The organism is Maridesulfovibrio pacificus (SeqCode) (genome assembly GCF_048612815.1).
In the GTDB taxonomy this organism is placed as follows: domain Bacteria; phylum Desulfobacterota; class Desulfovibrionia; order Desulfovibrionales; family Desulfovibrionaceae; genus Maridesulfovibrio; species Maridesulfovibrio pacificus.
On record NZ_JBLZNE010000001.1, the window covers coordinates 2,042,843 to 2,100,513 of the forward strand.

Sequence of the window (57,671 nt, forward strand, 5' to 3'; positions counted from 1 at the left end):
ACTGTTTTAGAAACAGCCTCTCCACCATTAACTGCTTCACGGGCAGTTTTTACTGCTATTTCACGTGTCTCTTCTGCAAGCTCTGTATTTTTGGATATATTTCCTGTCATCTGGGCAATAGAGGCAGAAACCTCCTCCACAGAAGCAGCCTGCTCCGTGGCTCCGGCTGAAAGATGCTGGGCGGAAGCGGCAACCTCTTCACTGCCAGCAGCAACCTGTTCTGCGGCGGATTTCACTCCGACAACAACATCGCGCAGAGATGAAATCATACTTCCCAATGAACGCATCAGTCTGCCAATCTCATTGGGGGAGTCGCTTGTAACTGAATCAGTTAAATCTCCAGCAGCCATTTTTCCTGCTACCTGCATTCCACAAGTAACAGGAGCAGTTACCAGCCTGCGAATAGAGAAGAAAACAATGCCGCAAACAACCATAATGATAATTGCACCGACAGCAGTCAAAACATTGCGTTGCATGACAGCGGCGGAAGCCAGATCACTCTCATAAGCGGTAAGCATTACCAGCCATCCCGTTTTGGGGTCGGTTTTAAAAATCATGGCCTTGCTGCGGCCCTGCCAGTCATAAAATTCTTTCCCTGCCCCGGCGGCAAGTGCCCTTTTCATAAATCCGTACTTGCTTAAATCCTGCAGAATCAATTTCTCCGCAGGATGATAAAGCACCAGTCCTGTGGCATCTGTAACTACCCCGTAGCCCTCAGTACCGACAATAACAGGCTTTACAAAACGATCTGTGAATTTCGCCCAGTCACCAAAGACAGCAATGCCTCCCAGCAAACGTCCCTGTGCATCTCTGACGGCTGCACTGGCCCCGAAAAGCAGGCTTTTATCAGTCTTGGATCTGAACACCGACTTGGTTATGTAACTGTCTTCACCTTTTAAAACCGCTTTAACATAGTCTCGCGAACTTATATCCATACCGTCGAGAACGGTGCCTTTACTATCCATTCCCGATACAATTTTACCATTGCGATCAAATGCAAGCACAGCCCAGAGCACTTCATTATTGCGCATGGTCTCTTTGAACAACTTTCCGGCTGGAGCAGAAGAGGATTTATCTTCAAATAATTCTGTCACAGCCTCCTGTCCGGAAAGGCTCTTAACCACCGCCAACACATCAGTGACAAATAAATCCAGCGAAGAAGCAATAATGGCAGCCTGACTGGAGGCCGACTCTATTGAATTATCAAGAACCATTATATAGGACGAACTCTGAACGTAGAATACGAGCCCCCCAATTCCAATCAAGATAGGTATAATTATCGGCAACAATATCACTCTCAATAAACTTCTTGATACCCAGCTCATGCTAATGCTCTCCAGTTAAAATCACAAAGATGAAAATGACCGCTCACACTGAGTTGTAGAATAACCTACCCGACTCTACCCCAACTGGGTATCCTAGTCCAACATAAAAACTTACAACGCTCCCACTAACCCCCTTTAATATCCGGTAAAAAAAAAAAAAAGCCCGTAAGCGTGAGCACTTACGGGCAACAAAAAAGCTGAACTTAAATTATGCGTCAACCATCATTTCAGCACATTCCATGGCAGCCTTAAAGCTATCAAGAGAAGCTTTACCTGTTCCGGTTATATCATATCCGGTTCCATGATCAGGTGAAGTGCGCGGGAAAGGCAGGCCAAGAGTAATATTAACAGCCTCGCTGAAATGGAGCAGCTTGAGCGGAGCCAACCCCTGATCATGATACATAGCCAGCACCGCGCTGTAATCGCCCTGTGCTGCAAAATAAAAAACAGTATCACCCGGAAAAGGCCCTTCCACATCAAAACCTCTGGCCTGTGCTTCAGCAATGGCAGGTTCAATGACCTTGATTTCTTCATCACCTATACGGCCGGACTCCCCGGCATGTGGATTAAGCCCGCAAACGGCTATGGGTTTGGTTAGCCCCAACGACTTAACCAAGCCGTCAGTCAATTCAATACAACGCAGAATCCGCTCCTTGGTAACCAGTCCCTCAATATCCACAAAACGGGGATGGGTGGTAACAAGGCTGACCTTGAGCTTCGGGCCACCAAGATGCATGCATACATTCTCCCGCCCTACACCGGAACGGGTTGCCAGAAATTCAGTATGGCCCGGGAAATCGAATCCGGCCAGTTGCAGCATGGCTTTATTCAAAGGACAGGTAACCAGCCCGGCCAGAACCTTACGATTCAGCAGGTCTATGGCTGTCTCCATGGCTTCCCCGGCACAACGCCCGCCCTCAGGATCAGCATGCCCGACCTTTAACTCGAAATCGTCCAGCACTTTCGGGCAATACAAATAATATCCCGACTCGGCGTTAACAATCTGCTCTGGATCATCAAGTACAGTGTAAAATTTTTCCAGCCCCAAGCGCTTAAGATGGTACAGCAGACCATTCTCCGGCCCGATCATCAAATAAGCACGGTCAGCCTTACGTCCCGCCAACAGCCTGCAAGCCAGTTCAGGCCCCAAGCCATTAGGATCACCGAGAGTAATACATATATTTTTTTTCATAACTATTTCCTAAAATAAAAAAGGAGGCCGATAGCACGACCTCCCAATAATTAATAAATTTAAAACTACTAAAAAGTTTTGGGATTCTTAAACCCTTTTCCCAAAAGGGTTTAAGCCGCCGGAGGCCTTCTTCTACCCCTGCTTTGGTCGTAAAGCAATAGCTCCCAAAGGCGGCAGAGTCAGTTCCAGATAATAGGGGAAAGCGCCCAGATCTCCGGCCTTGCGAGCCTCGACCTTGCCGACATTACCCACGTTAGAGCCGCCGTAAATTTCAGCATCGGAATTGAAGATTTCTTCCCAGTCTCCGTCTTGCGGACAACCGAGACAATACCCTGACCGCACTACTGGAGTGAAGTTAAACACCCAGAGCACAGGACTGTCTCCTTCACTCTTGCGCAGAAAACTAATTGTCGAAGACTTGTAGTCGTTGAAATCCACCCACTCGAAACCGGACCAGTCCGTATCGTGCTTGTACATAGCCGGATTCTCGTGCATGACCCGGTTCAGGTCAATCACAGTGTTACGCAAGCCCTGATGGGAAGGAAAACCGAGCAACATCCAATCTAGCTCCTGACGGCAATTCCACTCATTCCACTGCCCGAACTCACAGCCCATGAAAAGCAGATTCTTGCCCGGATGCGCCCACTGATAACTGAAAAGCAAGCGCAGGTTAGCCATCTGCTGCCACATATCACCGGGCATTTTAGAAAGCAGCGCACCTTTACCATGCACAACTTCATCATGAGAGAGGGGCAGGAAAAAGTTCTCGCTGAAGGCATAGATCATGGAAAAGGTCAGGCTATTATGGTGAAATGAACGATGAATAGGACTCTTTTCCATGTAATCAAGAGTGTCATTCATCCAGCCCATATTCCATTTAAAGGTAAAACCTAATCCTCCGGTATAAACCGGCCGGGACACACCGGGCCATGAAGTTGATTCCTCAGCAATCATCATAGCGCCGGGAAATTGCTCGTGAACTACAGAGTTAAGCTTTTTGAGTAACTCAATGGCCTCGATGTTCTCATTTCCGCCGTGCTCATTGGGAATCCACTCCCCTTCACGGCGAGAGTAATCGAGATAAAGCATGGAAGCCACGGCATCGATACGCAGTCCGTCAATATGAAATTCCTTAAGCCAATAGAGAGCGTTAGCCAGCAGAAAGTTGCAGACCTCATGACGACCGAAATTGAATATGTAGGTACCCCAATCCGGGTGTTCCCCTTTTCTGGCATCGGCATGCTCATAAAGGGATGTGCCATCAAAACGTCCCAATCCCCAGTCATCCTTTGGAAAATGACCCGGAACCCAGTCGAGAATCACCCCCAGTCCGGCCTGATGACACTGGTCGATGAAGTACCGTAAATCATCAGGGGAACCGTGTCGTGAGGTGGGCGAATAGTAATGAGTAGTCTGATAGCCCCACGATTCATCAAGGGGATGCTCGGCAATGGGCATCAGTTCGATATGGGTGAAGCCCATGTCTTTTGCATAAGGAATCAATTCTTCTCCAAGCTGGCGATAGGTACGGTAATCCCATCCTTCCCTGCGCCACGAACCGAGATGAACCTCGTAAACGGAGACAGGCTTATCCAACGGCAGGCCGGTCTGGCGCCGCTCAGACATCCACTTTTCATCCTGCCATTCGTAATTATCAAGCCCCCAGGTAACGGCTGCATGACCGGGGCGCATTTCAGAACGAAAAGCAAACGGATCGGTCTTGGTTACCTCATGGCCGTCATTCTGAACCACATGATATTTATACATCTGTCCGGGCTTCACACCGGGAATAAAGCCGGCCCAAATACCGGAGACCCCCACGGGCAAAAGCTTGTTGGCCCGGTTATCCCAGCCATTAAAATCACCGGTAACAAAAATTTCACGGGCATTGGGAGCCCAGACCGCAAAACGGTAGCCCTCCTGACCTTCCTGAAGGTCAAAATGTGCACCGAGTATACGGTATAAATCCCAGTGTTCCCCTTTTCCGAACAGGAAAAGATCAAAAGGAGCAATATAGACAGGTAAAGTTTCTGGCATCAGGGTAAAGTCCTCTGCTTTGCTGCGATCATCCGTAAATTAAACAGCCTGTATAATTTTTTAAACCGACAAGAAAAGGTCCTACAATCTGGCACCCAGCTCGCGATATAATTTTATGTATTCACCCGCTGAGCGATCCCATGTGAATTCCTTGCGCATGGCCCGCTTCACCATTTTCTGCCACTCATCGCGGTCATGCCATGCATCCACGGCCTGAATTACCGCTTCATAAAACAAATCAGAATCCAGTTTCGCAAAAGTAAACCCGGTGGCATCAGATGCCGGATACGGAGTAATGGTATCACGCAAACCGCCCACAGCGGTAGCGACCGGGGGTGTACCGAAACGCAGAGCGTAAATCTGGGTCAATCCGCAAGGTTCATAGCGTGAAGGCATTAGAAAAATATCGGACCCTGCTTGAATTCCGTGGGCCAGATCTTCGGTATATCCTACCTGTACGCAGAACTGCCCGGGATACTCTTCCATGAACTCCAGCAACCGTGCTTCGTACCCTAAATCCCCCTCGCCAAGCACAATTACCCCTACATCTTTCTTCATCAGCCTCGGCAGGATGTCAATGAGCAGGTCAATTCCCTTCTGTCCCCGCAAACGGCCTATGAACCCTAGTACGGGCTTATCCTCCAGCTGATCGGACATGTTAAAATCTCGCAGCATGCTTCGCTTACACTCCAGCTTACCGCGGGTATCTTCTGCGCTGTAGCAACAGGGTAAAAACTTATCATTACAAGGATCCCAGATGGAATAATCTGCTCCGTTCAGGATACCGTGCAACTTGTGGGACTGATTATTGAGGAAACCTTCCAGACCGCAACCAAATTCCGGACCTAAAATTTCCTTAGCATAAGACGGACTGACCGTAGTTACCGCATCACTGTAAGCAATACTCGCCTTAAGCATGTTCAGGTCGCCGTAAAACTCGGCCCCGTGCAGAGTCCATGCTTCAGCAGGCAGGTCGGATTCATGAAACAGCCTCTCGGAAAAACGGCCCTGAAAGGCAAGGTTGTGAATAGTCGTCACGGTCTTGGTGTTCTTCCAGAAGGAATCCGTTTGCCGCTCAAAATACAGATATGGCGGAACCAGTGCGGACTGCCAGTCATGGGAATGGACCACTGCCGGGGGTGAAGGAAGCATGCGTGCCCACTTAAGTACGGCCTTGCAGAAAAAGATGAACCGTTCACAATTGTCGAAATAATCACCGTAGTGGGTGTTGTAATAATGACGACGATCAAAAAATTCACCACGAGCCACAAAATATACGGAAATACCATCGTAGTCAGTCTGGTAAATTTCCGCTGTAGTGTCCGGCCAAGGATAGCCCACATGCAGGTCGGAATAAACCAGCCGCAATTTATGACCGTCAAGATTCATCCGCCCGTAAAAGGGGGTGATTACAGCGGTTTTGGCACCCTTGGCGTGGATTGCAGGAGGCAAAGCCCCCATAACATCGCCAAGCCCGCCGGTTTTTGAAAAGGGATACATTTCAGATGTAACATAAAGAACGTCGTGCACTGGTCCGACTCCCTTTAATTTTCAGCTTGTTATTATTTATTGCCAACAGCAGCGTGAGTCTGCAACCGGATCAGATTGGAAGAGAAATCACTTAAAATGTCGCGATGATCGAAAACGAGATCAGGCAGACTGTCCAGTTTAAAAAAACGCGCCCCTCCGGCATCATCCCCGGCCTGCAAAGCTGAAGCATCACTGGTCACGGCACTATAGGTAACGCTTATGGTATGCTGGCGGTCATCACGGCAAGGCATGGAATAGACCCCGACCAGACCAGTCAAGACAACTTCCAGACCTGTTTCTTCCTTTGCCTCGCGAACAGCTGCGTGTTCAAGGGTTTCTCCGTAATCAACAAACCCGCCGGGCAAAGCCCAGCCCAAAGGAGGATTATTCCGTTCAATAAGCACAACCCCGAGGATAGGATCATAAATAATAACATCAACAGTGGGAACGGGATTACGGTAAAGTACAACATCTTCCCCACAGTGGGGACACGGTTTTGATCCGAGCATTAAAACGGCCTTTCTTTAATCGACTACAAATACATGAACTTTTATACATGGGAACAAATGCCTATCAGTACCTATAAATACCGCGAATGGAATGTCATTACAAGAGAATCCGCTTTTTTTTCTAAAAGTTCACCTTTGTAACATTCACACACCAGTACAAAATCTTGTACAGCCCTGCTCAGAGGCTGTTAATCAACACATAGTCATTGATTAAAGCCGTACTGCATCCCTTGATATGCTCTTCTGCGCTGATAGGGAATGAATACTTCTACGCCATAACAATGAAAAAGGCCCCGTCGGTTATTTCCGACGAGGCCCGTTTCAGCATTTTCTCAGCAAAAGTTTGAAGGTAACATGGATATAGCAATGGGTATGCCAAAACTTAAAACCACTCACAATCCAAACTCAAGTATCTAAAATAAATGAACAATACTTTGAAAACAGTTTATACCGAGAACCTGCCAATCAGTACAAAAACTTTTACCCATTCATTAAACAGCGCTCAAATCCCGGATAAGGGGTTAAATATTTTTAACCGTTCCATTCATTAATTGCCCACCATGATTTACACTGGCGATTCGCATATGATAAACAGCCTTGAAAGATATAAAAAATCGAACAGTCAGGATTATCCAACCATCTAACACTGAGGTTTCTACAATGCGTGCACCGACACTCATCCTTGCAATGGCCCTACTTTTCTTTGCTGCCGCTCCAGCATCAGCAGCCGGACAGTGGACTGACGATCTACCCAGAAAAATGGGGAACTGCCAATTATTGCCCCCGTCGTATGTTGATGGCACCGGACTCACCAGATTTATTTCCTACTTCACTCCAAAAGGCATGGCATATGGGATAAAAACTCAAGACGGCAAAACTTTCGATTTATCATCACAAGCTCTTGGCGGCCAAACATCTGTACCTATACAATCAGGAATCCCGCTTGATCAAGTTAAGAGGGTACTGGAAACAAAATGTGCCGAATAGCCACGCAACACTTCTCAATCCAATCAGCAATCCAACAAAATGAAAAAGGCCCCGTCGGTTATTTCCGACGAGGCCTATTTCAGCATTTTGTTCAGCAAAAGTTTGAAGGTAATATGGATATAGCAATGGGTATGCCAAAACTTAGATCCACTCCAAAAATAAGCTCAAGTATATAAAATAAATGAATAATACTTTAAAAACAGTTTATACCGAGAACCTGCCAATCAGTACAAAAACTTTTACCCATTCCAAAAGCAGCACCCGAATCCGGCATCGGGAGTAAAATATTTTTTACCGGACTTTTCGCCCACAGCAAACACTACGATTTTTGTCTGTCCAATCTCAAATTAACAGATTCATAAAATTTCATTCCTGAGCAACTTCGCCTTAAAATGAAAAAGGCCCCGTCGGTTATTTCCGACGAGGCCCGTTTCAGCATTTTGTTCAGCAAAAGTTTGAAGGTAATATCTATCTAGCAACCGCTGTGCCAAAACTGCAACCACATCAAAAGCACAATGTAAAACACTGAAATACAACGACAAAACAAGGACAACAGGTTAGACTAAATACCCGCAAATCAGTACAAAAACTTTTACCCATTCCAAAAGCAGCACCCGAATACGGCATCGGGGGTAAAATATTTTTTACCGCCCTAATAAAAAAGACCTACCCTTAAAAAAGGACAGGTCCAAACAATACTATTTGCTATAAGCAGTTAGTCCACAATCACAAATCCGGCATTGGTTAATTGCTCACGCGTAACCACACCATCCCGAAATATTTTGATTTTATTGCCTGCAAGCGGTTCCACAACAGTTGAGGGATTTCCGCCTTTCGGGCCTGGATCGGGGGTATAAACCCCTTCCACCATGATAGTCAGTTCTGCATCCAGCTCTGCGGCAACACCCGTACCGGGCTTGCCGCTCATATTTGCACTTGTGGCGATAAGCGGGGTGTGAGCCTTTAGGCACAGTTCTGCTGCGCGCGTATGATCGGTCCAGCGGACTGAAGTATATCCACGAGAATCCTTGACTGCAGAAGGAAGTTCTTCCCGGGCCTTAACCAGAATTGAAAGCGGTCCGGGCCAAAATTTTCTTGTAAGCTTTAGCAATTCAAAAGAGACAGATCCAGTAACAAGGTCAAGCTGGTCAATACTGCCGATAATCAGCGGCAGCGGTTTAGATACCGGGCGTCCTTTGATAAGGGCGACACGATTCGCAGCCCTTTCATCCATGGCATCTGCACCAATGGCAAAAAGGGTTTCCGTGGGATAAACTAAGACCCCACCGGTCCTTATAATATTTACAGCTTCCTGCTCAATCATACCTGTCTTACTCCCAAAAAACGCATTACAGCATACGGAGCGACTATTAATACCAGCTTTATGCTGTATGTCCAGCATCTTTTATTGCGCCGGAAATATCATTATTAAAAGACTACACTGAAGACGGTAGAAGCAGCATGACTTTATCATCTGTTTGGCATAATAAAAGATGCTGTCAGTATATGAACAAATGGAGATGATAAATGATTGCTGCCGCACATAATTTCAATACTGAGAAAGTTGAACAATTCCTTTCTGCAGTCAAAAATTCAATCCCCATCTGGGTTATGGGAACTGAAGAACTTTCCCACCAGAACGGATTGATCAACGTATTTCAGCACCTTTCATCCGGTAAGCCCATGTTTGAGGAAGTTAGTGCAGGACTGTCGCTGCTTGCATGGCAACAGAATCCGTTTGACCGTTCCGCAGCTGTACGATGCATGGGCTTAAATGATACTTCCTGCCCCGCATCTCAGCTGGGTATGCTGCAAAAATTAATCAAAACACCGGTATCGGAAATCCCTCTCCAAGACCTCGACAATCTCTTTCAGGCTGGAGACCCTGCCCTGATTATCCGTCATCTTTTTCCCCTGCTGCGCGGCTCGGACGGAATGAGCTGGCTGACCCATTCATGGGATACCCTCCTGCGTATGGGCAATGCGGAACTCCCGCGCACAGCTCTCGAACTAGTCAATTGGGATGCCGATTTATTGCAGCTTAAACAGAGACTTAAAGCGCAGTACAATTTTTTATACAGTTCAACAGAAGAGACTTTGCAGGCTCTAAATGAACTGGACCACGATATCTGGTCACTGTGGCTGGATTATATGCGCAGCGAATTGCTGATCCGTACCGGACAAACCGAAGAAGGAACGGCATTACTGGCTGAACTTTGGAAAAACAATATATGGAACCTGAACTGGGGACAAAAGCTGCACGGGCTGCTTAACCCGATCGAAACTTCCGATGCCCTCGTCAACTCTGAAGAAGTCGCCATTCTGCTGTACTCATGGAACAATGGACAGCTTATTGAAAATACACTCAAAAATGTAGCGGCTTCAAACATTGGTAACGCGCGGGTTTTCGCCTTGAACAACGGTTCTGACGACAGCACAGGGCAAGCGATCAATGAAGCACAGTATCTTTTCTGTAAAGATTGCTACAAACCTATACATCTGCAGGTTAATGTTGGTGCCCCTGCGGCACGAAACTGGCTGCTGGCAGAACCGGAAGTACGCAAAGCCAAATGGGCGGTATTTCTGGATGATGATGTGGAACTTGAACCGAACTGGCTGGAAGAGCTGCTGGCGACCGCGCAAAGTTACGGCAATCCCGGAGCTGTGGGCTGCAGGATAACATCAACCGGAGCACCGAGATCATTGCAGTCGGCGGACTACCATCTCTTCCCGCCCGGGAACGGAACTTCACAGATTGAAGGACTGACCGAACGGATCATGGTCTTTGACAGCTGCCGCAACGGTTTTGATTACGGACAATTTTCATATACCCGTCCGGCAATGCATGTATCAGGCTGCTGCCATATGCTGAATATGGAAGCAATTCAGCAGTGCGGAGATTTCGACGTACGTTTCAACCCGACCCAATTCGATGACCTTGAACGTGACCTGCGCGCAGCTTTAGGCGGCTTTGAACATATTTACGCCGGCCAGTTGCGCATCGGACATATCCAACACTCAAGCTTGGCCAAGGCAAGTAACGTACGTTCTATGGCGCAGGTTTTCGGAAACAAGATAAAACTGGAAAGCAAATACAGCGAGCATGACCTGAACGTCCTTTTTGGAAAGGATCTGGCCATGCTCTGGCAGGATGCTGAACGCAAATGGAAAGAGCTTGCAGCAGCCCTTACACAAAGATAGCTGAAAAACTTTATCTACTATCTGGCTAACCATTCAGCGGTGAGTTTCTCCATCTCTTCGGGGGTAAAAGACGGATTGTCATACATACCCTTAGCAAAGCGCTGGGAAAAACCGTGGTAAAGAATCAACGCAGCAGCAACGGATACGTTGAAGCTCTGGATCATGCCCTGCATGGGAATGTAGACTTCATCCGGTACCAATTCCGCAAGCTCAGGGGCAGTCCCGCTATGCTCATTACTCAGGATAACAGCAGAAGGTTTACTGAGATCAAAATCCATGAGCGGCTTTGCTGTCTCGGAGAAACCGGTCCTAAGTACCTGATATCCTTGCTCACGCAACCCACCAACCATCTTTACAGGATCAGTATGTTTAGTGCGCTCTACCCATTTCTTACCTGAAGCAGAAGATTTTTTTGCAAGTTCGGGCCATTGTGATACAGTATAGTATAAATGTATGCCGTATATGCCGAAGGCATCACAGCTTCTGAGGATGGCCGAAACATTGTGGGGATCCCATACATTATCAATAATGAGGGTAAAATCCTTCTGGCGCTTTGCCAGAACATCCCTGACCCTTGCTTCTCTTTGAGGTGTTCTCTGTCTTTCCATGGCGTACTGGGTACCCAACCTTTTGCAAGTTTGCAAGGGTTGACCTGAAACAGGTTACAGCGCGACACAAGCAAAACATGAGCAACCACATTTGATTGATTTAAAAAACATGATGTGCAATGATTTCAGAGGATATATATTTCACGGAGGCTGTAATGCGTGCGCTGATTGCTGAGGATGAATTTGTAGGGCGAAAACTACTGTCGACCTTTCTTGCTCCACTTTTCGTGATCGATGTCGCGGTAAATGGAAAAGAAGCGGTTGAAGCATACAAACTGGCTTACGAAGAAGGTGATCCATACAGTTTGATACTTATGGACATCATGATGCCTGAGCAGGACGGACTTTCCGCCCTGGAAGAAATAAGATTTTTTGAGAAAGAAAAAGGAATGGCCCAGCACTGCAAAGTTATTATGACAACAGCACTGGACGACCCGAAAACTGTCATCCGTTCCTTCCATGATGCAGAAGCATCAGCCTTCATTGTAAAACCCGTTAACAGAGAAAAACTGTACAAAGAGCTCAAGAAAATCGGGCTTATGAACAAATAGACATTTCCGGCAGATGGAGCACCGCTTATGAGTGAAGACGATTCTCTTATTGAAGAATTCTTTTCAGAAGTAAATGACAAGTACTACCCGCAGGTACTTGAAGGAATCGACCTCCTCGATGAACAACGCATTGAGGAAGGCATTGAAGTGCTCTCACGCCCGCTGCACACCATCAAGGGTGTAACCGGATTCATGTCCGGTTTCGAGCCGGCCTCGACTTTTACCCACAAGGTTGAAGATTACCTGAAAAAAATGCAGGCCGGAGAAGTCGAGCATGACCTCATGCAGATTGCTCTTGCAATTGAATCCGTCAATACAATTTTCATGCTTATCGAACAGCTCCGGGAATCCGGAAGCTTCGACAAAGCTCTGACTGATGAAATTGAATCCCGACTCTCAGGAGAAAGCAAGAAAACCGGAGCTGTAGACGAATCCGGCATCAATCCAATTGAGCAGGAACAACTTCCCGATGCCCGGATATTCACCCTCAAGGTCAGCAGAATATACAGCTCCGAGCAATTGAAGATGGCGGAAAAAAGTCTTCAGTCAATTAACGATGGAGACAGGATCCTTTTTGATTTTGGAATCACCATGTCTGTAGGGTCTGCATTTTTCGAGTTGATTGCCTCGTATTCCGAAAATTGCGACATAGGCATTACCGGCATGAACAGTCATTGCACAAGTACCTTTTATTCTTGGGGCTTCCAGCGCTACCTGACGGAATTTGACAGCAGGGAAAGCTTTCTGAATAACACTGGAGTTTAAGGATAATGAAGGACAGTATTTCCAGTTGTATAAGCCAGCTTCAAGAATCAATTATCAGCCTTGAGCACGGTTCCGGTGATATCAATGATGTGCTGAAAGCACTGGGGCTTGATAATGCCCAGATGAGATCAGCCCAGATAATCGCCCTTATGGATATGCTGAGTGACGGCATAACTCCCATCACGCCGGACCTGATCACCTCCCTGCTTGATATAGCTGAAGCGCAAAAAAAGTTTTTCTATTGCATCGGCGGGTTGCTTGATCAAGGCGGCGCACCGGTTGAGTCAAAAAAAGAAGCAGAACCTGCATGTGATCTTAAGTCCCGGGAAGAACTGGCAAGCGCACCGGATAAGTACGAACAGGAAATGATGGCCGAGATGCTGGCCATGACCGGAGAGACTCCCCTCGAAGATGAGGGCTGGGAGAAAGTTGAAGCACAGCAAGAAGATTCGCCTGTTGAAGCGGAGAAAAGACTGGAGCAGGCACCAGAGCAGGCTGAAAAAATTGAACCTGCTGCAGCTGCAAAACAAATTTCTGACGAGGAAGAAAGCACCACGGTCCAGCCTACTCCTTCGAAAAAGAAAGATGCTCAGGCTATTTCATCCATCCGGGTTTCCACCCAGCAATTGGATTCGCTGATTGAACTTGTAGGAAAACTGATGGTTACCTATGCAGTTATCGCGCAGACAAAAACAGACAATATTTCTAAAATTGCATCCAGTCTTTCAGAACTGGATAAAGTCATCCGCAATCTGCAGTCTGAAGTGGATGAAATCAGGCTGGTACCCCTGAAACAGATTTTTATGCCAATGCACAGGCTGGTTAAATCCACTTCCCAAAAACTCGACAAACGCATCAAATTCACCATTAACGGGGAAGAACTGGCCCTTGATAAAACTATCGTGGAATGCCTCAATGAACCGCTGGTGCATTTGCTGCGTAATGCGCTCGACCATGGTATTGAATCCACTGAAGACCGCCAGATGTGCGGCAAAGACGAAATGGGCAATGTCAGTTTGAATGCTTTCCGCAAAGGCGAATTCGCTTACATTGAAATTACCGATGACGGTAAAGGGCTTGATGCCGATGTATTACTCAGCAAAGCCCTGGAGCGCGGCCTTGCTGATCCTGAAAAGGACTATGCCAAGGAAGAAATTTACGAATTTATTCTCCAGTCCGGCTTCTCCACCGCCAGTGCTGTCACTGACATTTCCGGGCGCGGGGTTGGAATGGACGCAGTAGTCACTGCTATCCAGAATACTCTGGACGGTAAGGTTTCAATCTCCAGTGAACTGGGCAAAGGTTCCACCTTTACCATTGCAATCCCCTTAAGCCGCTCTGTGAATGAAGGAATTGTGGATGCACTTGTAACAACGGTAGGACCGGAAACATTCATCTTTCCCAGCCGGGAAGTTCTTGAAGTATACGAACCTGTTGAAAAAGAATTCACAGACCTTCCTGACGGCCGTGAAACTGTTTCCGTACGCGGTAAAATTCATCCTCTTATCCGCATATACAAAGTTTTTGACCTCCCGGCACCATCCGAAGAAGTCATCCCTAAAGTTATCCTAGTCAAAATGGGAGATACTGTTGCCGCGATTATGGTTGATGAGGTCCTACGCCAACAGAAGGCTGTAGTTACCGGATTCACCCTTCCTGTGAACTCTATCTACAAACTGCCGATTCTGGGCTTTGGAATGATGGGCGAGCACGACGCCCTTGTGATTGATACGGAAACTCTGATTGCTTCATACATGGAAGGAGATTCCTGATTATTCCTCAACTTTTCAGCAACCTTGGTTATATTTGTAAAAGTGAGTTTTCCACTACTAACATTACCCTGCATTAAAAGAATCACGCAAAAAGTCGCCTGTCCTCATGGTTTTTCAGCTGGAAGTGATATACCATTGTGTCACGAAGCTAAAGATTTAGCCTGAGCTATCCCTTTGGGAGGGCATAAAATGATCCATTTTATAAGAATATTTTTTTATTGCATATTTCTATTATGCGCGACGACAGCCTTTGCAGATCAAGAGAAGACACCGCAGGCAAGTGTAGCCACTGACTATTGGCCGCCTTTCAGAATCAAACAGCAGGGAAATAAGATTGGTGGTATCGACATCGATATGATGGCCCTGATTGGAAAGCGGATGGGAGTAGATTTCAACATTACCCGAATCCCTTGGCCTCGGTGTCTACTGTATATGAAAAACGGCAAAAAAGACTTCATGACTGGAATTGCAAGAACCAGCGAAAGAGAAAAATATATAGTCTACTCGAACACACCCTATTATTCATGCCGTCCGGCTTTTTATTCCCTTCAAAATTCGGGATTAACGATAAATGAATATGAAGACCTGAAAAAAGTAAAAGTCGGTTACACCCGTAATTCAGCATATTTTCCAAGGTTTGACGCAGACTCTTCTTTGAAGAAAATCGATAAGGACTCGGAAAAACAGCTTCTCGATATGCTGACTGCCGGCCGCCTTGATGTAATTATCGGTACAGATTGTCAGGTTGACTACGAACTCAAAATACGAAAATTGCAGGGAACAATTATAAAACAACCCTACACACCTGATCACAGTATTGACCTGTACATCGGCGCATCCAAAAAATCCCGATGGAACTTCAGAATGCGAGAGCTGAATAAGATACTCCGGGAATTAAAAGAACAAGGCGCGATAAAAGACATCGCTGATAAATACCTTAGCAAAAATTAAAAAATCAGAATTTTCCAAGCCCACAGGAAAAACTTTTCTCTGTGGGTTTTGTCTGCTATGCATGCGTGTTCACGAGAACGACAATAAACAGAGCAGGAAATAACAAGATGAAAAAAGCCATCCTTTTCGCAGCACACGGATCAAAAAATAGAGCCGCCAGCTCAGCTATGGGTAACATATTGAAGATGGCTAAAGAGGCCCACCCGGACATTCCGGTATTCAGTGCTTTCACTTCCGGCCACGTGCTAAAGAAACTTCGTGAACAGGGTCAAAAGCTGCCAACCGTAAAGCAGAATCTGGAAAATTTATCAGCAGAAGGATTCACCCATGTAGTGGTTCAGTCGCTGCACGTTATTCCCGGAACAGAATTCACCAACATCAGCAGATTGCTGGACCGTGTAGAAAAAGGTGAGATTAAATTTGAAAAAGCAGTACTCGGTGAACCGCTGCTGACCAATGATCAGGAAATTGATGAAATTTCCGATATCATCCTCGATCTGCTGGAAGAACGTAATCCGCAAAAAGAAGCACTGATCCTTGTTGCACATGGTTCCAAATATTCCGACAGCGGCAACTCCCTGTACGACAAGTTCAAGGAAGTGCTCGAAGCAAAAGATAAAAACGCCTACCTCGGCAAGCTCAATGCTGAAGGCGGTATCGAAGAAATCAGTGATAAGATCAAGGAATCCGGGATAAAAAAGACTTACTTGCTGCCCCTTCTATTCGGAGCCGGGAACCATGTAAAAAAGGATATGGCCGGAGAGCATAAAGACTCATGGATGAACATCGTTGCTTCCCGCGGTATTGAAACAATACCAGTTGCGAAAGGAATTGGAGAATTTGATATTTTCGCCCAGCGCTGGATGGACAAGCTTGAAAAGGCCATCAAGCAACTGGAAGAATAATCAACCCACAAAAAAATTTGCTGCTTGATTGTCCCCCGCACCGCATATACATTATGCTGGTGCGGTTAATTTTTTTAAAGACTGAAAACAATGGGAAAAAAAATCATCGTGCACAACCATGACGGAGAAGTCATGGAACTCGCACCGACAGAAGGGCTGAATATTGCCCAAACCCTTTTCCTGAGCGGAGCATTCCAAGGTGTGCCACTCTGTTCGGGCATGGGTAGGTGCGGCTTGTGTAAGGTGCGCTTTAAATCCGATCCTCCGCTGCCACGCAAGGAAGAACTGCATAAATTTTCCCGCGAAGAAATAGAATCCGGATGGAGGCTTTCCTGTCTGCATCACGCAAAAGCAGCCGAAATCTTTCTGCCTAGACCGGAACGAGTGGTTCCTAAAGTTTCAGATAAATTTTCCCGCGAACTAACCGAAGATCTGGCCCTTGCAGTAGATCTGGGTACCACCGGGATGCACTGGGCTTTTACGCTAAACGGAGAGACAGTAAAATCAGGACAGGAGCTGAATCCGCAGATCGGCCTCGGCAGTGAGGTAATGTCCCGGCTGGCCTTTGCCGCAAAACCGGAGCAGCGCGAGATTCTTTCCAGATTGGTCACCGAGCGGCTGCAATCTATAATTCTAGAAACGGTCCCGGTAAAAGAGCTGGTAATATCCGGCAACCCGTCCATGATCTCCATCCTTGCACAGGATAATGTGGAAAGTTTAAGTCGTGCACCCTACTCCCTGCCTGACAAGGGTGGTAAACGGTTAAAACTTGACGCAAAGCTCCCGGAAGCGTACATCCCGCCACATCTGGCTCCGTTTGTTGGAGCAGATATAACCGCCGGGATCGTGGCTCTGAATTTTTCCGAAGTAAAAGCGCAGCCGCCATATCTCTTCGCTGATCTCGGCACCAACGGCGAATTCGTACTCTGCCTTTCCGAAGAGGAATACATTGTCTGCTCCGTTCCTATGGGGCCGGCCCTTGAAGGAGTGGGCATGAGCAACGGCCGTACAGCCGGACCGGGGGCAGTGTCAGCTTTCACTCTGACCCCGTCTGGACTTACGCCGGCAATCATAAAAGCAGATACCCCGGAACAAGAACAAAAGCCCGGTATCACCGGGACTGGTTACCTCTCACTCTGTTCCCTGCTGCTCAAATCAGGTGTGCTGACCCGCGAAGGACAATTCGGTCCGGGAAACACTCCTTTTGCCGCAAAGCTGGCTGACAAGATGACAGAAATAAACGGGACTCCGGTCCTTGATCTGGGATACGAGGGACTTACCCTTCCGGCCCCGGATGTGGAAGAAATTTTAAAAGTAAAAGCGGCCTTCAACCTCGCAATGTCCGCCCTGCTGGAAAAAGCCGGGTTGGCACCTTCCGATCTTAAAGAACTGATCCTTGGCGGGGCAATGGGGCAGCACGTAAATATAAATGATCTGGTAGCAACCGGATTCATCCCTGCGGAAAGCGCTGCAATCACCCGCGCCGCAGGCAACACCTCCCTTAAGGGAGCAATAGTTTTAACACATAATCAAGAAGCAAGGGATTTCGCCTCCTGCCTGCCCGCACGTTCCGAAGTTCTGGAACTGGCCGGAAGCAGCGATTTCGGACAGAAATACCTTGAGAGGATGATTTTCAAATATGTCTATTAAAGTAAGTTCACTTTTCCCCCTGCCGACCAAGGAAGTATCCAAAGAGTTGGATAAATATATAAAAATTTTACAAAAAACCGTTCCCCTGAAAGCCAAACACAGCCACGAACTTAAGTACGCCATCCGCGATCTCTCACGAGACCTGACCGGAGAACGTTCCAACCTGTCCAACGACTACATGGGTGATCCGCGCAGCCTGAATGCATACCTGCGTTACTTCCTGCCGTGGAACCTGTACCGTCTTGCACGCCTCTTTCAGGGTCTTGATATCAAACTGCCCGATAACGGCGTGGTTGTGGACCTCGGAGCAGGACCGCTGACAGTTGCACAGGCTCTGTGGATCGCAAGGCCGGACCTGCGCGAAAAGAAGCTGACCTTCATCAATGTGGACCGCACTCCCAAGCCCATGCGCGAAGGCAGCCGTCTTTTCGAAGCATTGGCCGGCGAAAAATCCCCGTGGCGCATGGTTAACGTCAAAGGCGGATCCACCTCCAAGATACGCGAGAAAGCACACCTGTTGGTCACCGCCAACATGGTTAACGAAGTATCCTCCGGAACACGTACCCCGCTTCCGGTCTGGGCGGAGAAATTCTGCCTGTCCATGGTCCACAAGCTGGCCCCGGAAGGCCGTATCCTGATTATCGAACCGGGTATCCGCCGTTCCGGCAGGGTCCTTTCCGTAATCCGTCAGGAATTCGTCAACGCAGGATTCCCCATTCTCGGCCCCTGCACTCACACAGAAGAATGTCCTATGAGTGGCGAACAGGGCAAAGCATGGTGTCATTTTAATTATGATTCCGAACACGCCCCGGCATGGCTGCAGAAACTTTCAGCCCAATGCCGCCTTGAGAAGGACAATGTAAGCCTGAGCTTCCTCTATGTCGGTCTGCGAAAAGAAGAAGTGGAAGCTCCTCGCGAAGGCGAAATGCTCATCCGTGCGATATCCGAATCCTTCCGACTTGATGAAGGCGGCTTCGGTCAATACGGTTGTGCGGAACAGGGACAGATTCTGCTTTCAGCGCAAGGCGGAGCAAAAACCTTATATCCCGGTGGACTTATCGGTATGCCCATTCCCGAAGAGGAAAAACGGGACGAGAAATCCGGCGCATTGATCGTGCCCCTGCCCATGCGTGAGAGCGACAGGCGTAAGCGCGAAGAAAAAGCAGGAAAGCCGCAGCAGAAAGAAGATTCACGTTCTTTTAAAGACAGAAAGTAATTGGAATATGGACTTTATAGATCTTGGATTAATCGCTCACGGGGAAGCTGAGAAAATTCAGCTTGAACGTTTGAAACAGGTGATGGAAGGAACTGCTGAAGATGCTCTATATTTGTTGGAGCATCCTCCAGTGGTTACTTTGGGTCGTCAGGGCGGACTGGAGAACCTGCTCATCAGCGAGGAAGCCCTCAATGCCATGGGAGCAGAGGTAGTCCAAACCGCAAGAGGCGGTAATATCACCTGTCATTATCCCGGACAAATGGTGGTATACCCTGTCATGCGCATTGAGAAACGGCGCGGTGGAATTAAAAAATTCTTCTTTGATATGGAAGAAACAGCGATCCGCACAGCTGCCCGTTTTGGTGTTGAAGCAGCCAGAAGCGAAGGCAGGCCCGGAGTATGGGTCGGTCCCGGCAAACTCTGCTCCATAGGCATCGGGGTCAAAAAATGGATCACCTACCACGGCTTGTCGTTCAATGTTTCCAGTGACATGAAACTTTTCGACGCCATCACCCTCTGCGGGCTGCACGGCGCGCACCCCACTTCCCTTTCACGGGAGGCTGGCAAGGAAATTTCTACCGAGGAAGTAAAAAATGTCTTCAGAGAAGAATTCGGAAAAGTATTTACGGATACCGCCGTGGCTGCGGGTTAAGCTACCCACCGGAAGGACTTTCAACGATACCAGCAAAATGCTGGATGACCTGAATCTGAACACGGTCTGCCAGTCCGCAAAATGCCCCAACTGCTGGGAGTGTTTCTCGCGTAAGGTGGCAACATTCCTGATAATGGGTAACAACTGCACCCGTAACTGTGCCTTCTGCAACATCTGTCCCGGCTTGATCGAACCTCTGGATGCGGACGAACCGCGCCGTGTGGCAGAGGCTGTAACGCGTCTGGGCCTGAAATACGCCGTCATCACTTCTGTTACCCGCGATGACTTGGATGACGGTGGTGCAGCCCACTTTGCGGAAACAATCGAACGTATCCGTGCCGAGCACGCCGAATGTAAGATTGAAGTGCTCATCCCGGATTTCAAAGGCAACCTTGATGCGCTCAAGACTGTAATCGCCGCCAAGCCGGACGTAATCAACCACAACGTGGAAACCCCGCCCGAGCTGTACCCGGAAATCCGCCCGCAGGCCGATTACAAACAGAGCCTAGAGCTTATCGAACGGGTCAAACAGCTTAGCGATATCCACGCCAAGTCAGGACTCATGGTCGGTCTCGGAGAAACGGATGAGCAGGTCTATCAGGTCATCGATGACCTCGCAGCCATCAATTGCGACATCATCACTATCGGCCAGTATATGCGCCCGTCAAAAGCACATCCGGCAGTAAAACGTTACGTGGAACCTGCTGTTTTCGATAAATACGCCGAATACGGCAAAAAACTCAATGTGCCGCATATGTTCTGTGCACCGCTGGTACGCAGCTCATTCAATGCCGCCGAAGCTTTTGATAAGCTCTAAAAACGCTTTATTTCAGACTGTTACTAAATACGGAACTTTCACTACGAAAGTTCCGTATTTTTTTTGTGTACTGCCGCCAAAACAATCACGAAAATAACATAATCTATTATTAGTACTAACAACAAAGTCCGTTGGCAGAAGAACGAATTCAAAACAAATTACCTCATAATATAAAGATCTTAGCCATATGCAACGCTCATTATAGAAATCCATAACACCCAAACAAACATTGATATCTTCTTTACAAAAAAAACAAAAACGCGATATCCATTAAGCAAGGAACACAAATACTTAAAAAGAAAAGCAAGGAAAACTATGATCCCGAAAATTCTCTTTATCGATGACGATAAGAATATTCTGGATAGCTTTAGGGCTACTATGCACGGCCTTCGCAAAGAATGGAAAAGCTACTTTGCCTCCACCGGACAGGAAGCACTGGAAAAGCTTGGAAAGGCTGAATTCGATATTGTCATTAGCGACACGAAAATGCCGGATATGGACGGAAGTGAACTACTCCGTAAAGTTGCTGAGATACAACCAGATACCATCCGCATAACGCTATCCGGGCATTCGGATATGCAATCATTGCTGAAATCGGCAAAGCATACTCATCAATTCTTGAGCAAACCCTGCAATACAGAAGTCTTGATCGGAACCATCCGTAAGATGATGGAACTGCGTCCAGTTCTCACAGACCACAAAGTCAGGGAGATTATAACCGGACTTGATACTCTGCCGGTACTGCCGGATTTATACATCGAAATTACCAATGAATTAAACAAACCGGAACCGAATCTACAAAAACTGGGAGAACTGGTCAAAAAAGATCCGGGCATATCCACAACACTCCTTAAAGTGGTTAATTCTTCTTTCTTCGGCTTCTACAATTCCGTTTCCAGTCCTGCGCGGGCCACTATCCTGCTTGGGACCGACGTCCTCAAAGGATTGATCCTCGGGGTCCATTTCATTCAACAACTAGATAAAGATATCCTCGGACCGTATTCCATAGAAAAACTCTGGGAGCATTGCCTGCAAACCGGTTATCTTGCTAAAGAAATCTGCGCATTTATGGATAAGGATGAACAGACGGTTACCAACTGTTTTGTGGGTGGGCTTCTCCACGACATAGGTAAATTCGTTTTCATCACCGAGATGAACAAAAAATATCAGAAAGTACTGGAACATGTCCGTGAATTCGGCGGTCCGGTAATTGATGTGGAAAAAAAGATTCTTGGCGTAAGTCATGCGGAAGTGGGAGCATACCTACTGGGACTGTGGGGATTCAATGAAGAAATAGTAGAGATGGTTTACTACCATCACTCTCTTGATAATTGCGAAGAAATCTTTACTCCGACGCACGCGGTCCATGCTGCAGACACACTTCAACACGAGCTTATACCTCACAGCAAAGGCTATGTCTTTTCAGAACTAAATACAGACAAAATGGCTTTGGCAAATCTTTTAGATCACGTTAACGATTGGTGCACTGTATGCAACAACCTGCTGGAGACAACTAAAGATGAAGAAGAATAGTGTTCTATTTGTAGACGATGAACAGAACATACTGGATACTTATAGAGCACTACTGCGCAAACGATTTAAAGTAGATGTTGCACTAGGCCCTGAAGAAGGAATTGAAAAAGTAAAATCATCCGGCCCTTATGCAATTGTTGTTTCCGACCTGAAAATGCCAAAAATGGACGGAATTACCTTTCTGACCAAAGTAAAACAACTGTCCCCGGATACTGTCCGGGTAATGCTTACAGGACATGCAGATCTTGAAGCTGCGATTTCCGCAGTCAACGAAGGATCGGTATTCCGTTTCCTGACCAAGCCAAGCTCCATTGACGAAATGATCCGCACGCTTGAAGCGGCAATGAAGCAGTACTCTCTCGTAGTCGCCGAGCGGGAATTGCTTCGCGGTACTTTGCGCGGCAGTGTCAAAGTTCTCACCGATATTCTGTCATTAACCAACCCGGAAGCCTTTGGACGAAGCGAAAGAGTGCGACGCCTTGCCGGATACGTAGGCCAAAATTTAAACCTGAAACAAACTCTGTATCTGGACCTTGCGGCTATGCTGGGGCAACTGGGTTGTATAACCCTCCCTGAATCTGTGCTTTTAAAAGTGTTCACAGGGGAGACACTCACTGCAGAAGAGCAGCAAATTTACGACATGCATCCATCTGTTACTGCGGGCATGCTTTCCCAAATTCCGCGGATGGAAATCGTTTCTCAGATCATCCTGCACCAGAACGACCGACTGGACGAGAATCCGACCATGCCCGTGGAATCACGGGTCTTGAAGGCCTGTCTGGATTACGATTCACTTATCCAGCAAAAAACAGATAAAATGGACGCAATCGCCATTTTACGAGGCATGGAAGGGATATACGACAACAAGGTTTTAGATGTTCTTGAAAAAGGAACTGCCGGAGAAGACGGCTATGTGCGCCGGGAAATTGAACTGGAAGAGCTCAAACCGGGGATGATTCTTGATGAAGGTCTCTGGAGTGAAGATGAAGTTCACCTTGTTGCCGAAGGCACGGAGATGACGGAAACAGCAATCATGCGAGTAAGAAACTTCAGTCGAGCCAAGAAGCTGCCTCCCAGAATCCGGGTTCTTGTTCCGCTTAAATATATTGACTAGACTTGGCAGAATCCAGTTCAACCGAACAAATATAAAAATTAAATTCCGCCAGCAGGAGGTATTTTGTTCAAAAGCAACAAGGCAATGCTCGGGACAATTGCATTAATAGCTATCTTCGTTATCTCCATTGTCTGGATAAATTACAATTCTCCGGCTATTTCTCCACACGATTTGATGATATTCACTATCTCGGCGGCAATCCTCATTCTTGGCGTTGTACTTTTTCTTTTCAAAATCAATTCCCGCAACCTTACTCTTAAGATCCGGCTAGAAGAAGCTGCAAAACAGGCCATATTATTAGAACAAACCAACAAACAGCTTAGAAATGAATTAGAAGCGCGCAGTCGTGCAGAAAAAGAGCTTCAGGAGATTAATGCCCAACTAGAAAATCGAATGCAAAAACGGACAGCAGATCTGCAAAAACGCACGGAAGAACTGACCCGTGAGGTTCTGGACCGCCATGAAGCAGAAGAAGCCATGCGGCTTATATTCAACAACACCAATGATTCTATTTTTATCCACGATGCTGACGGAAGGATTTTGGACGTAAACGACACTATGCTTGATAAATACAAGCTAGACATGAGCACAGTACTCAACATGTCCATAAAGGAAGATTTTTCAGCTCCGGATATGGACATGGATATTTTAGATCAATATTGGCAGAAAGCCGTAGACGGAGAAGAAGTTTCTTTCGAATGGACCTCCAGAAGCCCCGGAGACGGCAAACTCTTTGAAGTGGAAGTAACCCTGAACCGTATCGAATTTGAAGGTAAAGTAGTCATTCTGGCCAATGTGCATGACATATCAGAGCAGAAAAAAGCCCTGATTCAACAGGCAGAACATCAGGAATTTCTAGGAACAATTTTCGAAGGAATCGGAGCTGCGGTATTCGTCTTTGATCCCGTCAAAGGCATTATGGTAGACTGCAACGGCGTTGGAGAGAAACTTCTGAAAATGGACCGCAGCGCAATTCTGAATGCTGCATGTCAGACCGAGTTTACATTTACCTCGGACACTAAAAAAGACCTGCTTTGCCCTAACTGGCATGAGCAGGGGACATATGAAGAGGGAGTTCTATCTCTGCAGGACTCAGCACCTTTGCCTGTTTCCCGCCATCTTTTTGAAGTCCACATAGGCGGCACAACCCACCTTGTTCAGGTAGTATTTGACATCACCGACCGCAAGCACCTTGAAAGAAAGCTGAACATCGCCCAAAAGCTTGAATCCATTGGCCTACTTGCCTCCGGGATTGCACACGAAATCAACACCCCGATCCAATATGTTGGCGATAGCATTCGCTTTGTTAAGGAAGCATATGCCGACACCAACGATCTGATTGACCTTTATGAAAAATTCATGGCTGCGGAATCCCCGGAAGAGCGGAAAAACATAATTGAAGAAATCGAAGAGCACAAAGATGATATAGATCTGGAATTTATAAGCAGTGAATCCATTAAAGCCTGCAGCAGGGCACTGGAAGGAGTCGAACGGGTTGCCACAATTGTTTTAGCCATGAAGAACTTTTCCCACTCCGGAGAAGAAAAGATCAAAGCTGTTGATATCAATAAAGCCATCCAGAATACCATTATAGTTTCGCGCAACGAATGGAAATATGTCGCAGACCTTGAGACCGACCTTGACCCCGACCTGCCGCAGGTTCAATGCCTGCCAGGTGCAATCAATCAGGTACTACTCAACGTGATTGTAAACGCGGCACACGCAATCGCTGAGAACACACAAGAAGATCAGAAAGGAACAATATCTATCAGCACAGAGTTAGATCCTCCTTATGCAACTATCAGTATCAAAGATTCAGGCTGCGGAATTTCAAAAGAAAATATACATAAAATTTTCGATCCGTTCTTCACCACTAAAGAAGTGGGCAAAGGCACAGGTCAAGGGCTGGCAATTGTTCACGACATCATAATTGAAAAACATGGCGGGACCATAGATATTGAATCTGAGCTAGGTGAAGGCACTACGTTCATCATTAAACTGCCAATAGAAGGTAACGCAGAAAACGACAGCTAACTAAAACCTCCCCCGAACCAAGCTCGGGAGAGGAAATCAATCAAGCTACGGCTGAAAACTAAGCCAGCTACTTCGTAGTTCTGAAACTCAAAGAAAATGCGTACCAGACACGGCGGGTATCATCGAGACGCTTTTCATACTTCCCGATAATTACCTGACGTCCGGCAGGACCGATTTTTACATTGATAGGTTTGGAATTTTTGAGATTTACCAACTCTGGATGTTCAATATTACGGTCAGTAGTGGTAGAAATCCGAGCGCCTGCTGCGGGCATGGGCTTACCTTCATAGAACATCATAACCGGAAGCATGTCCCCTTCTTTCAACTTGGTGGGATCCTTAAGAGGCACAATTTCAGCACGCTGCCCAATGGGTTTATCCATGTTGTCCATCCATTTGATGATTGTCTTGGAAAGCTTGTAAGAACGACCTTCGTCAATAATCTTGCCGCAAACCTGTCTGGGAAGATCAAAATTCTGCCAGCCGCCTTCTTCGGTGTGGTACCAATACTTGTTATCAAACTCGACCGTCAGCATGGTGTAGGTATCATCGATCCATGCGTAGGCCTCACCCTTATTGTAAACTGGCTCAAGAGAAGTTTTCCAGTTATTCTCATTGATACCTGTCAGAGCGGTAATACGGCTGATGGGGTAAGGATCGGTTGATCCGGGATGCCCATACATCAGATAAGCCTTGCGGCCTTTTTTCTCCAACCACATGTCATGGGCAGAACAAATAGAGGAAAAAGCCAAAACAAAGGCCATTGCTAAAATAATCTTCTTCATCATATATCTCCTTATTTGATTGTGAAAATGAATTTCACTTCCATAGTGAGTATGGTTACAAATTCAAAAATCAAAAGTCAATAACAATCACACCTCAAATTGGTTTCTTGACCTTTACGATTAATTGTTGCACTCCAGTGATGCGGTCGGGGTGATAACTTGGAAGCCATACTATTCGGCAATAATAAATCAGCCCGAATCCGTCCCTGCACGTGATTCTGCACCCAACGAGAGGATTACAATGCGCCACGCCCTTTCAGCACTTCTAATGCTGACAGCTATTTTTTTCAGCACTGCCTGCTCTGCAACAGATGACGTAAAACCTACTGACCATATCATTGCGGGCTATATCGAAAACGTATCCATCAAAATATGGGACCGTGAGACACCGATTATCATGGAAGCTAAACTTGATACCGGTGCGGACAGTTCTTCGCTTCATGCCACAGACATCACAATTCATAAAAAGAATAAAAAAGTTTCATTCACTATTACCGACCAGCATGGCAAAACCCAACGCATAACATGCCCCTATGCACGGATCGTACGTATAAAAAAACGCCCTTCCGGTTACCAGCGCAGGCCGGTTATTCCGGTACAGCTCCAGATTGGTCCAAAAAGTTTCGAAGCTTTCGTCAACCTGACCGACCGCAGCAACTTTGCATACAAAATGCTCATCGGCAGGAAAGAACTGCGTCACGGCATACTCATTGATTCTTCACGAGACCACAGGCTCAGCAAGCCCGTTAAATAAAATTCGCAAACACCCGTGAATAACTACGGAAAGATCCACTATGAATTCCATACAGCTTAAAATACTTGTGGCTCTGCTCCTCACATTGGGGCTGGGCATATTCAGCTACAAAGCTTTTGTCCTCGGCTTTCCTCTGACCCCGGAAGAACAGACTGAAATCTGGAATGTAGAAGCCCATGTTTCATTTGAAGCCGAGGGGAGTCCGGTTAAAGCCACACTGCAAACCCTGAACAAGTTGCCGCAGTATACTGTAACTGATGAATATTACATCGCTGACGACTACGGCCTGCTGCACTCCCTGCAATCTGCTGACGGAACTCCGCTGCAGTCTCGAAACCCTGACAACATCGTTGCCATGTGGTCCCGACGTTCAGCAAAAGGCAAGCAAGACCTATTCTACTCTGCCCGATTAAGACCGAAACACAGCAACGTTGAAGAGAGCTGGGTTCACCCCACTGAAATACCTAAACTCAGTGACCCGCATTTCACAGAAGCTGAACAGGTCGCTGCAAACTCTCTGATCACTGAGGTCGGGAGTGAATCAGCTGATATAGAAACCTTTGTGCCCCAGCTTATGAAGCGGCTTTTGGCGCCATCCAGCAACCCGGATGCAGCATACCTGCTCCGCGATACTGAAAATACACTTGGAGCCGTAAATATGGCCGTACGCCTGCTCCATTTTTCAGGCATCCCGGCCCAGTCTGTGCACGGTATCACCCTGACCACATCGAATGACGCCGGCTTAAAACACTGGCTGGAGCTTTATCACAACGAAAAATGGCACATGTTTGATGTAGCCAATAGAAGTTTCGGGACTCCTGTAAATTTTGTTACCTGGTGGCGAGGCGATGCACCACTGGCTACGGTCAGCGGCGGGAACAATTTAAGCGTTACACTTTCCGCTGTCCCGGCAACTGTCAGCACTCTGGGTAACGTTGTAGACCGTCTTGCAATCTCAGCTCCGACGATACTCGAATTCTCACTGTTCAACCTTCCGGTACAGGCTCAGGCTACCTACAGGGTTATCCTGCTCATCCCTATCGGTGTACTGCTGCTGGTATTTCTACGAAATGTAATCGGCATCACCACCTTCGGGACATTCATGCCCGTACTGATAGCCCTGTCATTTCGCCAAACACAGCTGCTCTGGGGTATATGCCTGTTTTCCATCGTCATCATCCTCGGACTGGCTGTGCGTCTATATCTGGAACACCTGAAACTATTGCTGGTGCCCCGTCTGGCCTGCGTGCTCATGGTTGTAGTGCTGCTCATGGCCGGGATCAGTATTATCAGCTTTAAGCTGGGCTTCCCGCGCGGTGTTTCGGTCAGCCTGTTCCCCATGGTTATCCTGAGTATGACCATTGAACGAACATCCGTCATGTGGGACGAGCTTGGCGCAGGTAAGGCCATACAGCAGATAATAGGCTCAATGGCTGTCGCTGTTCTTGCATACATCGCCATGAGCAACCTGTTTATCGAACACTTGATTTTCGTTTTCCCGGAACTCTTTCTTGTGCTGCTGGCAATGACCGTCATGATAGGGCGCTATACCGGTTTCAGACTGATGGATCTGATCCGCTTCCGCGCTTTCCTCAAGGAAGGTTAATATGGGCTGGTTCGGCAAATTAAAAAAAATCGGAGTTGTAGGACTCAACGGACGCAACGGGGCTTATGTACTGCCCAACAATCCGCGCAGGCTCTATCCTCTGGTGGATGACAAAATCACCACCAAGGAGCTTACTCAGGCGGCAGGACTCAACGTCCCTGAACTTTACGGAGTATTCCGGGCCCAGCATGAACTAAAAAAATTACCCGGCCTGTTGCAAAAGCATGATTCATTTGTTGTCAAACCTGCTCGTGGGGCTGGCGGAAATGGAATTCTGGTCATTACCGGAAAGCTCGGGCCTCGCTTCCGCAAGCCGGATGATTCTTTGGTTGCTGAAGATGCCATATCTTTCCACATTTCAAATATTCTCAGCGGCATGTACAGTCTCGGAGGAATGCCGGACAAGGCAATGCTAGAATATTGTGTGCAGTTCTCGCCCATATTCAAAGACATAGCCTATCAGGGTGTCCCGGATATCAGGATCATTGTTTATAAGGGGATACCGGTAATGGCCATGCTTCGTTTGCCTACAAGGGAATCGGACGGGAAAGCGAACCTGCACCAAGGCGCTATGGGTTGTGGAATAGACATGTGCACAGGTATGACCACCAGCGCAGTGTGGAAAAACAAGAATTGTACCCACCACCCGGACACACTGCACCCCGTCGCAGGAGTCCCTATACCGGACTGGCCGGAACTATTAAAGCAGGCCGCATTAGGTTATAGCGTAACCGGACTGGGCTACCTCGGCGTAGATATTGTTTTGGACAAAAATCTGGGACCGCTGATCCTTGAACTAAATGCGCGTCCCGGGCTGGCAATTCAAGTTGCTAATAGGTGCGGGCTGCAACACAGACTGGATAAAGTCGACAGTGTTCATCAGGATCTGCACTCTGAACAAGAGAGAATTCAATATGCCATGGAAAATTTCGGATCATAACATGCTGCAAAAACTTGTAATCCTTCTTTTCGGCTTAAGCTTATGCCTGCTTGCAGCTTGCAAACAGCAACCCAAAGTCATTGTACCTCCGGCACCTCCTCTTCCGTTGGAAATAGCTAAAGAGAAGGCACCGTTGGGCAAAAGAGAAGTGCGGTTAGACATAAACCTCACCAGACAGCCGGACAAACACAAATTACGCAAAGTCAGATCGCAAAGCATGCCCACTGGGGCACGGATTTCATATCCTGCCGGAGCAGATATTCTCCGCTTCTTGCAATATGATGAAGAAATCATCACTCTGCCCAAAATGCAGACGAATCGTGACTTCAAAATAATCCTGCTGACCAGGGATCAAAATCCACCCAAGACAATAAGCGGATATTCCAACGTAACATACGAGCTTATGAATTCAGGACTGCCCGGAGGTGTCATTCTGTTGGATTCATTCTTTGGAACATTGGAAAAAGACGGCACCCTTTCCTCGACCATGTTCATTCCCACGGATAGGAGTGATGTTTTCAAGAGAGTTCAGGCAGAAATTAGCCCGCGAAAACTTAAATTCAAAAAAGTAATCAGAACCAACGTCCTGCCGGATTCCGAGCACCATTATGTAATCAGATTTGTGGGCAAAAAAGGAATGACCATTCTCTTTGAAATCCGTCACCTCGAAGGCGGCAGCCGTCCTAAAGTAATTCACCGCCAGACCGTGGAAGTTCCGCTGGGAACCCCGGTAATCGAGATCAACGGACACAGGTTCAAAGTCCACACAGCTACTACTGAATTTATTGATATTGAGCGGCTGAGTTAACCAACCTTCTCTCCCCAACTAGGGAGTTCTGAGTGGCTTAACCTGCTTCCCGCCGGAGGAAAAATTAAACCGACAAGCGCGTAGGGCATCAACCGCGTCTTCTTGTATAATCACGAATGGTAAGTTCAATGGACGGAATGCCGTTGAACTTGTCTATCTTGGGCGAGAAAGCAAAACGCATGGTGGAACCGATGAGTTCGGAACCGAGTTCTTCAGCCATGCGCCATGCCTTGGCGGGCATTTTACGGGTCTTTTCAAGGTCGGTGACAGTAAGCTTTACGTGAGCTTTGCCCATGGGCCTGCGTTCAAGAACTTCCACCGGAGGGGTGGTGAAGACTGGTTCCGGGTTGCCCATACCGAAAGGCTGCATCAGTTCAAGCTCTTTAAGCAGCACGTAATCAATATTTTCCAGCGGTAATTCCCGGTCTACCTTAAGCGAAGCCTTAAGCGGATCAGAACCGATCTTATCAATTACCGCTTGATCAAAACGTTCCCTGAATTCGGGAAGCAGTTCAGCTTTGAAAGACATCCCGGCAGCCAGCTTGTGGCCCCCGAAATTAAGAAAAAGCTCGGACATAGAGGTCAGACCTTCATGGATATCAAATTCCTTGATGGACCGGGCCGAGCCCTTGACGACTCCGTCCTCCTCGCAAAGCATCACGGTAGGGCGATAAAATTTTTCAACTACACGGGAAGCGACAATACCGATGATCCCCGGATGCCAGTTCTTTGAGTAAAGCACCAATCCGGCACGGTTATCCCTCTTGACATGCTGCTCGGCCTGAGCAAGTGCTTCCTGTAAAATACGGTCTTCCTCAGCCCTGCGCTCGGTGTTCAACTCATCCAGAACCTTGGCAATAGGTCTTGCGGTTTCCATATCTTCGGCCATGAGCAATTGAAGAGCCCTGCCCGGATCACCCATACGGCCCGAAGCATTGATACGCGGAGCCAGTCCGAATCCAACCTGTCCTGCGCCGATGGCGGCAAACATGTCATAACCACTGACTACTTTCAGAGCTGCCAGTCCGGGACGCTTGGCTTCTTTAAGCAAGAGCAAACCGTTCTTGACCAGAATGCGATTCTGCCCCTGAAGTTCCACAACATCAGCGATGGTCCCGAGAGCTACAAAATCAAGATAAGCGCGCACATCTGCCGGATCACCGGGCAGCAGCCTGTTCAGCTGCGCCATGAGCATAAAAGCCACGCCGACACCGGCCAAAGTTGCACAGGGGCAGTTTTCGAAGGTCTGTCCGTTGTATTCTGTCAGACGCGGGTTGCAGATGGCTGCTGCTGGCGGAAGCTCTTCACCGGGAAGGTGATGGTCGGAAACGACTACGGTCATACCCAGCTCGTTGGCTGCGGCAATCTCTGCATTGTTGGTGATACCGCAGTCGACAGTCAAAAGCAGGTCTATGCCCTGTTCGTGCAGTTTCTTTATTCCGTCAACGTTGAGGCCATAGCCTTCTTCCAGACGGTTAGGCAGATAATGGTCGCATTCGTAGCCACGATCAGCCAGAAAAGTCTTAACCACGGCGGTAGAGGTTACCCCATCCACATCGTAGTCACCCCAGACAGCCATTTTCTTGCCTGCTGCAAGTCCATCAGCCAGAACCTGAGCCGCCAGTTCCAGTCCGGGGATCTCTTTGGGCTGGCAAAGATTGCGCAAACCGGGAGAAAGGAAAAGATCCATATCTTCACGGCTCTGAAAACCACGATTCCAAAGAATTTCCGCAAGTAACTCGGTAATTCCGAGTTCATCAGCAATAGCAGGTATGGAGGAGGGAAGTTCCTCCTCACTTCTAAGCTTCCAGATTTTAGGCAATTTGTGGCTCCGTGGATTTTCAGACTAGAAATCTATCTCAAGATCTAAGATGGGACCGTCTTTCTTTTGTTTCTTTTCAAAGGCATCGACAGCAATATTAAGGTTATCTTCTTCAGGGGAGATGTAACCGATGCCTTTAAGATAGGACCAAAACATGATCCCTTCTTCCAATTCAGGATTCAACTTCAAAGATTTCTTTATGTACTGGATGCAACAATCAAAGCTGCCTTTTTCATAATAGGCACGGGCAATGTTCAAGCAGAGGTTCTCATCTTGTTTACTGATTTCCTCAGCCTTATGATAATACTCAAGTGCCTGCTCGATCATCCCGTTGCGGCGCAGGTTGATACCGAAATCGTTGAACAGGTGTTTGTGCTCTGGCTCGTAAATAGCTCCGATACCCACCAGTCGGCGGAAGACGTCCTCGGCACGGGAAGTCTCTCCGCGCTCCAGGTAGGTCAAACCGAGCCCGAAATTAGCCCGCACATTTTCCTCGTCCACATCAATGGCATGCCCGAACTCATACTCAGCACTATAGCTTTCGCCATTCGCGCGATGCCCTTCCCCGCGCTTGATGGAGCCGTTCAGGGCATCCATGCTCGGGCGCACGACTTCAGCATAATATTCCGGCTCAGGATCGTAATTATCAAGAAACTTGTCCCGTTCAATTGTCATCTTCGGGCCGGACGGGACGTTATTACTGTTAAGTGGCTGCACTTCCAAAGCACCGGTATTCTGCTCTTCCGCAAACCAATATGTCTTTTGTACAGACTGGCGGGTAGTGGTTCCAGTACCGACAGAACTTTCGGTACGGGCCGAGAACACTCCGGAAATTCGGTTGGCAGCCATAAACAATCTCCCTTATGAATTCATTTCAGCGACGATCCTTCGTGCAGCTTCAGCAGGATCATCTGCACCGGTGATGGGCCGTCCGACTACAAGGAAGTTGGAACCGCGATCCACAGCCTGCGACGGGGTAACAACCCTGCGCTGGTCATCAGAGACGGAAGCGGGACGGATGCCCGGTGTCAGGGCCAGAAAATCCTTACCGCATTTTTCTTTGATAGCTTCCACTTCAAGCCCGGAGCAGACCACTCCGTCAAGCCCGGCCTGAGAGGATGCAAGAGCCAGATCGAGAACAGCAGAACCCAATCCATTGGGAACCGGGAAAGGAATATCGTCTTCGTCCATGCTGGTCAGGATGGTGATAGCCATGAGCAGCGGCCCTGCTTCCCCGACAGCACCTTCAGCGCGGCCTTCACGGGCGGCAACGGCCATGCGTTCCCCGCCAAGAGCATGCAGGCTGAGCATATCAGCACCGGCACGGGTTGCGGAACGGACTGCACCTTTAACGGTATTGGGAATGTCAAAAAATTTCAGGTCCACAAAAACCTTGAAGCCCATTTCTTTAAAACGGGTAATGATCTCAGGTCCTTCAGCGCAAAAAAGTTCAAGACCGACTTTCACCCAAGGGGCTACTCCGCGTACTTTTTCAGCCATTTCAATGGCGCTCCGCGCATCTTTAAAATCAAGGGCTACTACTAATTCAGACATATTACTCCCAAGTGCTTAAAATACTTTCAAGAAGTCCCGGATTGCTGCAGGGACGGTTTTTGCCGGCAAGATAAATAGCCCTAAGTTCACCATAAGCTTTATCCAGATCATCATTGACGATCCAATACTCAAACTTCGGTGCGGAAGCCATTTCCTTCATGGCATTCATCATGCGGCGGTTAATGACATGTTCGGTATCCGTATTGCGTCCTTCAAGACGTTTACGCAATTCACCATAAGACGGAGGCATCAGGAAAACGAAAATTCCGTCAGGCATTGATTCCATCAGCTGCATGCAGCCCTGAAAATCAATGTCAAAAAGGATATCCATGCCCTTAAAGAGCATCTTTTCAACAGGCTTTTTAGGAGTGCCGTAAAAATTGCCATGGACCTCGGCCCATTCCGCAAATTCCCCGGCTTCCAGCTTTTCGTTGAATTCATCAACGCTAAGGAAAAAGTAATCCTTACCGTCTTCTTCACCTTCGCGAGGATCGCGGGTGGTGCAGGAAATTGAAAAACCGATCTGAGGGAACTCTTCACGCAGTTTTTTTACCAGCGTACTTTTCCCTGTACCTGACGGAGCGCAAAGAACCAGCACCTGCCCTTTCTTTTCCGGGATACGTCGATCAGTCATTTTCAACCTCCTCGGAGGTATAGCGGTGCCCGATGGTTTCCGCCTGAATTGCCGAAAGGATGACATGGTTGGAATCGGTAACAATAATCGAACGGGTTTTACGGCCTTGAGTTGCGTCTACCAACCTCCCTTCCTGTCTGGCATCCTCACGCAGTCTGCGCATGGGTGAAGAGGAAGGGTTGACGATGGTGATTACGCGGCTTGAAACCACAAAATTACCGAAACCGATATTTAATAATGTCTGCTTCTGCATTTTACCGGATTACTCAATGTTTTGGACCTGTTCACGGCATTTTTCAAGCTCTGCCTTGAACTCGACCACAATCCTGCTCACTTCGGAATCCTGACACTTGTTACCGCAGGTGTTGATTTCCCTGAAAGTCTCCTGCAGCAGGAAATCAAGACGCTTACCTGCGTCCTTGTTGCCGCGCAGAACTTCGAAGATACGCTCAAGGTGGGCATCAAGTCTGGTGATCTCTTCGGAAACATCCAGCTTGTCGGTCAGGATAGCAACTTCCTGCACCATACGGTCTTCGATGTATTCAGCGCCCAGATTTTCCATATTGCCTTTCACTCTTTCGATTAGAGCTTCGCGCTTGATCTCAAGAATCTCGGGAACCTTAACTTTTACCTTCTCGGTGTATTCCTTGAGCAGAGTAAAACGCTCTTCAAGGTCGCGAACGAGGTCTGCACCTTCGTCTTCTCTGGATTCCTTCCAGTTTGCCAGAGCCTTCTCCAGACCTTCGCTGATGGACTTTGCCATCTGCGGATCAGGTTCGCTGGAAGCATCACGCCAGAGACCGGAAATATTGAACAGGCGGTTATAATCAGGAGTAAATGCCACACTATCAGCTGCAGCCATGTCTTTGAGCTGGTCGATCATCGCTTTGGCCTGCAACTGGTTCAGGCTGATGCCCAGCAGCTCGGTGCTGAAAACTTCAAGGTTCAGAGAAAGGTCCACACGACCGCGGGAACCGTATTTTCTTACGATCTTTTCCCAGCGGGATTCATAGCCGCGCAGTGAATTGGGCAGACGCCATTTCAGGTCCAGAAAACGGGAATTAACACTGCGGATTTCCCAAACATGGCTCCATTTATCTTCGGTGGTCTCAGCGCGACCAAATCCGGTCATACTTACGGGCATTTATTGCTCCTTTTGCCTTCGGCGACCCTGCCGGGGGCCTTAAACCCTTTTTGTAAAAAGGGTTTAAGAATCCCAAAAACTTTTACTGGGCTTCGCCGGGGTAAATTTATTTATTTTATTTTTACCAGTATGCTGTCTTCATCAGCTCGTACGGGTTTTACTTCTACTAAATCACGGGGCACTTCGTTTTCAAATCCTTCCTCCAGAATACAGGTGGAATAGAATTCACAAATGCCCTTATTTTTATTTTGGAAAAGGACTTTCAATGAGTCCATTTCTGAAATTTTCTGCAGGAATTCCTGCTTCTTTTCTTCGACCAGCTCACGCAGAATCCGGCCCCGTTCCTTCTTGGTCGGACCATCCAGTTGCCCCTTCATGGAAGCGGCTGCGGTGCCCGGACGTATAGAATACGGAAAAACGTGCGCATAAGAAAGAGGAAGTTTTCGGCAAAATTCAAGCGTATTATTGAATTCTTCCTCGGTTTCACCGGGAAAACCGGTCAAAATGTCCGCTCCAAGCCCAAAAACAGGCCAAACCTCTTTAAGCTTACCCAAAAAGACCAGCACGTCTTCAGGCTTGTAATGGCCTCTGCCCATACGCTTGAGCACCTGACGATCTCCGCTTTGCAGGGAGAGATGCAGCTGCGGACAGATCAGCTTGGACTTGGCGAAAATTTCCAACGCCCTTTCTTTAAGCTGTCCCGGCTCAAGGGAGCTGATGCGCAACCTCGCGCGCCCTCCCCATTCTTGGCCGAATTCATCCTCAATACGCTCCATGAGATCCCAGAAATCAATCTTCTCTTCGAACTCACGACCGTAATGACTCAAGTTAATACCGCTGATAATCATCTCGCGGAACCCAGCCGCCAGCAAACGACTGATCTCTTTAAGTACATCATCCACAGCACGGCTCACACTCGGCCCTCTGGTAATGGGTACGATGCAGTAGGTGCAGCGATGGGAACAGCCGTCCTGAACTTTGACCACCGCCCTTGAGCGTTCATAATCATCAATTTCAAACGGCTGGAAAATTGTGGTGTCGTCAGTTGATTCAGGTCCATCTTCAAGCTTGAGCAGCTCAAATTTACGTTCCTGCGGAATTACATCGGCAACTCCGGGGAGTTCAGCCAGTTCCTTGGCAAAAACCTGAGCAGCGCATCCGGCGATAATTATTTTACCTTCGGGGTTACGGCGGTTAATTCCCCGCACGGTCTGACGCAAATCACGCAACGCCGCTTGGGTCACAGCGCAGGAGTTAATAATGATCTCATGGGCCTCGGCATCATTTTCGGCCTGCTCATAGCCCATGCGCAGCCAACGTTCGCGTACTGATTCGCTTTCATATTGGTTGATCTTGCAACCTAAAGTGGTGATCCAGAATTTTTTCATTACCGTATCCATATTATCCGCTCCTTTTATCATGGAGCCTTAAGATATAAAACTATTACTTTTTATGTTGGGCATTGCGCTTTTTTCGACCATTTTTATCCGGAACAGGAGCAGCGAAATCAGGCTTGGGAATATTATAATTAAAGGTATCCAGATAAAAAAGTTCCAGTCCGTACCCCAGGGATTCTTCAATCTCGGCAAGCCGAGCCTTATCTTCATCAGCAACAAAGGTATAGGCTGTGCCCTTGGCATCCGCCCGTCCGGTCCTGCCGGTGCGGTGGACAAAAATTTCAACATTGTCCGGCATATCGTAATTGATAACGTGAGAAATATTGGAACAATCAATACCGCGTGCGGCAAGATCGGTTGCTACAAGCACGGTAAAATCACCGAACTTGAAACCGTTAAGAGTGCGGTTACGCTTGCTCTGAGAAAGATCGCCATGCAGGTCCGCAGCAGCCAGACCGCCCTTGACTAAACGCTGGGCAAGTCTTCTGGCCCAACGCTTGGTGCGAACAAAGACCAATACCCGCTCAAATTCAATTTCATTGAGCAGGACTTTGAGAAAACTCTGCTTCAAATGCAGGGGAACCGGACAACTATACTGGCTTACCCCGTCCGCACTGACCGTCACTGCCACCCGCACAACTTCAGGGTCATGCAGGATATTTTTGGAAAGATTATTGATTTCATCGGGCATGGTTGCCGAGAACATCAGATTCTGCCGCTCAGCAGGAAGCTTTGCGAGCACTTTCTCAACTTCATCCATGAAACCCATATCAAGCATACGGTCAGCTTCATCGAGGATCAGGGTATCCACTTGGGAAAGGTCTATTTCCTCACGTTCCAGCAGATCAAGCAGCCTTCCGGGAGTGGCATTGATCACACTTACTTTTTTAACTTCTTTGGCCTGTTTGCTGATACCGGCACCACCATAGACCGCAGCGCTGCGGATTCCGGTCTGCCGTCCCAATTCAATGAAAGCCTCATGTGTCTGCAAAGCCAGTTCTCGGGTGGGCGAAAGAACCAGAACCTTTACCGGACCACGCTTCTCAGCTTCCGCATCTAGCAACCGGTGCAGCACCGGCAATACAAAAGCGGCTGTCTTGCCAGTCCCTGTCTGGGCCAAGCCCATGACATCGCGCCCCTTAAGCACAGCAGGAATAGCCTTTAACTGCACAGGGGTCGGAACTTCGTATCCGGCACTGCGGATACCCGAAATAAGGCGCATGTCAAACTTAAACTGGTCGAAACTCAAACAGGACTCCATTAAAATTAAAAATAAAAAAAGCGCGCCCCTTGCGAGGCGCGCGGATCATTATATATTTATGATGTCGTGTAAAGTGCGGAATCTACCACCTGCGCGGCAGCCTGCGCTGTGCCCAATCAGAAAGATAAGGCAACAATTCCTCGCCAAGCTGATGCAAGGGTACGATATTTCCTTCGATTATGATACCTTGCGGGAACAGATTCATATCGTGATATTCCTTGGGTCCCTGAAAAGCTGTATTTTTAGCCAGCAGGACTGAAACATTCAAATCCTTGCAGAAAGCAATCAATCCTTCAGGGAAGAAGGCGGCATCTTTAATATTTTTACCAAGAGTGCGGAACAGGGTCCTGCAAATTGAAACAAAATGTTCGCGGCGCAGAGGCTGATGCATGGCTGCGACTGTCTCGTTGGAAACAAAAGTCACTACCTTATTGGTTAACGGTGCGTAATTCTTGGCATCCCGTGCATCGCCAAGAATAATTTCAGCAATGCCAAGTTCTTTGAAAATCTTATAGCTCTGCAACCCCACCATCTTATCATACTCAATACCGTACAGGGTTATCTCTTTAAAGCCATTGCGACGGGCATGAATATGCTGGGCGAGAAGCAGAATTCCGGTTCCGGTCCCTATATCAAGGCCGACATATTCATCCTGTTCAAGCAACTTGGGGGAAATATTCTGAGTCACGATGGAGCGAATAATGTGACTGGTCTTGGTAATATCAGCAAGCATGCGCAAGGAAAAAGACCACTGACGCAGATAATTCATAAGCTCAATATCATCATCAGGTTCATTGAGGCTGCGGTGGCGACTGAACATTTCACAGAGCTTACTTACTTCATCAAGGGGAACAGGTTTATCAAACCCGCCTTTATGTACATAGCAATAGAAAAACTTGAGTACCATTCCCATGATCATTGAATCGGAAATCCTGACCGAAGGATCACTCATGCGTTCCACGTCATCCAGCAAGGGGCTGTCGGTATATAGCGATGGATCAATAACCATCTCTTCCGGATCCATTAGCGCATGGTGAATATTACCCATCTTAACTGTGCTTTGTTCCTGCATTTAAACACTCCTTGCGAACATCATAATATTAGAATCATGGAGGCATGCTTTACCTACCGTACGAAGGAATGCATAGACCGTTCCCATTTTTTAGGAGGGGAATTTTTTTTGTATAAAAAAGTCTAGAACAACACTTAAACATCTAATTTAATTCATCTAATAAAATTAATACAACAACAAAAAAGGCCGTTTTCAAAACTGAAAACGACCCTTGCAGGCAAAAAATACCATTCAATACAGGCGGCAAAAAGTAACACCTGCCTATTACATAATCAGAACCTGCGAAACGATCCTTCACCGGAATATTTAGCTCTGATTCCATCAACAACTCCCCGATGGGCCTTGAACGGATTCAAAGGTTCGGCCTTCTCGGCAAGGGGAATAAGATCATGCTGGGAGAATCTCTCAATATGAAGATTGTACCCTTTGATCATGAGGTTTTCCAGATTCACACTATCCAGCACGTTGTAAGCCAGAAGAGTTTCAAGGGCGCGCTCATCACCGTTCATTTCATACTCATTCCAAAGCAGCACGGCGAAATAACCGTCCAACCCTTCGGCGTCACCTCGATCCATACCGAAATATCGTTCAATCCCTTTCAGTCCTCCGGTAATCCCCAGAGAACGGAAAACAAACCGCAGGTCGATATGCGCAGCTTCAATCTTAATTCCGAAATATTTTTCAATGAACGGCACATCAAAACATTTACCGTTAAAGCTGACTATGAGGGAATATTTAGCGATCTCTTCTTCAAAATCGTACAGATTTTTACCCTGCACATAAGTCTTGATTTCTTTACCATTCCAGAGAGCAATGGTGGTAATATCGCAACTATGAGCATCTGTCCCGGTAGTTTCGATATCAATGTAAGCGACATTATCGCGGAAATGAGAATACATCCGCCACTGGTCGGAAGCAGGAAGGCGGTCAGCGAACCAGTTAGCATCGTATGCTTCAAGCTTCTGCTTTGATTCACCGCAGCCTTTTTCCAATTCATTCATTTTTGCATCGGAAAGGGGCGTGGCAACTCCATCAAGGATGTCGTTCCAGCTATTCGCTCCAGCCTGCCAGATTTTGGCTTCAGTTGTGCTTCCAATTCCCTTGAGATGACAAAAAGTTCTTTCGAGCATTTAAAAACAGCCCTGTTTTTCAAGTAGTTAATCAATACGGACGAAGTGTCCTTTTATGCATATTCCCGATAGAATCACCGGAATAATGGCCCTACGTCAGGGACGAGGATTAGCCGTAATAGGCTCCTTAGTCCAGTAATTACGTAACATTGACATTAATCTGCCACTGATCATACATATATAGATGATATAAATATTTTCACCATAATAATAGTCGCTATGGAAAATTTGACAATGGAAAAAATTAATTTTCAATACATAATCGATCTCATTCAGACAGAAGTAATTACTCCTGTAAAAAAAATACTCACCACCCTGCCGCAGGAATCTCTCTACCTGATTCTTTCGGCTGCGGGACTTCTTGCACTGCTGGCAGCTATTTTCGCTTTTCTGCTGCTACGTCCTAAACCTAGAAAGACGCAAAAGCCTCAAGGCCCTCAGGACTTTGTTAAATTCTTCCAGAACAGCGGGACGATCATGGATATTGCCGCAGCCGGGGAGCATGAAAATGTAATTGGACGTGGAGTTCTCACTGCAGTAAAACCTGACCATATGCGTGTCGAAATTATCGATGAGAACGGAATTTCGCGCCTCACCCCCACTGCAGAACTAATCCTTATGTTCCCCCCGGAACAAAGCGCGGGCGGAAAGGTAAACTCATTCAGGTCAACCATTAACTCCATTGAGTGTGAAACCGGTAACTGCGGCAGAATGGTCCTGACCCCGCCAGTTAAATTTTCACTGGTCAAAAGACGCCGCCACAAACGCAAACGCGTCATTGACCAGCAATTCATCCGGGTCAAGCTGTGGCTTGGCAAGCCGGACAGCGACGACACCACTTTTGCCGACCGGATTCCTGACCTTGCTGTAAATTCATATGATCCCCGCTCCACCGGACATGAGGATAATCAGGTCATCAACATTTCCAATGGAGGTATCGGGGTCGGCGCTTCTCCCGTACTTGTTGAGTCAAAATTAAACATAGATGATGATGTACTGATCAGCATCTTCATGTTCAATTTCCGGCAGAAAGTTTTCAAGCCGTACTGGTATGCTGGAAAAATCCGATCCATGGAAAATATGGACGGCCAAACCTGCCGTGTGGGTATTGAATTCACCAGCACCGGAAAGATGCGCGATGAGAATGAACAGAATATTGACTGGGCAAAAATTTAAACAAGACTGAAAAGAAAGCTCCGGATGTAAGACGCAAAAAAAAAGACAGGAACGAAGCGTATTGAAGCATACGTGAGTTTCTGTCTTTTTTGCAGCTACGCCACAGATGGCGCTTTATCTTCAGTCTTAAAATCCCCCGCCGACTCAGTCAGCGGGGGATAATTGTACCGTGGTTACGCAGAAGGACAGTATTATGTATCGTCCTGCAATCTATCCAACCTTGTTAATATAGCGATTGGCAATCAAGGGGGTGCCGCGTGCGACACTGCCGTACCCCTTGAAGCGGGTACTTTCCTTCTTAACCCGCCCTATGTCCTGCCGCAGCGATGCATGAAGTCTCTTGGCCTCAGCAGTAAGCTGCCCCTGCAGGTTCTTGAGCTTGTTAAGCTTTTCCAGAATTTCATCCAGACTCACGCTCTCTTTTGTTTCCAGAGCCTTATCGGTGAGTACACCTCTTCTTTCTGCGGCATCAAAGGCATCGTCCACCTCGCCCGCCACAAGAAATCTCAACTCTTCGTATCCGATTTCAAGAGCCTGATCCAGAAGTTCCAAGGTTTGAGCCATAACAGTTACCTCTTGGCTACCTCCCGGAGATCCTCACGAATGATGGAGATAACATTCTTCCATTTTTCAACGGAAGGCAGGAATTCATATTCAAGCAAATCAGCCAGCAGAATCCAGTCCTCGTTTTCAAGGACTTCAGTCATTTCAGTGAAAAGACCGGAAAAATCTTCCACAACCTTTTCGAAATCATCGTGTTGTTTAATGGAGAAATGATCACGCAGGTTTCCGACCATGCCGAGGAAATCCCTGATAACATCAAGAAGATCCTGATAAAGTTCGAGGGCTTCAGCATCGTCTGCCTGTCTGAAAAGTTCAGCAACCTGCTTGCCGCCGCCGGCCATGATATTCACGACCTTGTAGAGTTCGAGGGTGATGGCAGAAGCCATCTCAACTGCGGATGCACTGACAATTTCAAGGCTGTCGATTTCGGAAGTTTCAATATCTTCCGACTGGTTGGGGTAAATTTCACTGAAAGGTTCATTGTTAACCTTAACATCGGTTACAATGCGGTCATCAAGGTGTCCGTCTTCCATCACCTTGTCAAAAACCTGCTCAAGATTTTCAAAACTTCTGATATCGAGATCAGTTTTGGTTCCGTCGATAACGATCATAATGACTCTCCTCCTAAATTAGGTACGTAATTTTTTCCGGTTGGTCCGGTACGTCCTCTTTTATACAAGAGTCATGCCAACATCATTCTATGGAAACCGACATAGCACCGACCAATGCCATATACCGATTCAACTGATCCATAACTCCATCCATACTTTCGTGGGTTCTGGATTCAAGCATCCACATGGAAGAGAGCACCGAAAGCTCAGGACAGGAGGACAGTATATCCTGTATTTTTTGCAAGTTAGCCAAAAATTTCATTTTCATGGCTTCAATAGGATCAGCCTGCAGGATCACGGCCTGTTTGCTTAGCAAAAATAAAACATCCCGACAGCTGTTAAGGGCACTGAGCAGTCTGGACCGCAAATCAGGGGAGAACGTCATTTTAGGGAGTTCTGCTGCAACAAATTCATCGCCGTCAAGAAAGCGACGGTAAAGTTCACGCTGCAAAACAATCCACTTATAACGATCACTTTGCGTATGCCCGGAAAGAGAAGTCAGGGAAATCATCCCCCTCTCATCCTTCCCGGTAAGATAAACACGCACGCCTTTATTTTCGATCCGGGGCCACTCTCCACTATCAATAAAATATGCGATAGCATCAAACACAGCATCAGGCTCAACTTCTCGGCGGCAGACATTCTCATAAGCGCACTTCTTCCCAAACGGACAGGGATGGCAATCAAGATCAGGCTCAAAACAGCACAGGTTTGCAGCAGCAGGACCGGTGTCCCACGGCTGTGCTGTGGCAAGGAAAATTGCCGCCAGCGGAGTTCCAGACCCGGCTGCAAGATGCATTGTCCCGGTATCGTTGGTCACCAATAGGTCTATACGGCGCAAAACTGCCGCAAGCTCCTGCAGGGATGTTCCTCCCATAAGATTTACAGACGGGAATTCAGCTCCCTGCAGAATGCGCTCGCCCAGTCCCCTCTCGCCTTCAGTGCCAAGCAGAACCGGAACCATACGCTTTTCCTTCCATAGCCTGCGGCCAAGCGCCCTGAAATACGCAACAGGCCAACGCCTGCGATCCTCACTGGCTCCGGGTTGAAAACCCACAAAGCCCTGTGCACCGGGAGCAGGATTCTCCAGCAGTTTCAGGGCCGCAAGCTTCATTTCCGGTGTAGGTTCAGCAAGCTCAAAAGGAGCAGGCTTATTGATCCCTGCGACTTTGCAGAAAAGATCAACCACATTAAAAGGACTGGACCCGCGGTTGGCGGAAGCCATTTGCAGGAATCCGGCCCAGCGGGAAGTATCGGCATTGAATCCGAAATCGTCCATGGCAAAGCCACGAACTTCGCGTCCCCTGCCAAGTCTGAGGGTAATCAACCGCGAGGAGACTGACGGGGTCAGGTTTATGACCAGTGCCGGATCAAAGGATTCTTCAATTTCAGTGCAATATGATTCAAATACATTAACTGCCTCGCGCCAGTCACGGTCAAGAGATGCCAGGAGAGAGGATCCGGGCAATGAAAAAGTCCTTGTCACATTGCGCAACAACTGGGTGGTCCCGGCGAAATTTTTCAAACACATGACCCCGACTTCATAGCCCTGATCAGTAAGGGAAGTGATTACCGGCTGGGTCTGCAAGATATCCCCGAATCGGGTAAGATTTATGACTAGCGCTTTCATATTGATGCCTCCGGCGGCCCTTCGGGAACCAGAGGAACTTTTTGAAAAAAGTTTCTCTGGACTCTTCAAAAACTTTTAATAGGGCTTCGCCGCTTTGTTTAGTAATTTGTCATCTTTTTAAGGGTATACCTTAACTATACAGACAACGCCACTCACAGCAAACGGTATCTTTTTCGGGTAAACGGCACGAACTTTCCGCCAAACGGTTTTTACTTCCGTTAAGTGATTTTCTTCCACCGTTTATCGAAAAGCATGTGCATGCAAACTGAAAAATGTATATAACTCTAGACATCCGGTAAAAATTTTCTGCTTACACATGCACTTTAAAAAAAGACCTCAGGAGGCCACCTAATGACTGAAGAACAAAAAATTGAAAGTCTCTCCAAAGAAAACAGGCTCTTTAATCCTCCTGCCGATTTCCCCGGCGCATGCGTGAAAAGCCTTGAAGAATACAAAGCCATCTATGACCGTTCCATCAACGACATGGAAGGTTTCTGGGCCGAACGCGCTGACGAGCTGCTCACCTGGGACAAGAAGTGGGATAACGTTCTTGATTATGATTTCGACAAACCGGAAATTAAATGGTTTGAAGGCGGCAAGCTCAATGCCTCCGCCAACTGCCTTGACCGCCACATTGAAAACGGCCGCCGCAACAAGGCCGCACTTATCTGGCAGGGCGAGGAAGACCACGAAGTAAAAGTCTATACCTACGACATGCTCCACCGCGAAGTATGCCGCTTTGCCAACGTGCTCAAAAAACTGGGCGTGCAGAAAGGCGACCGCGTATCCATCTACCTGCCCATGATCCCGGAACTGGCTATCGCAATGCTGGCTTGTACACGCATCGGCGCACCCCATTCCATCATTTTCGCAGGATTCAGCTCAAACAGTCTGCGTGACCGCATCAACGACTGCGGCGCAAAAGTACACATCACTGGAGACGGAGTTCTGCGCGGAGGAAGAAAAATCCCGCTCAAGCCCAACTCAGATGAAGCTCTTAAGGAGTGCCCCTCTGTTGAGCAGTGCATTGTTGTTCCCAGAGCAAATAATGAAATTGAAATGGTCGAAGGCCGTGACCTCCTCTGGTCCGAACTCATGGAAGACCCGGAAATCACCGACAACTGCCCCTACGAACTGATGGATTCAGAAGATCCGCTCTTCATCCTCTACACCTCCGGCAGTACCGGTAAGCCCAAGGGCGTTTTCCACACCACAGGCGGCTACATGACTTACGCAGCCCATACCTGCCAGTGGGTCTTTGATCTTAAAGATGATGATGTGCACTGGTGTACCGCTGATATCGGCTGGGTAACCGGACACTCATATATTGTTTACGGACCGCTTGCCCTCGGTGCTACCAGCATCATGTTCGAATCAGTGCCTACCTACCCGGACCCGGCAAGATTCTGGCAGGTTTGCGAAAAATTCAGGGTAAATATTTTCTACACCGCTCCTACCGCCATCCGTGCACTCATGCGCGAAGGTGACCAGTGGACCAAGAAATACGATCTCTCCAGCCTGCGCATTCTCGGCACAGTTGGCGAGCCCATCAACCCCGAAGCATGGATGTGGTACCACGAAAACATCGGCGCCGAAAAACTGCCTATCGTTGATACATGGTGGCAAACAGAAACTGGCGGACATATCCTGTCTCCCCTGCCGTATGCCACCCCGCTTAAACCCGGCTCGGCAACCCTCCCGCTGCCCGGTATTGATGCGGCAATTGTGGACCGCCACGGCGAAGAAGTCGGTCCCAACGAAGGCGGTTTTCTCGTTATCCGTAAACCGTGGCCCGGCATGCTGCGCGGAGTCTGGGGCAATAAGCAACGATTCAAAGAGCAATACTTTCAAGGCTTCCCCGGTGTATACGAATCCGGTGACGGAGCACGCAGGGATGAAGACGGGTACTTCTGGATCATGGGCCGCGTAGATGACGTTATCAACGTTTCCGGTCACAGACTTGGTACCGCAGAAATCGAATCCGCACTGGTTTCACACCCGGCAGTCTCTGAAGCAGCTGTTGTAGGTATGCCCCATGAGGTTAAGGGCCAGTCTATCTACGCCTATGTAACCCTTAAGGCTGAATACGACGAGGACGATGATCTGATCAAAGACCTGCGCATGCACGTCCGTAAGGAAATCGGCCCTCTGGCAGCACCGGAAGTTATCCAGTTTGCTCCCTCCCTGCCCAAGACCCGCAGCGGTAAGATCATGCGCCGAATCCTGCGCAAGATCGTAGAAGGCGACACTTCGAACCTCGGTGACACTTCGACACTGGCTGATCCTTCAGTAGTGACCGATCTCATCGAAGGTTATGAAGAAATAATGAATCCATAAGTATGGCAAAAGGTTGCCCGGAAGTTGCCCGGTTCTATTTAGAACCGGGCAATAGTTCAGCAGTCTTAACCATATGAAACAGGTTGATAAACAGCCTGACCGGATGAGACCGGGATATACGAAAAATGCTTCTATCTATTGTGGAAGGTGGCTATGGAAGCATCGTATATTCCGGTCTATTTTTTTGCCCTCGCTCTTGCAAATACACTCCATACTGTTACCATAAGAAATAACAATCTCAGTACACTTAGTGCAGGAGTATGCAATGCGACGAGAAATCGAACAGATATTTTATGGCGAACCGGTACACGAAGGTGCCGGGGTAAAATTACACCGGGCTTTCGGATATTTTGAAGCCTCCCTTTTTGACCCTTTCCTTATGCTTGATGACTTTCGGTCCGACAATCCCGAAGACTATTTAAAAGGGTTCCCGTGGCATCCGCACCGGGGCATTGAAACCATCACCTATCTTTTAAAAGGGGATGTAGAACACGGTGACAGTCTCGGAAATTCAGCTGTTACCGGAGCCGGAAGCGTCCAATGGATGACTGCGGGCAGCGGAATCATCCATCAGGAAATGCCCAAAGGCGATGAGAACGGTTCCATGCACGGCTTTCAGCTCTGGGCTAATTTAAGCTCCGAAAACAAAATGAACGATCCCGAATACCGGGAAATCCCATCCAAAGACATTCCTATTGTCAATCGTGAAGACGGCAGCAGCATAAAAATTATTGCCGGAAAGATAGACGGTACAAAAGGTCCGGCCAAAGGTATCGGCATAGACCCGGAATATCTGGATGTAACCGTTCCCGCAGGCCTTGAATTTATTCATCCCACCAAACGAGGCTACACAGCCTTTATTTATATCACCGCAGGAAACGGAACAGTTAACGGACAGCAGGTGGAAAACCGATCACTTGTTCTTTTCGATGACGGCGATGAACTGGCGGTAAAAGCAGGCAACAGCCCGATCAGCTTCCTTTTACTGACCGGAAAACCGATCAATGAAATGATTTACTGGCGCGGTCCCATTGTCATGCATACTGCGGAAGAGCTGGAAAAAGCTTTTCAGGAGTACAAAGACGGCACTTTTATTAAACACCCTAAACCACAAGGACTATAAAATGGAATTCCCTAAAATTCTGGAAAAACGCAGAGCTGTAAACTTCTTTGATCCTGCACGTGATGTTGACCAAAAACTGCTGGAAAAGATCATTGGACAGGCTTGCTGCGCACCATCAAGCTACAATTTGCAACCGTGGAAACTGAAAATTATCCGTGACATGGATCGTAAAAAGGCTCTCCGTGCACTGGCCTTTGACCAGCCTAAAGTAACCGAAGCCCCGGTAATCCTTATAGTACTTGCTGACCGTGACGGCTGGAAGCTGGAAAACCCAACTGTTGAAAATGTTTTCAACGATTTCGTAGCATCAGGAAAAATGCAGGCTGAACAAAAAGAATGGTTCTCCGGAGTAACTCAAGGTTTGTACGGACGTGATGAAATGGCAGCACAAGCCTTTGCCAACAAGAACGCCGGACTGTTCGCAATGTCACTGATGTACGCAGCCACAGCCAACGGTCTGGAATCCCATCCAATGGACGGCTTCGACCTTCAAGGGGTGCGCAAGGAATTCAACATACCTGATAATTATTGGATTCCCATGCTTATAGCCGTCGGTTACCTGAATCCCGGAACAGAAATTCCACCCAAGGGCTGGCGGCAATCATATACGGATATTGTTGTCGATTAGCACCGCACTCCCGGAAAGCGCCCATAAACGGAGCAATTCACGGGGCAGACGGCAAAAAATAAGACAAGGCAAGGAAAACGAAATTTGAATTCCCGTTCACCGAAAATAGAATGCAACAATAGTACAGTCATGCTTTTATGACTGCACGGATAAGGAGAACAGCAGAAACACCCGGATTGGAAAGAACAAAAATCAAACTACAACATCGGGGGATGAAATGAGTGACACAAAAGTGATGAACAGATGGTTTGCCGTAGTCGGCGCAGTGCTGATGCAATTGGCACTCGGCGCAATCTACGCATGGTCGGTATTCACCCCTTCACTGATTGCTGCGGGATGGAACAAGTTCCAGACTCAAGCTGTATTTTCCATCGCGCTGGTCAGTTTTGCCATATCCATGGTCTGGGCAGGTAAAAAACTCGCTCAATGGGGTCCCATGAAACTCTCTTTTCTCAGTGCACTCGTACTGGGAGCGGGTTATGCTCTTGCCGGACTCATCGGCGGCACAAGCTTTACCGCCCTCTGTATCTTCATCGGCCTTATCGGCGGTGCCGGAATCGGCTTTGGGTACGTGGTTCCCATTGCCGTCGGCATGCGCTGGTTCCCTGATAAGAAAGGATTTATCACCGGTCTGGCCGTTGCCGGATTCGGCTTCGGTGCCATGGCCTGGGTCAAACTGGCCGGAGCATGGGGCAACCTGATCGGATCAATCGGTATCTCATCCACCTTCTCAATATACGGAGTCCTCTTCTGCCTGATGATCGCAGTAGGCGGCATCTTCATGCGCTTTCCCCCGGAAGGATGGGCACCAGAAGGCTACCACCCTGAAACTAACTCTGATGCGGCAAACGATGCTGAAGAAGAAAATTTCAGCACCACTGAAATGCTCCGCACTCCTCAATTCTATCTCATTTTCGCAACCTTCACCTTCAGCGCGGCAGCAGGACTTATGTCAATTGGCCTGATGAAACTCTATCCCATGGAAGCTTTGCAGGCATCCGGGCACAGCATGGCTGAAGCAAGTGCCATAGCGGGAACCGCCATGGCCGTTTTTTTCAGCCTCGCCAACGGACTGGGACGCATCATCTGGGGAACCATGAGCGATAAGCTGGGCCGCAAGCGGTCCATCCTGCTCATGACCGCCATTCAAGGCGCGACCCTGCTGGCCTTTACAGCCATGGCCGGAAACGCTTTCCTGCTTTATGTGGGAGCAACCATCATCGGCTTTAACTTCGGCGGCAACTTTGCCCTTTTCCCAACCATCACAGCCGACACCTTCGGCACCAAGAGCGTGGGCCAGAACTATCCGTATATCTTCCTCGCATACGGCGCAGGCGGAATCGGCGGTCCCCTGCTTGGCGGAGTACTCGGCGATATGGGCAACTTCCCGCTGGCATTCACCATCTGCGGAGTCTGCTGCTTCATCGGTGCTGCAGCCATAGCAATGCTCAAGAAGCCGCATAGAAGTTTTAACGCCAGTCCTGAAACAACCACATAAAAACATTTCATCAGGGCATTGAGCTAAATGCTCATCTCTGAAGAAAATCCTTACGGAAGTTTAACTCATTTAACTTCCGTACCCCCTAAAAACTCCCCGCATTGTGTGGGGAGTTTTTAATTTTGAAATTAGCCTGCCCTTGAATTTACACTCCGAACTGCATATCATCTATCACCCGAACAAAGGAGTATACATGTCACAATCACGCTGCCAATGGGCACAGCACGAACTGGAAATAGCCTACCACGACAACGAATGGGGAGTTCCCCTGCACGATGATCAACGCCACTTTGAATTTATTATCCTTGAAGGGGCGCAGGCCGGACTATCATGGCTGACCGTCTTAAAAAAGCGCGAGAACTACCGCCAAGCTTTTGCTGATTTCGATCCTGAAATAGTAGCCCGTTTCACGGAAGACGACATTGAACGGTTACGGCAGAATGAAGGAATCATCCGCAACAAGCTCAAGATTAATTCCGCTGTGCGTAATGCCCGGGCATTTCTGGATATTCAGAAAGAATTCGGCAGCTTTGATGCTTACATCTGGCAGTTCACGGGAGGAAAAACAATCCAGAACAATTGGAAATCACTGGAAGAAGTTCCCGCCAAAACAGCGGAAGCGGAAGCCATGAGCAAGGATTTAAAGAAACGGGGATTCAATTTCGTAGGCCCGACAATATGCTACGCATACATGCAGGCCACCGGAATGGTTAACGATCATCTTGTAAGTTGCTTCCGCCACAAAGAGCTGCTTGCTGCCGGATAAAGCACATTAAAATATCCCTTCCAATTTACGCCTCCAACACGCCCTAAACCTTGACACACCGGACTTCAGGCACTAATTCTTACGAGTTGCCCAAAAGCGCAACCGCAAACCGGAACTGGATTTTATAAAACCCGTCCGGTCTTTTTTTTCTAATGAAATTTTAACAGGCCTGACGCAGCTAATCTCGCGCAGCCTGACAAGGAGAATTCTAATGGCGTACGATGTAAAACTTTTCAAACTCATCAACGGCGACATGGTTATCGGTAAATGGGATGAAGCAAACGACAAAATCAATGATCCCGCTGTTCTCCAGACCGTTCCTGCGCAGCAGGGCGTGCAGATGATGATCCTGCCTTTCGGCTACCCTTTCGATAACGAAATCGAAGGCGAGATCGAAGGCCGCCACATTCTCTACACCTACAAGAACTGTCCTGAAGATGTTTCCACCAAATACCTCGAAGCTTCCAGCAACCTGACCCTCTCCAGCGGCGGGCTCGGCGGCATGGGTGCAGGCATGGGCGGCGGTAACGTTTCCGACATTTCCGAACTGCTGAAAAAATAATTTTAAATAGCCTCCGGCGGCACCGCCGGAGGCAAATTCCCATAAATAGCGCAAAGCGCATCAAATTAAATTCAAGGGTTGAACTTTTGAAAAAGCTGCTCCCCCTTCTGCCCCGTCCTACCCGTTATCTGGGTTCGGAATGGGGTTCCGTCCACAAGGACCCTGCTAAGGTCAAGGCTCATATCGCCATTGGTTTCCCGGATCTTTACGAGATCGGCATGTCCTATCTCGGCCAGAAAATCCTCTATGAAATCGTCAACAAGCATGATGATTTCTACGCAGAGAGGGTTTACACCCCCTGCGAAGAAACCGCAGAAATCATGCGCGAACACGGTGAACTGCTGGCCACTCTTGAAAGCGATACTCCGCTGAAAGACGTGGACGCGCTGGGCATCAGCCTGACTCATGAGCTGTGCTACACCAACGTGCTTTTCATGCTTGACCTTGCCGGTATCCCGCTCAAATCTGCTGACCGTGACGACTCCTGCCCTCTGGTCATCGGCGGAGGCGGAGCCTGCTTCAATGCTGAACCTATTGCAGATTTCTTTGATGTAATCATGCTCGGCGACGGCGAGGAATCCATCATCAAAGTCATGGAAGTTATTGCCGAATGCAAAGAGCAGGGACTGGGACGTAAAGCTCGCCTTGAAAAACTTGCCGAACTTCCCGGCATCTACATTCCTGAATTTTTCGATCCCGAGAATCCCGGAGATTTCTTTGTGGAAAAGGCTGTGGTGGAAGATTTCGAACCCATCCCCTTTCCCAAGGAGCAGATTCTTCCTTACGGTCAGGTCATTCACGACCGCCTGACCATGGAAATAGCCCGTGGCTGTACCCGTGGCTGCCGTTTCTGTCAGGCAGGCATCATCTACCGTCCTGTTCGCGAACGCACCCCGGAAACACTGACCAAGACTCTCATGGAAGGTCTGGAAGAAACCGGATACGAGGAAACTTCCTTCCTCTCCCTGAGCACCGGGGACTACTCCGCTCTGGATACACTTTTTGCCCAGTGTTTTGATAACTGTGCAGCTGAGCAGATCTCCATTTCACTGCCTTCCTTGCGTGTTGGTTCACTTTCCGAACCGATCATGGAACGTATCGCCACCATCCGCCGCACCGGGGCCACCCTTGCGCCTGAAGCCGGAAGCCAGCGCATGCGTGACGTAATCAACAAAGGCATCACGGAAGAAGCCCTGCTGGAACATGCGCTCATGCTCTATGAAAACGGCTGGCAGAATATCAAACTCTATTTCATGATCGGTTTGCCCACCGAGACCTTTGAAGACCTCGATGCCATTGTCGACCTCTGTGTTAAGGTTCGCGATGTGGCAGGCAAACACATCAAAAAACTGAACATCACTGCTGCTGTTTCGCCTTTCGTACCCAAGCCGCACACCCCCTTCCAGTGGGAGCGTCAGATTTCTCTCGAAGAAATAGGCGAACGCTTGGATTACATGCGCGAAAAATTCAATAACCAGAAGCGCATTAAGATGAAATCGCATATTCCGCGCATGACCTTCCTTGAAGGTATTTTCTCACGCGGTGACCGCAGACTCGGCCCTGTAATCGAGAAGGCATACAAAAAAGGCGCACTCTATTCCAGCTGGAAAGATCACCTCAAGCTTGAGCCCTACCTTGAAGCCATGGAAGAGGAAGGACTTACCCCCGAAGAGTTCACCGGAGCACGGGACCATGACGCACGCCTGCCTTGGGATCATCTGTCATCCGGGGTCAGTAAGAAATTCCTGCTTACCGAGCTTAAACGAGGTATTTCGGAAAAGATCACCGGAGACTGCCGTTACGAAGAATGCCGCAACTGCGGGGTCTGTAACTTTGACGGCCGCAAATCTCTGCTCGAAAAGCAGGCAGAAAACATGGACCTGCGCCCGAAGATGGTTTTCGAAACCCGAGATCAGACCGGGGATGTTCCCGATTTCGTACAGACAGAAAAACCTGACCTCGGCATCAAGGGCAGCCATTTCCGTCTTTGGTATACTAAAACCGGAACCTCTGCCTACCTGTCACAGCTGGACTTACAGCCTGTGATTGAGCGGGCCATGCGCCGCGCAGAACTGCCGCTGACCTTCTCTCAGGGATTCCACCCCATGCCGCGTATGTCCTTTGGTCGTGCATTGCCTGTAGGCGTGGAAAGCTTGAAAGAATGGATGAACATCATGCTGCGGACAGAAATCGGTGCACAGGATCTGGTAGATCGCCTCAACAAGCAAATGCCCATGGGAATGAAAATTGTCGGAGCTGATCCGCTGTCTTTGTCCAAAAAGCAGAAGCATCCCGAAATAGAAGACTTTACCCTGATCTTCACCTGCTCCGATGAAGAGGCTAAAGAAAAAATCGAACGGTTGCGCGAGTACGCACAGTCGGATGAATACATTGTCTCCCACACCACAAAGAAAAAGGTGAAAGAGAAAAACATCCGTCCCATGCTGGTCAAATTCGATGAAATGAATGAGCGGACTTTAAAACTGACCTTCGACTGGACATCCATTTACATGAGTCCGGTGAAGATGATCGCTGCCATCTGTCCCGGCACAACTCTGCTGGACTTTAACCTAACCAAAACTGATCAGCGATTCGAATAAAAGCCCAATTCAAGACTAATTAAAACGGCCAGTTTACCGGAATATTCCCGTAAACTGGCCGTTTTTTTTGGAAAAGACCAACCTGTCAATCTTAAAATTAGACGGAAGCAATCAGCAACACTCGATACTACTCGGCTACAACAACCTGATTTCGCCCGGATTGTTTTGCCTTATACATAGCCTTATCCGCCATCCTGACTGTTTCTTCACTTGGCTTACTTCCATCACTTGCCGCACACCCTATGCTGACAGTCAAGGAATGATGTGCGCCGGAAGAAGGTAAATAAACCGTATTCGATTCAACGGATTTCCTGATCCGTTCTGCAAGAGCAGCCGCATGCTCAAGCTTGGTATCATATAGTAATATCAGGAATTCTTCGCCACCATATCGTCCAAACAGATCATTATTTCGTAAAACCTTCTTAGTTTTCTTAACAAAAGATTTAAGTATTAAATCGCCTGCATCATGCCCATGCGTATCATTTACAGATTTAAAATTATCAAGATCCAAAAGCAAAGCCGCAAAAGCACCCTTATCTCCATTTAATCGATGAAGCGCCTCATCCAATGCCCGCCTGTTATATGCTCCGGTAAGGGCATCTCTTGTTACGAATTCGATCATTTTGCTTCTGTTTCTTGCGAGCCAGATACTCCCAACGACACCTGAAACCATCCCCAATAAAATTGCTCCCAATGTGGCGATAATTGTTTTAGTTTTGAGATCGTGTATGGACTTGTAGGCCCTACCTACAGCCGCCTCTCTATGTGAAGCAAAACTATCTAAATCCGATGAAATATATTCTACACACAGGTCAAACTCCTCCATCAACTCTGCCGAGTGTCTGGAAATAAGACCGGCTACTTTTACCTGAAAAATCTGATCACCCAAAAGTATACAATTGTCCCATTTCTGTTTCAGAATAAGCAAACTTTTTTTTCTCTCAGCATAAGCAGGATTCTCAATCAGGAGTTTGAAGTAATGGTTTACTTCATCTTTCGACTTCTCCCAAACATTCTTTTCATCCATATTTCCATGAAGTAAATAATCATTGGGAGCCATCATGGAAGTCATTAAAGTTTTTTGCAAAACTCTCACTGGTCGTATTTCGTCGTATACAGTATCTGTGATAAACTCCATCTTTTCAAAAATTGGATGAAAAAACACAAATACTGTAATCAGGACCAATGACAAAATAGGTAACAGAGTAAATGAAACAACCATTAAATATCTTGACTGTCTTTCGGTATTGAAATCATTCATACGCACCTATCTTTTTTACTTACATCTCAGGTTCGGTTCTCCACCTCAAATTGTTTACCGCCGAACCACTTCTAAATTCTTTCATAATAACACTTATCCTATCAAAACGTCAGAAGTATCTTCAACCGAAATGTTAGGAATCACTTTCCTGATATAGACCCAAAAAATAGGGAGCGGTAAAACCACTCCCTGAAATCTAACATTCCTTTCAGCTCTACGCCGAAGAAATAATATCAACTTTAAAAAATACACACGAGAACTTAAAACACTCAACAAGTTAGTCCAATTCAGGACTTCGAGTACTTCATTGGGCAGAGTTTGGCGGAATCATCCTTAAATATTTGTTCCACCTCTAAAAAGGCGTCAACAATAACAGGATCAAAATGCTTGCCGGACTCGCTTTTGATTAATTCCATTGCCTTTTCGTGCGGCCAAGGGTCTTTGTATGGCCGCTTACTGCGCAGAGCATCATACACATCTGCAAGTGCCACTATTCGGGCTGAAAGTGGAATTTCTTCTCCACATACCCCTAAAGGATACCCTGTACCATCCCATTTTTCATGATGATAAAGGGCAACATCTGCAGCCAAAGCAAGGTAAGAGTCCTTACCAAATTCATTGATGAAAATCTCGTTTCCAAGGTTCAGAACTGTCCCCGCTACCTTAGTGTGTTCGCTTACAATCTCAAATTCTTCATCCGTTAATTTGCCTTGCTTCGATAATATTTCAACAGGAACAGAGGTCTTCCCGATGTCATGGAGAATAGAGGCCAAAGCCAGTTCGTCCACGTAGTTCTCTTTTTGAGTGAGATATGGCCTGTATGGTCCATTTTCCCTTAATTTTGAGGCGATAATGTATGTTAAATTTCTTATGCGGTTCAGGTGCTCTCCAGTATCCGGATCATAATTCTCTGCAAGAATGGCAAGTGATTGTATGGAGACTTCTTGCGTGACTTGGAGCTCTTGAGTCTTTTCATAGACAAGCTTCTCAAGATTTTTATTGAGCGACCTTACTTTTTCATCAGCTTGATCTCTATAATAGCTAAGCTTGCCAGCTCTAATAAGCACCACAACAATTATTATCAATAGTGAGAATGATATTGCAGAACCAAAAACGGCCTCATTAATTAAAAGGTTATCCAATTCCTCTTTTCTTAAGGTTAAATCATAATAGAGTTCAAAGGCTCCGGCAAATTTTCCATTATCCATTATTGGAATATATATTTCTGCCAAATCCTTGGAGACGAACCGACCTTCAAGAGTCTGTTGGTTCTTGGTTACGATCTTCGAAAAATTCTGTCCTTTCGCAACAATCAGTTTGAAGTAGTCATGCTTGTTAAGCTTTCCGATATCCTCTGGTGTGGTCGAGTATACAATATTTCCAGCTGCGTTGAAGATTTTGACTTTTTCAAGTCCAAACTTGAGTGTGGCATGTTTCATTAACTCATCAATATCTTTATTAACCTCAAGATCACCTGAAGAAGATATCGTCGTTGCTTCCATTGCCCAATACTTGGCCGTTTTCTCAGCCTCTTCTTCGGAATAATTCAGAAGTTTCTCACTAAAATAGGGCAAAACAAAAAAATAGCTTCGGAGAGGGTAAGCTATCGTCGTAATAATTCCGATGACTAAAAGAATTATTATCTCTGGATGTCTTTTTATGGTCTTTGCAACTTTCTCCATACTGATCTCCAAATCAATTAACCGGAAAAGGAATTAATATACACGATAGATTTATTAACAATTCCCAAAACTGTCTATGGATAATGAAAAATTATAACTCAGTATCTCAGAAGAGTTCTCATACATTCCAATCACTGCAGTGATGCACATTTTAATAATAGTCTTCTCCAGTTTACATTCCAAAGAGTTCGCGAAGCGAGGCCCTGCTTATGATTTTCAAGAATATATTATGATTTACGTCTTGTTTTCAAGATCCGTGTTGATAACAGTTCATTATCAATTCCGATAAAAGCGCACCATTAGTCTTACAACATGAAATGAACAAATATTCACAAGATTCAACGCGTATCACATAGAGCTAAAAAACAAAAAAAAGGGAGCGGTAAAACCACTCCCTGAAATCTAAAACTCCTTTCAGCTCTATGCCGAAGAAGTAATCATATCTTAATAAATCTATACACGAGACCTTAGAACGGAACCTCATCCATTCCGCTTGCTTCAGAAGGAAATGCGGGACCGAGATCTTCATCTTCGGGAAAACCGCCGCCCTGCTGCTGAGGCTGCTGGTTGTTGTACTGTTGCTGCTGAGGCTGGCCCTGATAGCCACCCTGCTGCTGGTTATTGTACTGACCACCGCCCTGCTGCTGGTATCCATTCTGCTGCTGGCCCTGATATCCGCCTGCGTCCTGCCTGCTGTCGAGCCCCTGAATGTTGTTGGCTACGATTTCAGTTGTGTACCGGTCCTGACCATTCTGGTCCTGCCATTTACGGGTCTGCAATTTACCTTCAACCATGACCAGACGGCCTTTGGTAAGGTACTTGCCTACGAATTCGGCAGTCTGACGCCATGCGACAACACGATGCCACTCGGTCTTATCAACTTTCTGACCGGAATTGCGGTCTTTGTAGCCTTCATCAGTAGCTACAGAAAGGTTGGCAAAGGCCTGACCGGAGGTTGTGTATGAAAGTTTCGGGTCC

Annotated in this window: 50 protein-coding genes (2 of these 50 running past the window's edge); 26 read left to right on the top strand and 24 right to left on the bottom strand. The window is 47.5% G+C overall.

All coding sequences use genetic code 11. The features are described 5' to 3' along the window. The 5 genes from ACNI23_RS09500 to ACNI23_RS09520 all read right to left on the bottom strand — a co-directional run. Positions 1-1,214, bottom strand: partial view of a methyl-accepting chemotaxis protein gene (locus ACNI23_RS09500; protein WP_420248231.1) — the 5' portion only. 559 nt of this gene lie to the left of the window's left edge; only the first 1,214 of its 1,773 coding nucleotides appear in the window; its start codon is at positions 1,212-1,214; the stop codon falls past the left edge of the window. Positions 1,215-1,533: 319 nt separating this feature from the next. Further along, positions 1,534-2,517, bottom strand: coding sequence for a 4-hydroxythreonine-4-phosphate dehydrogenase PdxA (gene pdxA, locus ACNI23_RS09505; RefSeq protein WP_420248233.1), 984 nt, complete (start codon positions 2,515-2,517; stop codon positions 1,534-1,536). A 132-nt stretch (positions 2,518-2,649) separates the two neighbouring features. Continuing rightward, a complete protein-coding gene (gene glgB, locus ACNI23_RS09510; RefSeq protein ID WP_420248235.1) occupies positions 2,650-4,554 on the bottom strand; it encodes a 1,4-alpha-glucan branching protein GlgB in 1,905 nt (634 codons plus the stop codon). A gap of 81 nt (positions 4,555-4,635) precedes the next feature. Then, entirely contained in the window at positions 4,636-6,084 is a 1,449-nt protein-coding gene (glgA, locus tag ACNI23_RS09515; RefSeq protein WP_420248237.1) for a glycogen synthase GlgA, read from the bottom strand. Positions 6,085-6,116: 32 nt separating this feature from the next. Then, entirely contained in the window at positions 6,117-6,593 is a 477-nt protein-coding gene (locus tag ACNI23_RS09520) for an NUDIX domain-containing protein (protein ID WP_420248239.1), read from the bottom strand. Positions 6,594-7,190: 597 nt separating this feature from the next. Here ACNI23_RS09520 and ACNI23_RS09525 point away from each other — a divergent pair. Next, positions 7,191-7,580, top strand: a complete 390-nt coding sequence (locus tag ACNI23_RS09525; RefSeq protein WP_420248241.1) for a hypothetical protein — start codon at positions 7,191-7,193, stop codon at positions 7,578-7,580. A 715-nt stretch (positions 7,581-8,295) separates the two neighbouring features. Here ACNI23_RS09525 and ACNI23_RS09530 read toward each other — a convergent pair. Beyond that, positions 8,296-8,904, bottom strand: a complete 609-nt coding sequence (locus tag ACNI23_RS09530; protein ID WP_420248243.1) for an L-threonylcarbamoyladenylate synthase — start codon at positions 8,902-8,904, stop codon at positions 8,296-8,298. Positions 8,905-9,107: 203 nt separating this feature from the next. Between ACNI23_RS09530 and ACNI23_RS09535 the strand changes: the two genes are divergently transcribed. Next, positions 9,108-10,781 (top strand): glycosyltransferase family 2 protein, encoded by a 1,674-nt coding sequence (locus tag ACNI23_RS09535; protein WP_420248245.1) that lies wholly within the window; start codon positions 9,108-9,110, stop codon positions 10,779-10,781. 17 nt (positions 10,782-10,798) lie between these two features. On the opposite strand, the gene ACNI23_RS09540 is transcribed toward ACNI23_RS09535, so the two are convergent. Then, positions 10,799-11,389 carry a TrmH family RNA methyltransferase gene (locus ACNI23_RS09540; protein WP_420248247.1) on the bottom strand — a complete coding sequence of 197 codons (591 nt, stop codon included), beginning with the start codon at positions 11,387-11,389 and terminating at the stop codon, positions 10,799-10,801. Between the two features lie 155 nt (positions 11,390-11,544). Between ACNI23_RS09540 and ACNI23_RS09545 the strand changes: the two genes are divergently transcribed. The 12 genes from ACNI23_RS09545 to ACNI23_RS09600 all read left to right on the top strand — a co-directional run bounded on the left by ACNI23_RS09545 (position 11,545) and on the right by ACNI23_RS09600 (position 25,349). Beyond that, a complete protein-coding gene (locus ACNI23_RS09545) occupies positions 11,545-11,940 on the top strand; it encodes a response regulator (RefSeq protein ID WP_420248248.1) in 396 nt (131 codons plus the stop codon). A gap of 27 nt (positions 11,941-11,967) precedes the next feature. Further along, positions 11,968-12,705, top strand: coding sequence for a histidine kinase (locus ACNI23_RS09550; RefSeq protein WP_420248250.1), 738 nt, complete (start codon positions 11,968-11,970; stop codon positions 12,703-12,705). A gap of 5 nt (positions 12,706-12,710) precedes the next feature. Further along, positions 12,711-14,477: a chemotaxis protein CheA gene (locus tag ACNI23_RS09555; protein ID WP_420248252.1), complete on the top strand. Its 1,767-nt coding sequence runs from the start codon at positions 12,711-12,713 to the stop codon at positions 14,475-14,477. 189 nt (positions 14,478-14,666) lie between these two features. After that, positions 14,667-15,428, top strand: coding sequence for a substrate-binding periplasmic protein (locus ACNI23_RS09560; protein ID WP_420248254.1), 762 nt, complete (start codon positions 14,667-14,669; stop codon positions 15,426-15,428). Between the two features lie 107 nt (positions 15,429-15,535). Then, a complete protein-coding gene (locus ACNI23_RS09565; protein ID WP_420248255.1) occupies positions 15,536-16,333 on the top strand; it encodes a sirohydrochlorin cobaltochelatase in 798 nt (265 codons plus the stop codon). A 90-nt stretch (positions 16,334-16,423) separates the two neighbouring features. Beyond that, positions 16,424-17,983: an ASKHA domain-containing protein gene (locus tag ACNI23_RS09570; RefSeq protein WP_420248256.1), complete on the top strand. Its 1,560-nt coding sequence runs from the start codon at positions 16,424-16,426 to the stop codon at positions 17,981-17,983. Next, a complete protein-coding gene (locus tag ACNI23_RS09575; protein ID WP_420248258.1) occupies positions 17,973-19,199 on the top strand; it encodes a small ribosomal subunit Rsm22 family protein in 1,227 nt (408 codons plus the stop codon). The genes ACNI23_RS09570 and ACNI23_RS09575 overlap by 11 nt, the downstream gene beginning before the upstream one ends. 7 nt (positions 19,200-19,206) lie before the next feature. Then, on the top strand, positions 19,207-19,851 hold the full coding sequence (gene lipB, locus ACNI23_RS09580; protein ID WP_420248260.1) for a lipoyl(octanoyl) transferase LipB: 645 nt from the start codon (positions 19,207-19,209) through the stop codon (positions 19,849-19,851). After that, positions 19,793-20,668, top strand: a complete 876-nt coding sequence (gene lipA, locus ACNI23_RS09585; protein ID WP_420248262.1) for a lipoyl synthase — start codon at positions 19,793-19,795, stop codon at positions 20,666-20,668. The genes lipB and lipA overlap by 59 nt, the downstream gene beginning before the upstream one ends. A gap of 315 nt (positions 20,669-20,983) precedes the next feature. Continuing rightward, positions 20,984-22,201 carry an HDOD domain-containing protein gene (locus ACNI23_RS09590; protein WP_420248264.1) on the top strand — a complete coding sequence of 406 codons (1,218 nt, stop codon included), beginning with the start codon at positions 20,984-20,986 and terminating at the stop codon, positions 22,199-22,201. Continuing rightward, the gene (locus ACNI23_RS09595; protein WP_420248266.1) at positions 22,188-23,315 is read left to right on the top strand and encodes an HD domain-containing phosphohydrolase; all 1,128 of its coding nucleotides are present in this window, start codon (positions 22,188-22,190) and stop codon (positions 23,313-23,315) included. Before ACNI23_RS09590 ends, ACNI23_RS09595 begins: the two co-directional genes overlap by 14 nt. Positions 23,316-23,378: 63 nt before the next feature. Next, on the top strand, positions 23,379-25,349 hold the full coding sequence (locus ACNI23_RS09600) for a PAS domain-containing sensor histidine kinase (protein ID WP_420248267.1): 1,971 nt from the start codon (positions 23,379-23,381) through the stop codon (positions 25,347-25,349). 67 nt (positions 25,350-25,416) lie between these two features. Here the strand turns inward: ACNI23_RS09600 and ACNI23_RS09605 are convergent, their stop codons facing one another. Continuing rightward, on the bottom strand, positions 25,417-26,136 hold the full coding sequence (locus ACNI23_RS09605; protein WP_420248268.1) for a DUF4198 domain-containing protein: 720 nt from the start codon (positions 26,134-26,136) through the stop codon (positions 25,417-25,419). A 148-nt stretch (positions 26,137-26,284) separates the two neighbouring features. On the opposite strand from ACNI23_RS09605, the gene ACNI23_RS09610 reads away from it, so the two are divergent. From ACNI23_RS09610 to ACNI23_RS09625, 4 genes are read left to right on the top strand one after another with little or no spacing between them, the layout of a single operon-like run. Then, a complete protein-coding gene (locus ACNI23_RS09610) occupies positions 26,285-26,887 on the top strand; it encodes an ATP-dependent zinc protease family protein (RefSeq protein ID WP_420248269.1) in 603 nt (200 codons plus the stop codon). A gap of 40 nt (positions 26,888-26,927) precedes the next feature. Further along, positions 26,928-28,493, top strand: coding sequence for an inactive transglutaminase family protein (locus ACNI23_RS09615; protein WP_420248270.1), 1,566 nt, complete (start codon positions 26,928-26,930; stop codon positions 28,491-28,493). Position 28,494: 1 nt separating this feature from the next. Beyond that, positions 28,495-29,433 (top strand): alpha-L-glutamate ligase-like protein, encoded by a 939-nt coding sequence (locus ACNI23_RS09620; protein ID WP_420248271.1) that lies wholly within the window; start codon positions 28,495-28,497, stop codon positions 29,431-29,433. A 1-nt stretch (position 29,434) separates the two neighbouring features. Next, the gene (locus ACNI23_RS09625) at positions 29,435-30,241 is read left to right on the top strand and encodes a hypothetical protein (RefSeq protein WP_420248272.1); all 807 of its coding nucleotides are present in this window, start codon (positions 29,435-29,437) and stop codon (positions 30,239-30,241) included. Positions 30,242-30,329: 88 nt separating this feature from the next. On the opposite strand, the gene recJ is transcribed toward ACNI23_RS09625, so the two are convergent. The 10 genes from recJ to ACNI23_RS09675 form a co-directional block, all read right to left on the bottom strand. Continuing rightward, positions 30,330-32,063 carry a single-stranded-DNA-specific exonuclease RecJ gene (recJ, locus tag ACNI23_RS09630; RefSeq protein ID WP_420248273.1) on the bottom strand — a complete coding sequence of 578 codons (1,734 nt, stop codon included), beginning with the start codon at positions 32,061-32,063 and terminating at the stop codon, positions 30,330-30,332. A 24-nt stretch (positions 32,064-32,087) separates the two neighbouring features. After that, entirely contained in the window at positions 32,088-32,912 is an 825-nt protein-coding gene (locus ACNI23_RS09635) for a tetratricopeptide repeat protein (protein WP_420248275.1), read from the bottom strand. Positions 32,913-32,924: 12 nt separating this feature from the next. Beyond that, positions 32,925-33,617 carry an orotidine-5'-phosphate decarboxylase gene (pyrF, locus tag ACNI23_RS09640; protein WP_420248276.1) on the bottom strand — a complete coding sequence of 231 codons (693 nt, stop codon included), beginning with the start codon at positions 33,615-33,617 and terminating at the stop codon, positions 32,925-32,927. Position 33,618: 1 nt separating this feature from the next. Beyond that, entirely contained in the window at positions 33,619-34,251 is a 633-nt protein-coding gene (gene gmk, locus ACNI23_RS09645; protein WP_420248278.1) for a guanylate kinase, read from the bottom strand. Further along, positions 34,244-34,504 (bottom strand): DUF370 domain-containing protein, encoded by a 261-nt coding sequence (locus ACNI23_RS09650; protein WP_015852687.1) that lies wholly within the window; start codon positions 34,502-34,504, stop codon positions 34,244-34,246. The genes gmk and ACNI23_RS09650 overlap by 8 nt, the downstream gene beginning before the upstream one ends. Positions 34,505-34,513: 9 nt before the next feature. Beyond that, the gene (locus ACNI23_RS09655) at positions 34,514-35,395 is read right to left on the bottom strand and encodes a YicC/YloC family endoribonuclease (RefSeq protein ID WP_420248279.1); all 882 of its coding nucleotides are present in this window, start codon (positions 35,393-35,395) and stop codon (positions 34,514-34,516) included. A gap of 110 nt (positions 35,396-35,505) precedes the next feature. Then, positions 35,506-36,795: a tRNA (N(6)-L-threonylcarbamoyladenosine(37)-C(2))-methylthiotransferase MtaB gene (gene mtaB, locus ACNI23_RS09660; protein ID WP_420248280.1), complete on the bottom strand. Its 1,290-nt coding sequence runs from the start codon at positions 36,793-36,795 to the stop codon at positions 35,506-35,508. 43 nt (positions 36,796-36,838) lie between these two features. Then, positions 36,839-38,041: a DEAD/DEAH box helicase gene (locus ACNI23_RS09665; protein WP_420248281.1), complete on the bottom strand. Its 1,203-nt coding sequence runs from the start codon at positions 38,039-38,041 to the stop codon at positions 36,839-36,841. A 94-nt stretch (positions 38,042-38,135) separates the two neighbouring features. Continuing rightward, positions 38,136-39,125 (bottom strand): class I SAM-dependent methyltransferase, encoded by a 990-nt coding sequence (locus ACNI23_RS09670; protein ID WP_420248283.1) that lies wholly within the window; start codon positions 39,123-39,125, stop codon positions 38,136-38,138. A gap of 272 nt (positions 39,126-39,397) precedes the next feature. Then, a complete protein-coding gene (locus ACNI23_RS09675) occupies positions 39,398-40,255 on the bottom strand; it encodes a ribonuclease H-like domain-containing protein (RefSeq protein ID WP_420248284.1) in 858 nt (285 codons plus the stop codon). 234 nt (positions 40,256-40,489) lie between these two features. On the opposite strand from ACNI23_RS09675, the gene ACNI23_RS09680 reads away from it, so the two are divergent. Continuing rightward, on the top strand, positions 40,490-41,431 hold the full coding sequence (locus ACNI23_RS09680) for a PilZ domain-containing protein (RefSeq protein ID WP_420248285.1): 942 nt from the start codon (positions 40,490-40,492) through the stop codon (positions 41,429-41,431). Positions 41,432-41,641: 210 nt separating this feature from the next. Here ACNI23_RS09680 and ACNI23_RS09685 read toward each other — a convergent pair whose 3' ends face one another. The 3 genes from ACNI23_RS09685 to ACNI23_RS09695 all read right to left on the bottom strand — a co-directional run bounded on the left by ACNI23_RS09685 (position 41,642) and on the right by ACNI23_RS09695 (position 44,236). Further along, entirely contained in the window at positions 41,642-41,995 is a 354-nt protein-coding gene (locus ACNI23_RS09685) for a hypothetical protein (protein ID WP_420248287.1), read from the bottom strand. Between the two features lie 5 nt (positions 41,996-42,000). Next, positions 42,001-42,606: a DUF8043 domain-containing protein gene (locus tag ACNI23_RS09690; protein ID WP_420248288.1), complete on the bottom strand. Its 606-nt coding sequence runs from the start codon at positions 42,604-42,606 to the stop codon at positions 42,001-42,003. Positions 42,607-42,688: 82 nt separating this feature from the next. Further along, the gene (locus ACNI23_RS09695) at positions 42,689-44,236 is read right to left on the bottom strand and encodes a glycosyltransferase family 9 protein (RefSeq protein ID WP_420248290.1); all 1,548 of its coding nucleotides are present in this window, start codon (positions 44,234-44,236) and stop codon (positions 42,689-42,691) included. A 351-nt stretch (positions 44,237-44,587) separates the two neighbouring features. Between ACNI23_RS09695 and acs the strand changes: the two genes are divergently transcribed. The 7 genes from acs to ACNI23_RS09730 all read left to right on the top strand — a co-directional run bounded on the left by acs (position 44,588) and on the right by ACNI23_RS09730 (position 53,750). Next, positions 44,588-46,573 carry an acetate--CoA ligase gene (gene acs / locus ACNI23_RS09700; protein ID WP_420248291.1) on the top strand — a complete coding sequence of 662 codons (1,986 nt, stop codon included), beginning with the start codon at positions 44,588-44,590 and terminating at the stop codon, positions 46,571-46,573. Between the two features lie 265 nt (positions 46,574-46,838). Then, the gene (locus ACNI23_RS09705; protein ID WP_420248292.1) at positions 46,839-47,696 is read left to right on the top strand and encodes a pirin family protein; all 858 of its coding nucleotides are present in this window, start codon (positions 46,839-46,841) and stop codon (positions 47,694-47,696) included. 1 nt (position 47,697) lies between these two features. Next, a complete protein-coding gene (locus ACNI23_RS09710; protein ID WP_420248294.1) occupies positions 47,698-48,324 on the top strand; it encodes a nitroreductase family protein in 627 nt (208 codons plus the stop codon). A gap of 217 nt (positions 48,325-48,541) precedes the next feature. Next, positions 48,542-49,822, top strand: a complete 1,281-nt coding sequence (locus tag ACNI23_RS09715; protein ID WP_420248295.1) for an L-lactate MFS transporter — start codon at positions 48,542-48,544, stop codon at positions 49,820-49,822. A 193-nt stretch (positions 49,823-50,015) separates the two neighbouring features. Beyond that, positions 50,016-50,588 (top strand): DNA-3-methyladenine glycosylase I, encoded by a 573-nt coding sequence (locus ACNI23_RS09720; RefSeq protein ID WP_420248296.1) that lies wholly within the window; start codon positions 50,016-50,018, stop codon positions 50,586-50,588. A 211-nt stretch (positions 50,589-50,799) separates the two neighbouring features. Further along, the gene (locus ACNI23_RS09725; RefSeq protein WP_420248297.1) at positions 50,800-51,150 is read left to right on the top strand and encodes a hypothetical protein; all 351 of its coding nucleotides are present in this window, start codon (positions 50,800-50,802) and stop codon (positions 51,148-51,150) included. An 86-nt stretch (positions 51,151-51,236) separates the two neighbouring features. After that, on the top strand, positions 51,237-53,750 hold the full coding sequence (locus tag ACNI23_RS09730) for a TIGR03960 family B12-binding radical SAM protein (RefSeq protein ID WP_420248298.1): 2,514 nt from the start codon (positions 51,237-51,239) through the stop codon (positions 53,748-53,750). A 127-nt stretch (positions 53,751-53,877) separates the two neighbouring features. On the opposite strand, the gene ACNI23_RS09735 is transcribed toward ACNI23_RS09730, so the two are convergent. From ACNI23_RS09735 to ACNI23_RS09745, 3 genes are all read right to left on the bottom strand, one after another. Beyond that, entirely contained in the window at positions 53,878-55,011 is a 1,134-nt protein-coding gene (locus ACNI23_RS09735; protein WP_420248299.1) for a GGDEF domain-containing protein, read from the bottom strand. Between the two features lie 287 nt (positions 55,012-55,298). Then, positions 55,299-56,693, bottom strand: a complete 1,395-nt coding sequence (locus ACNI23_RS09740) for an HD-GYP domain-containing protein (RefSeq protein WP_420248300.1) — start codon at positions 56,691-56,693, stop codon at positions 55,299-55,301. A gap of 467 nt (positions 56,694-57,160) precedes the next feature. Next, positions 57,161-57,671: the 3' portion of a single-stranded DNA-binding protein gene (locus tag ACNI23_RS09745; protein WP_420248302.1), read on the bottom strand. 47 nt of this gene lie beyond the right edge of the window; 511 of the gene's 558 nt are visible here — the last part of the coding sequence; the start codon falls outside the window, past its right edge; it ends in the stop codon at positions 57,161-57,163.

Coding starts and splice junctions, on each gene's coding strand:
- ACNI23_RS09735 (WP_420248299.1), bottom strand. CDS start 55,011: ATGAATGATTTCAATACCGAAAGACAGTCAAGATATTTAATGGTTGTT.
- ACNI23_RS09720 (WP_420248296.1), top strand. CDS start 50,016: ATGTCACAATCACGCTGCCAATGGGCACAGCACGAACTGGAAATAGCC.
- ACNI23_RS09575 (WP_420248258.1), top strand. CDS start 17,973: ATGTCTATTAAAGTAAGTTCACTTTTCCCCCTGCCGACCAAGGAAGTA.
- pdxA (WP_420248233.1), bottom strand. CDS start 2,517: ATGAAAAAAAATATATGTATTACTCTCGGTGATCCTAATGGCTTGGGG.
- ACNI23_RS09565 (WP_420248255.1), top strand. CDS start 15,536: ATGAAAAAAGCCATCCTTTTCGCAGCACACGGATCAAAAAATAGAGCC.
- ACNI23_RS09655 (WP_420248279.1), bottom strand. CDS start 35,395: ATGCCCGTAAGTATGACCGGATTTGGTCGCGCTGAGACCACCGAAGAT.
- ACNI23_RS09620 (WP_420248271.1), top strand. CDS start 28,495: ATGGGCTGGTTCGGCAAATTAAAAAAAATCGGAGTTGTAGGACTCAAC.
- ACNI23_RS09605 (WP_420248268.1), bottom strand. CDS start 26,136: ATGATGAAGAAGATTATTTTAGCAATGGCCTTTGTTTTGGCTTTTTCC.
- ACNI23_RS09560 (WP_420248254.1), top strand. CDS start 14,667: ATGATCCATTTTATAAGAATATTTTTTTATTGCATATTTCTATTATGC.
- ACNI23_RS09555 (WP_420248252.1), top strand. CDS start 12,711: ATGAAGGACAGTATTTCCAGTTGTATAAGCCAGCTTCAAGAATCAATT.
- ACNI23_RS09725 (WP_420248297.1), top strand. CDS start 50,800: ATGGCGTACGATGTAAAACTTTTCAAACTCATCAACGGCGACATGGTT.
- lipB (WP_420248260.1), top strand. CDS start 19,207: ATGGACTTTATAGATCTTGGATTAATCGCTCACGGGGAAGCTGAGAAA.
- mtaB (WP_420248280.1), bottom strand. CDS start 36,795: ATGGATACGGTAATGAAAAAATTCTGGATCACCACTTTAGGTTGCAAG.
- ACNI23_RS09520 (WP_420248239.1), bottom strand. CDS start 6,593: ATGCTCGGATCAAAACCGTGTCCCCACTGTGGGGAAGATGTTGTACTT.
- glgB (WP_420248235.1), bottom strand. CDS start 4,554: ATGCCAGAAACTTTACCTGTCTATATTGCTCCTTTTGATCTTTTCCTG.
- ACNI23_RS09545 (WP_420248248.1), top strand. CDS start 11,545: ATGCGTGCGCTGATTGCTGAGGATGAATTTGTAGGGCGAAAACTACTG.
- lipA (WP_420248262.1), top strand. CDS start 19,793: ATGTCTTCAGAGAAGAATTCGGAAAAGTATTTACGGATACCGCCGTGG.
- ACNI23_RS09690 (WP_420248288.1), bottom strand. CDS start 42,606: ATGATCGTTATCGACGGAACCAAAACTGATCTCGATATCAGAAGTTTT.
- ACNI23_RS09615 (WP_420248270.1), top strand. CDS start 26,928: ATGAATTCCATACAGCTTAAAATACTTGTGGCTCTGCTCCTCACATTG.
- ACNI23_RS09550 (WP_420248250.1), top strand. CDS start 11,968: ATGAGTGAAGACGATTCTCTTATTGAAGAATTCTTTTCAGAAGTAAAT.
- ACNI23_RS09650 (WP_015852687.1), bottom strand. CDS start 34,504: ATGCAGAAGCAGACATTATTAAATATCGGTTTCGGTAATTTTGTGGTT.
- ACNI23_RS09670 (WP_420248283.1), bottom strand. CDS start 39,125: ATGCAGGAACAAAGCACAGTTAAGATGGGTAATATTCACCATGCGCTA.
- gmk (WP_420248278.1), bottom strand. CDS start 34,251: ATGACTGATCGACGTATCCCGGAAAAGAAAGGGCAGGTGCTGGTTCTT.
- ACNI23_RS09590 (WP_420248264.1), top strand. CDS start 20,984: ATGATCCCGAAAATTCTCTTTATCGATGACGATAAGAATATTCTGGAT.
- ACNI23_RS09635 (WP_420248275.1), bottom strand. CDS start 32,912: ATGGCTGCCAACCGAATTTCCGGAGTGTTCTCGGCCCGTACCGAAAGT.
- ACNI23_RS09540 (WP_420248247.1), bottom strand. CDS start 11,389: ATGGAAAGACAGAGAACACCTCAAAGAGAAGCAAGGGTCAGGGATGTT.
- ACNI23_RS09740 (WP_420248300.1), bottom strand. CDS start 56,693: ATGGAGAAAGTTGCAAAGACCATAAAAAGACATCCAGAGATAATAATT.
- ACNI23_RS09530 (WP_420248243.1), bottom strand. CDS start 8,904: ATGATTGAGCAGGAAGCTGTAAATATTATAAGGACCGGTGGGGTCTTA.
- ACNI23_RS09710 (WP_420248294.1), top strand. CDS start 47,698: ATGGAATTCCCTAAAATTCTGGAAAAACGCAGAGCTGTAAACTTCTTT.
- ACNI23_RS09715 (WP_420248295.1), top strand. CDS start 48,542: ATGAGTGACACAAAAGTGATGAACAGATGGTTTGCCGTAGTCGGCGCA.
- pyrF (WP_420248276.1), bottom strand. CDS start 33,617: ATGTCTGAATTAGTAGTAGCCCTTGATTTTAAAGATGCGCGGAGCGCC.
- ACNI23_RS09680 (WP_420248285.1), top strand. CDS start 40,490: ATGGAAAAAATTAATTTTCAATACATAATCGATCTCATTCAGACAGAA.
- ACNI23_RS09570 (WP_420248256.1), top strand. CDS start 16,424: ATGGGAAAAAAAATCATCGTGCACAACCATGACGGAGAAGTCATGGAA.
- ACNI23_RS09675 (WP_420248284.1), bottom strand. CDS start 40,255: ATGCTCGAAAGAACTTTTTGTCATCTCAAGGGAATTGGAAGCACAACT.
- ACNI23_RS09705 (WP_420248292.1), top strand. CDS start 46,839: ATGCGACGAGAAATCGAACAGATATTTTATGGCGAACCGGTACACGAA.
- ACNI23_RS09685 (WP_420248287.1), bottom strand. CDS start 41,995: ATGGCTCAAACCTTGGAACTTCTGGATCAGGCTCTTGAAATCGGATAC.
- acs (WP_420248291.1), top strand. CDS start 44,588: ATGACTGAAGAACAAAAAATTGAAAGTCTCTCCAAAGAAAACAGGCTC.
- ACNI23_RS09595 (WP_420248266.1), top strand. CDS start 22,188: ATGAAGAAGAATAGTGTTCTATTTGTAGACGATGAACAGAACATACTG.
- ACNI23_RS09695 (WP_420248290.1), bottom strand. CDS start 44,236: ATGAAAGCGCTAGTCATAAATCTTACCCGATTCGGGGATATCTTGCAG.
- ACNI23_RS09625 (WP_420248272.1), top strand. CDS start 29,435: ATGCTGCAAAAACTTGTAATCCTTCTTTTCGGCTTAAGCTTATGCCTG.
- ACNI23_RS09535 (WP_420248245.1), top strand. CDS start 9,108: ATGATTGCTGCCGCACATAATTTCAATACTGAGAAAGTTGAACAATTC.